At 34.3% G+C, this 57671-nt stretch carries 51 protein-coding genes and 1 CRISPR repeat array (1 of these 52 running past the window's edge); of the genes, 21 read left to right on the forward strand and 30 right to left on the reverse strand.

Annotated features, from left to right (window positions below; translation table 11 throughout):
• Window positions 1-273 precede the first annotated feature (273 nt).
• From HHX25_RS05305 to cas9, 6 genes are all read left to right on the forward strand, one after another.
• Window positions 274-1269, forward strand: coding sequence for an IS110 family RNA-guided transposase (locus tag HHX25_RS05305; protein ID WP_169670953.1), 996 nt, complete (start codon window positions 274-276; stop codon window positions 1267-1269).
• Window positions 1270-1519: 250 nt separating this feature from the next.
• Window positions 1520-1771 carry a helix-turn-helix domain-containing protein gene (locus HHX25_RS05310; RefSeq protein ID WP_169670955.1) on the forward strand — a complete coding sequence of 84 codons (252 nt, stop codon included), beginning with the start codon at window positions 1520-1522 and terminating at the stop codon, window positions 1769-1771.
• Window positions 1772-1952: 181 nt separating this feature from the next.
• Window positions 1953-2102, forward strand: a complete 150-nt coding sequence (locus tag HHX25_RS21535) for a hypothetical protein (RefSeq protein WP_394352856.1) — start codon at window positions 1953-1955, stop codon at window positions 2100-2102.
• 247 nt (window positions 2103-2349) lie between these two features.
• Window positions 2350-2922: a hypothetical protein gene (locus HHX25_RS05315; RefSeq protein WP_169670957.1), complete on the forward strand. Its 573-nt coding sequence runs from the start codon at window positions 2350-2352 to the stop codon at window positions 2920-2922.
• 93 nt (window positions 2923-3015) lie between these two features.
• Window positions 3016-3450 carry a hypothetical protein gene (locus HHX25_RS05320; RefSeq protein WP_169670959.1) on the forward strand — a complete coding sequence of 145 codons (435 nt, stop codon included), beginning with the start codon at window positions 3016-3018 and terminating at the stop codon, window positions 3448-3450.
• A 654-nt stretch (window positions 3451-4104) separates the two neighbouring features.
• A complete protein-coding gene (cas9, locus tag HHX25_RS05325) occupies window positions 4105-7491 on the forward strand; it encodes a type II CRISPR RNA-guided endonuclease Cas9 (RefSeq protein WP_169670962.1) in 3387 nt (1128 codons plus the stop codon).
• Window positions 7492-7577: 86 nt separating this feature from the next.
• A CRISPR array of direct repeats spans window positions 7578-9327; the repeat unit is 36 nt; unit sequence GTTGTAGTTTGATTAAAGATTAGGAAACACGATATT.
• Between the two features lie 106 nt (window positions 9328-9433).
• On the opposite strand, the gene cas2 is transcribed toward cas9, so the two are convergent.
• The 3 genes from cas2 to HHX25_RS05340 all read right to left on the reverse strand — a co-directional run bounded on the left by cas2 (window position 9434) and on the right by HHX25_RS05340 (window position 11662).
• Window positions 9434-9763, reverse strand: a complete 330-nt coding sequence (gene cas2 / locus HHX25_RS05330; RefSeq protein WP_169670964.1) for a CRISPR-associated endonuclease Cas2 — start codon at window positions 9761-9763, stop codon at window positions 9434-9436.
• Entirely contained in the window at window positions 9754-10638 is an 885-nt protein-coding gene (gene cas1, locus HHX25_RS05335; protein WP_169670967.1) for a type II CRISPR-associated endonuclease Cas1, read from the reverse strand. Before cas1 ends, cas2 begins: the two co-directional genes overlap by 10 nt.
• Window positions 10639-10750: 112 nt before the next feature.
• Entirely contained in the window at window positions 10751-11662 is a 912-nt protein-coding gene (locus HHX25_RS05340) for a tetratricopeptide repeat protein (RefSeq protein WP_169670969.1), read from the reverse strand.
• Between the two features lie 257 nt (window positions 11663-11919).
• Between HHX25_RS05340 and HHX25_RS05345 the strand changes: the two genes are divergently transcribed.
• On the forward strand, window positions 11920-12297 hold the full coding sequence (locus tag HHX25_RS05345) for a hypothetical protein (protein ID WP_169670971.1): 378 nt from the start codon (window positions 11920-11922) through the stop codon (window positions 12295-12297).
• Between the two features lie 248 nt (window positions 12298-12545).
• Here HHX25_RS05345 and HHX25_RS05350 read toward each other — a convergent pair whose 3' ends face one another.
• Window positions 12546-13514 (reverse strand): endonuclease/exonuclease/phosphatase family protein, encoded by a 969-nt coding sequence (locus HHX25_RS05350; protein WP_169670973.1) that lies wholly within the window; start codon window positions 13512-13514, stop codon window positions 12546-12548.
• Between the two features lie 62 nt (window positions 13515-13576).
• On the opposite strand from HHX25_RS05350, the gene hflX reads away from it, so the two are divergent.
• Window positions 13577-14797, forward strand: a complete 1221-nt coding sequence (hflX, locus tag HHX25_RS05355) for a GTPase HflX (protein ID WP_169670975.1) — start codon at window positions 13577-13579, stop codon at window positions 14795-14797.
• On the opposite strand, the gene HHX25_RS05360 is transcribed toward hflX, so the two are convergent.
• The 18 genes from HHX25_RS05360 to HHX25_RS05445 all read right to left on the reverse strand — a co-directional run bounded on the left by HHX25_RS05360 (window position 14776) and on the right by HHX25_RS05445 (window position 30067).
• Complete coding sequence (locus HHX25_RS05360) at window positions 14776-15177, reverse strand: Hpt domain-containing protein (RefSeq protein ID WP_169670977.1); 402 nt, start codon at window positions 15175-15177, stop codon at window positions 14776-14778. The genes hflX and HHX25_RS05360 overlap by 22 nt on opposite strands.
• A gap of 424 nt (window positions 15178-15601) precedes the next feature.
• Window positions 15602-16531, reverse strand: coding sequence for a DUF3078 domain-containing protein (locus HHX25_RS05365; protein WP_169670979.1), 930 nt, complete (start codon window positions 16529-16531; stop codon window positions 15602-15604).
• Window positions 16532-16670: 139 nt separating this feature from the next.
• Complete coding sequence (locus HHX25_RS05370; protein WP_169670981.1) at window positions 16671-17177, reverse strand: DUF2480 family protein; 507 nt, start codon at window positions 17175-17177, stop codon at window positions 16671-16673.
• A 72-nt stretch (window positions 17178-17249) separates the two neighbouring features.
• The gene (locus HHX25_RS05375; RefSeq protein WP_169670983.1) at window positions 17250-17582 is read right to left on the reverse strand and encodes a cupin domain-containing protein; all 333 of its coding nucleotides are present in this window, start codon (window positions 17580-17582) and stop codon (window positions 17250-17252) included.
• Window positions 17583-17609: 27 nt separating this feature from the next.
• Entirely contained in the window at window positions 17610-17936 is a 327-nt protein-coding gene (locus tag HHX25_RS05380; RefSeq protein ID WP_102756453.1) for an SUF system Fe-S cluster assembly protein, read from the reverse strand.
• A 72-nt stretch (window positions 17937-18008) separates the two neighbouring features.
• A complete protein-coding gene (locus HHX25_RS05385) occupies window positions 18009-18431 on the reverse strand; it encodes a SufE family protein (RefSeq protein ID WP_169670985.1) in 423 nt (140 codons plus the stop codon).
• A gap of 38 nt (window positions 18432-18469) precedes the next feature.
• Window positions 18470-18898, reverse strand: coding sequence for a hypothetical protein (locus HHX25_RS05390; RefSeq protein WP_169670987.1), 429 nt, complete (start codon window positions 18896-18898; stop codon window positions 18470-18472).
• A gap of 44 nt (window positions 18899-18942) precedes the next feature.
• Window positions 18943-20157: an aminotransferase class V-fold PLP-dependent enzyme gene (locus HHX25_RS05395; protein WP_169670989.1), complete on the reverse strand. Its 1215-nt coding sequence runs from the start codon at window positions 20155-20157 to the stop codon at window positions 18943-18945.
• A 60-nt stretch (window positions 20158-20217) separates the two neighbouring features.
• Window positions 20218-21531 carry a Fe-S cluster assembly protein SufD gene (gene sufD / locus HHX25_RS05400; RefSeq protein ID WP_169670991.1) on the reverse strand — a complete coding sequence of 438 codons (1314 nt, stop codon included), beginning with the start codon at window positions 21529-21531 and terminating at the stop codon, window positions 20218-20220.
• Window positions 21532-21616: 85 nt separating this feature from the next.
• Window positions 21617-22369 (reverse strand): Fe-S cluster assembly ATPase SufC, encoded by a 753-nt coding sequence (sufC, locus tag HHX25_RS05405; RefSeq protein ID WP_169670993.1) that lies wholly within the window; start codon window positions 22367-22369, stop codon window positions 21617-21619.
• 9 nt (window positions 22370-22378) lie between these two features.
• Window positions 22379-22795, reverse strand: coding sequence for a hypothetical protein (locus HHX25_RS05410; protein WP_169670995.1), 417 nt, complete (start codon window positions 22793-22795; stop codon window positions 22379-22381).
• A 50-nt stretch (window positions 22796-22845) separates the two neighbouring features.
• A complete protein-coding gene (gene sufB / locus HHX25_RS05415) occupies window positions 22846-24294 on the reverse strand; it encodes a Fe-S cluster assembly protein SufB (protein WP_169670997.1) in 1449 nt (482 codons plus the stop codon).
• 34 nt (window positions 24295-24328) lie between these two features.
• The gene (locus HHX25_RS05420; protein ID WP_169670999.1) at window positions 24329-24724 is read right to left on the reverse strand and encodes a four helix bundle protein; all 396 of its coding nucleotides are present in this window, start codon (window positions 24722-24724) and stop codon (window positions 24329-24331) included.
• A gap of 32 nt (window positions 24725-24756) precedes the next feature.
• Complete coding sequence (locus tag HHX25_RS05425; RefSeq protein WP_169671001.1) at window positions 24757-25086, reverse strand: HesB/IscA family protein; 330 nt, start codon at window positions 25084-25086, stop codon at window positions 24757-24759.
• A gap of 535 nt (window positions 25087-25621) precedes the next feature.
• The gene (locus tag HHX25_RS05430; protein WP_169671003.1) at window positions 25622-26647 is read right to left on the reverse strand and encodes a cytochrome-c peroxidase; all 1026 of its coding nucleotides are present in this window, start codon (window positions 26645-26647) and stop codon (window positions 25622-25624) included.
• Window positions 26648-26672: 25 nt separating this feature from the next.
• The gene (locus HHX25_RS05435) at window positions 26673-27443 is read right to left on the reverse strand and encodes an MbnP family protein (RefSeq protein WP_169671005.1); all 771 of its coding nucleotides are present in this window, start codon (window positions 27441-27443) and stop codon (window positions 26673-26675) included.
• A gap of 4 nt (window positions 27444-27447) precedes the next feature.
• Window positions 27448-28845: a hypothetical protein gene (locus tag HHX25_RS05440; RefSeq protein ID WP_240964270.1), complete on the reverse strand. Its 1398-nt coding sequence runs from the start codon at window positions 28843-28845 to the stop codon at window positions 27448-27450.
• The gene (locus HHX25_RS05445) at window positions 28802-30067 is read right to left on the reverse strand and encodes a choice-of-anchor B family protein (RefSeq protein ID WP_169671007.1); all 1266 of its coding nucleotides are present in this window, start codon (window positions 30065-30067) and stop codon (window positions 28802-28804) included. The genes HHX25_RS05440 and HHX25_RS05445 overlap by 44 nt, the downstream gene beginning before the upstream one ends.
• A gap of 285 nt (window positions 30068-30352) precedes the next feature.
• Here HHX25_RS05445 and thiL point away from each other — a divergent pair, with 285 nt between their 5' ends.
• Window positions 30353-31399, forward strand: coding sequence for a thiamine-phosphate kinase (thiL, locus tag HHX25_RS05450; RefSeq protein WP_169671009.1), 1047 nt, complete (start codon window positions 30353-30355; stop codon window positions 31397-31399).
• Here the strand turns inward: thiL and HHX25_RS21400 are convergent.
• The 4 genes from HHX25_RS21400 to HHX25_RS05470 form a co-directional block, all read right to left on the reverse strand.
• Complete coding sequence (locus HHX25_RS21400; RefSeq protein WP_317169067.1) at window positions 31389-31724, reverse strand: hypothetical protein; 336 nt, start codon at window positions 31722-31724, stop codon at window positions 31389-31391. The genes thiL and HHX25_RS21400 overlap by 11 nt on opposite strands.
• A 71-nt stretch (window positions 31725-31795) precedes the next feature.
• Window positions 31796-32062, reverse strand: a complete 267-nt coding sequence (locus tag HHX25_RS05460; RefSeq protein ID WP_169671011.1) for a hypothetical protein — start codon at window positions 32060-32062, stop codon at window positions 31796-31798.
• Between the two features lie 58 nt (window positions 32063-32120).
• Window positions 32121-32900, reverse strand: a complete 780-nt coding sequence (locus HHX25_RS05465) for an alpha/beta fold hydrolase (RefSeq protein WP_169671013.1) — start codon at window positions 32898-32900, stop codon at window positions 32121-32123.
• Between the two features lie 42 nt (window positions 32901-32942).
• Window positions 32943-33599, reverse strand: a complete 657-nt coding sequence (locus HHX25_RS05470) for a hypothetical protein (protein ID WP_169671015.1) — start codon at window positions 33597-33599, stop codon at window positions 32943-32945.
• A 99-nt stretch (window positions 33600-33698) separates the two neighbouring features.
• Between HHX25_RS05470 and HHX25_RS05475 the strand changes: the two genes are divergently transcribed.
• Entirely contained in the window at window positions 33699-35021 is a 1323-nt protein-coding gene (locus HHX25_RS05475) for an aspartate kinase (protein WP_169671017.1), read from the forward strand.
• A 63-nt stretch (window positions 35022-35084) separates the two neighbouring features.
• On the opposite strand, the gene HHX25_RS05480 is transcribed toward HHX25_RS05475, so the two are convergent.
• Complete coding sequence (locus tag HHX25_RS05480) at window positions 35085-36377, reverse strand: aminopeptidase P family protein (RefSeq protein WP_169671019.1); 1293 nt, start codon at window positions 36375-36377, stop codon at window positions 35085-35087.
• 163 nt (window positions 36378-36540) lie between these two features.
• Between HHX25_RS05480 and HHX25_RS05485 the strand changes: the two genes are divergently transcribed.
• The 6 genes from HHX25_RS05485 (at window position 36541) to HHX25_RS05510 (ending at window position 45927) form a co-directional block, all read left to right on the forward strand.
• Window positions 36541-38358: a T9SS type A sorting domain-containing protein gene (locus tag HHX25_RS05485; protein WP_169671020.1), complete on the forward strand. Its 1818-nt coding sequence runs from the start codon at window positions 36541-36543 to the stop codon at window positions 38356-38358.
• A gap of 78 nt (window positions 38359-38436) precedes the next feature.
• Window positions 38437-41277, forward strand: a complete 2841-nt coding sequence (locus HHX25_RS05490; protein ID WP_169671022.1) for a beta propeller repeat protein — start codon at window positions 38437-38439, stop codon at window positions 41275-41277.
• 194 nt (window positions 41278-41471) lie between these two features.
• Window positions 41472-42143 carry a succinate dehydrogenase cytochrome b subunit gene (locus HHX25_RS05495; RefSeq protein ID WP_169671024.1) on the forward strand — a complete coding sequence of 224 codons (672 nt, stop codon included), beginning with the start codon at window positions 41472-41474 and terminating at the stop codon, window positions 42141-42143.
• 16 nt (window positions 42144-42159) lie between these two features.
• Entirely contained in the window at window positions 42160-44172 is a 2013-nt protein-coding gene (locus tag HHX25_RS05500) for a fumarate reductase/succinate dehydrogenase flavoprotein subunit (protein ID WP_169671026.1), read from the forward strand.
• Between the two features lie 8 nt (window positions 44173-44180).
• Window positions 44181-44924: a succinate dehydrogenase/fumarate reductase iron-sulfur subunit gene (locus HHX25_RS05505; protein ID WP_169671028.1), complete on the forward strand. Its 744-nt coding sequence runs from the start codon at window positions 44181-44183 to the stop codon at window positions 44922-44924.
• An 85-nt stretch (window positions 44925-45009) separates the two neighbouring features.
• A complete protein-coding gene (locus HHX25_RS05510; RefSeq protein ID WP_169671030.1) occupies window positions 45010-45927 on the forward strand; it encodes a M28 family peptidase in 918 nt (305 codons plus the stop codon).
• Here HHX25_RS05510 and HHX25_RS05515 read toward each other — a convergent pair.
• Window positions 45924-49346, reverse strand: coding sequence for a hypothetical protein (locus HHX25_RS05515; protein WP_169671032.1), 3423 nt, complete (start codon window positions 49344-49346; stop codon window positions 45924-45926). The two genes, HHX25_RS05510 and HHX25_RS05515, sit on opposite strands and share 4 nt — an antisense overlap.
• Window positions 49347-49540: 194 nt before the next feature.
• On the opposite strand from HHX25_RS05515, the gene HHX25_RS05520 reads away from it, so the two are divergent.
• The 4 genes from HHX25_RS05520 (at window position 49541) to HHX25_RS05535 (ending at window position 54238) form a co-directional block, all read left to right on the forward strand.
• Window positions 49541-50302, forward strand: a complete 762-nt coding sequence (locus HHX25_RS05520) for an exodeoxyribonuclease III (RefSeq protein ID WP_169671034.1) — start codon at window positions 49541-49543, stop codon at window positions 50300-50302.
• Window positions 50303-50346: 44 nt separating this feature from the next.
• Entirely contained in the window at window positions 50347-51306 is a 960-nt protein-coding gene (locus tag HHX25_RS05525; RefSeq protein ID WP_169671037.1) for an OmpA/MotB family protein, read from the forward strand.
• A 328-nt stretch (window positions 51307-51634) separates the two neighbouring features.
• A complete protein-coding gene (locus tag HHX25_RS05530) occupies window positions 51635-52672 on the forward strand; it encodes an aldo/keto reductase (RefSeq protein ID WP_169671039.1) in 1038 nt (345 codons plus the stop codon).
• 225 nt (window positions 52673-52897) lie between these two features.
• Window positions 52898-54238: a matrixin family metalloprotease gene (locus tag HHX25_RS05535; protein WP_169671041.1), complete on the forward strand. Its 1341-nt coding sequence runs from the start codon at window positions 52898-52900 to the stop codon at window positions 54236-54238.
• Window positions 54239-54315: 77 nt separating this feature from the next.
• Here HHX25_RS05535 and HHX25_RS05540 read toward each other — a convergent pair whose 3' ends face one another.
• Window positions 54316-55860 (reverse strand): Rne/Rng family ribonuclease, encoded by a 1545-nt coding sequence (locus HHX25_RS05540; protein ID WP_169671043.1) that lies wholly within the window; start codon window positions 55858-55860, stop codon window positions 54316-54318.
• A 468-nt stretch (window positions 55861-56328) separates the two neighbouring features.
• Window positions 56329-56619, reverse strand: a complete 291-nt coding sequence (locus HHX25_RS05545) for an HU family DNA-binding protein (RefSeq protein WP_019386001.1) — start codon at window positions 56617-56619, stop codon at window positions 56329-56331.
• Between the two features lie 139 nt (window positions 56620-56758).
• Between HHX25_RS05545 and mutY the strand changes: the two genes are divergently transcribed.
• On the forward strand, window positions 56759-57671 hold the 5' portion of the coding sequence (gene mutY, locus HHX25_RS05550) for an A/G-specific adenine glycosylase (RefSeq protein WP_169671045.1). It continues 128 nt past the right edge of the window; the window shows 913 of its 1041 coding nt (coding positions 1-913); its start codon is at window positions 56759-56761; the stop codon falls past the right edge of the window.

A 57671-nucleotide genomic window follows, 5' to 3' on the forward strand; every position in this document is an offset into this window, starting at 1 on the left:
CCTTTAGATTTGTTTTTATTAAAGATTAAAAAAGGGATTTATAATTATGTTAAAAAGATGGGGTCTGGGGAAGACTCTTACCCTTTAAAATTGTTATTAATTTTAAGGGTAGTAAAAAGAACGGAGTGAACTTGCACGCCCGTTAGTAAACAAGAACTATCTCACGTATTAGTCTCCGTTCTTTAAAACTGGTTACAAAGGACCAAATAGAATCATAGCGTTTACCTATTAAAGGTTTTAGTCAATGTAACCATTAACTTAAAACATAAAATTATGAAAATTAAAGAAACGGTAGGGATCGACATTAGTAAATTGACTTTGGATGTAAGGATTCATAGTAGTCAGGCGTTCAACGTTTTTGAAAACACATTGAAAGGATATGGAAAAATGCTGAAATGGGTGAGAAAGAACACACGTTATTTAAACACGGAAACGATATTTGTTTTTGAACATACAGGACTGTATTCACATGGGTTGTCCGTGTTTTTGTCCGAAGACAATATTTCCTTTGCAGTGATCTCTGGACTGGAAATAAAAAAGTCTTTGGGAATAGTCCGAGGTAAGAACGATAAAATAGATGCCACTAAAATAGCCTTATATGCATATAGGCTCAGGGATGAAATTACTCTGTTTCAAATGCCTACTAATGCAATTAATAAATTAAAACGGCTACTATCACTTCGTGACCGAATGGTAAAGCACAGAGCAGGCTATAAAAATTCATTGGGAGAATACCAGAGGCTGTTTTGTAGAGTTGAAAACAGGATTTTCTTTCAATCCCATAAGAAATTGATCCGATATTTGTCAATTGAGATTAAAGCTATAGAAGGTCAAATGAAGAATATCATTGATAGTAGCTCTAAACTAAAAGAGCATTACAGACTGATAACCAGCATTAAAGGTATAGGTGCTCAAACTGCTTTGTTTTTAATCGTTCATACCAACGGTTTTACGAAGTTTAAGAATGCTCGGAAATTTGCTTCATATTGCGGAATAGCCCCATTTCCATATTCTTCAGGAAGTAGTATTCGAAAGAGGACAAGGATAAGCCACTATGCCAATAAAAAGATAAAGAGTTTGCTGGATATGTGTGCTAAAACAGCCATCCAACATAATATTGAAATGAAATTATATTATGAGCAGAAAGTCGAAGAAGGTAAAAATAGAAGGAGCACAATAAATGTGATAAGAAATAAATTATTGGCCAGAGTTTTTGCAGTAGTACAAAGAGGAACCCCTTATGTAGATATTAAAAAATATGCTGCTTGAAATAAACTAATAAATTTATCGGTAAAAATTTGTTTTAATCATAGAATACGTGAGCTAATTTACTTATCATCTCGCTGCAAAAAATTACCAGTTTTCTTTTCGAGATTCAAAGCAATTGCCTCAATATTTTCTATTTGAAGAATTGCAAATTTAATATTTCTAAATCAAATGTAGTAAAAATATTATTAGTGGGAAAATATACCCACATATATTTATTAAAAACTTATGAAATTGCTGTAAAATCACTAAGATGAGTAACGGAACTGATAAGAACAGTTTTAAAATATTATTTGGAAAAAACTTAAAAAGAATAAGGGAATCTAAAAATTTAAGTTTTAGACAACTAGCTACACGTTGCAATATCGATTATAGTGATATTAGTAAAATTGAAAAAGGTAAAAGGAATATTCAATTATCTTCTTTGCTGGAATTATCCAAAGGTTTGGGTATCCATCCCAAAGAATTGTTGGATTTTGATTTTGAACTGGATGAAAAAGGGTGAAGTTTTTTATAGAAAAGGCAAAAAAGGTTTGGTAAAGTACTTAACAGAAAGGCCTATGCTTTTAGTTTCTTAATCTATTATTTTGTTATTGATGAAATACAATGAGTACATATATGGCTATATAAAACATTTATGAGAAGAATCCCGTCTTTCAAAAAGAAAATTTGCAATTAACCACTATATGGAAGAAAAGTCTCTCAGGGATATAATTAAAGGTAAAAACTATCAAATTTCATTATCTACAATTTATAAAATTTGTGAATCCAGAGAGATAAAACTATCAGACTTTTTTATAGCCGTTGAGAAATGGGGCAAATCTACCAAGAGCTAAAGGATAGCTTTAAAAATACTCCTTTGTAACAAGCACGATACTTTTTTAACAACTACCAAACTGTTTTAAGAGCTACTCTTTAGGCCATTTTTTTGTGGTTTTTGGCCAAACAACTTAATTGTTTAAGCGAAAGCTTTAAAAGTAGGTGAGTTCTCTTTTTTTAGGCCTAAACTTATTATATTGCAAGTATTATGGAGATATGTATACTTGGTATACGCATTCTTTTGTTAATAGATTAACCCCAATAATGAACGAGATTAAAGATGTAAAAGAGTTTTTTGAAGATTTTGCCAAAACAGAAGCAGAAACAGAAATTCTTAAATGGAAACTGGAACTTAAAGATTATAACGCCAACATAGATAAGGCTAATTCGTTTTATCTTGCGCCACACATAAGTTTTATGCCTCGCGAGGAAAAAAGGAAGGTATGGGAAATAAAAAGGAAAGGCCTAGATTTTTTTAACACACCTAAAATTAGGCCCCCAAGAAAGCTTTTCAAAATAAGTGAACATGTCCATAAAGAGTTTGGTAGGTTTTGGGTTTGTTATGCAAGCTCGGCTAATAATTCGAACAGGGCCAGTAATTTTTTGTCTCAAATGCTTTTTGTAATTGAAAAGGATAACGAATTAAAAATTGCTTCAGAATCGCTTTGGTCTAATTATGAGAAAGATGGTTGGGGAGATGAAGCATATAAATGGCACCAAGTGTTTGGAAAAAAGCATTTGCATTACGATTTCCTGAATGAACCCATAAAGGTTATAAGATACGAAGAACCTGAAGATTATAAAATTGGGCTTCAGGTTTATCATGCCAATATTTAAGAAAATGAGCAGATAATTATTTTCTCAACAAAAACAGGAAACGGTTTAGCTATAAACACCTCAATTTATTTAATGAGTAATATAATTTGAATAATGAAAAAACCAGAACAAAAGCATAATTTGTACATATTGGTATGTATGATGTGCCTTTTTGTAGCATCTTGCTCAAGCCAAAAAACAGCAAGCACAGCAAAAAGTATCACAGAAGATATAGCAACAGGAAACGGAAAATATATTATTTCTGCCCTGGTAGTTTTTAAAGATTTTGTTTTAAAAAACGGCGAGACTACCAAACATAAAGACGCTTACCTGAGGCGTTCTAACCAGGATTATTATATAAAGTTTTGCAAGAGTAAAATTAGCCGCAAAGATTTAGAAAAACACCTCTCCAAAATAAATAAAGCCGTCAAGGTTGCCACGCTCGAGGTCGAGTTTCGCAATGGCCTTTGGGATGTTTGCGATGGTAATTTTGAGCAGCAAAGCCGAAAAGGAGCCTATGTTATTGTTCATAGAATTGTTGAGAAGTAATAAAGGTCTTTACCCAATCTAATATTAATAACAAATAAAAAGTCCCACCGAAGCAGGACTAAAGACTTTTCGTCTACGGCATATAGCCTTATTGTAATAAGATTAAAGATTAGGATGTTTAATCTGATGCAAATATAAGAAATGTATTATATTTGTTAAAAATCTTTAAGTAATTTAGAGAGTGTTTAGATAGTCACAAATGAAATGACTACTAATTTCTTTTCAACTGGGATATATTTTCCAGTCCTTTTAATCAAATTACCTCGTTTAAAATTAAACACCTTTAGACTCCTAAGGTGTTTTTTTTATCAAATTACAACTACTCAGCGCAGTATATTGTATAACATGCCACTTTGAGTTGTTACAAATATATAAAAAATACTCTACTCAGCGCATTATTTATTATATTTGTTGAAATAATAAAAATTTTAGGATTAAATTTTATTAAAACTGTGAAATAAAAAAGTCCCACCGAGGCAGGACTAAAGATTTTCATCTACGGCATATAAGCCTTTTTGTAATAAGATTAAAGATTAGAATAAAATTTTTACAAATGCAAATCTACTAAAGCAATTTTCATACAACGTACGGTTTTCCGTAAGAAAAATATTTATTGTTTTTTGTACTTTTAAAATTTAAAAAATACGTGGAATTATGGCAAAAGTTTTAGGACTGGATTTAGGAACTAATAGTATTGGTTGGGCGATAATTGACGACAGTCAAAATAAAATACTTGGTATTGGTAGTAGAATTTTTCCAATGGGTGTTGATAATTTAGGAGATGGCGACAATGAAATGTCCAAAAATGCAAGTAGAACAGGTGCCAGAGGCGTAAGAAGACAGTTTTTTAGAAGACGTTTAAGAAAGAAAAAATTGTTAAAGGCACTTTCTAACTATAATATGTGCCCGTTGCATGATCAAGATTTTGAGACATGGAAAAAAACCAAACAGTTTCCTTCTAAAAAGCTGGCACCATGGTTTGCTTTAAATCCGTATGATTTAAGACAAAAGGCATTGCATGAAAAATTGTCTTTAGAAGAAATAGGAAGAATCTTTTATCATTTAATCCAGCGCCGGGGGTTTTTAAGCAACAGCAGAAAAGGCGGTGCAGACGATGGCGCTATTTTTAAAGGTAATGCCAAGGAGGGAAAAACAGGGATTACAGAAACGGCAGCACGTATTAAAGAAAAAACACTGGGTTCGTACTTTTTTGAAATTTATCCAAAGGAGAACCAACCTTTTCAAAGTGGTTTAGAGCGTATAAGAAATAGGTATACGACGCGAAAAATGTACGTGGACGAATTCGAATTAATTTGGGCACGACAAGCGCCACATCATGATATTTTAAATGATGAACTGAAAACACTTTTTGGGGGCAGAAAATTAGATGGTTACAAAGAGGATGGTATTTTATTTCACCAACGCCCCCTACGTTCCCAAAAACATCTGGTAGGTTATTGCCCTTTCGAGCCGACAAAAACCAAATGCCCACTAAGTGCTATTGTTTTTGAGCAATTTAGAGTTTGGCAATGGGTAAATACAGTAGAGTGTAATGGTACTAAAATAAACCAGGAGGAAAAGCAGAAAATTGCACACTTCCTGTTTTCTATAGAGAAGCCTACCTTTAAAAGAATACGAAAAGTAATTGGCAAAGAAAATGCTGCATATAAGTTTAATTATAAAGACGACGATAAAATAGTTGGTACCCATACCATTTCCAATTTATCTCATAAAAAATACTTTGGTAAAAAATGGTTCGATCTCACGCAAAAAGAACAGGACGATATTTGGCATGTACTGTACTTTTTTGATAGTAAATCCAACCTAAAGGCCTATGCCATTAAAAATTGGGATTTTAACGAGGTACAGGCCGAAGCCATTTCTAAATTTAATGTAAAAGACGGTTATGCAAGTTTAAGCAGAAAAGCCATTTCTAATATTTTACCGTTTTTACAACAGGGTTATGCCTATGATGTGGCCGTTGCCATGGGAGGTATAAAAAATACTTTTGGCAGCAAATGGCAGAATGATTCTTTAGAAAACAATAAAAAACAGTTAGAATTAATTGATAATGTAGAGGACATTGTACATTCTAAAATAGAAGGTGGCTATATTGATGTTATAAAAAAACAACTAAAAAAAGACTTTGGTTTTAGCGATAAACAATTAAAGAAACTTTATCACCATTCGGCTACTATAAGTAAACAACAGCTGTTAAAAAAATTACCCTTGGGCAAAGAGGCCGATAAAGAGATTCAATCCATTAAAAACCCAATTGTAATAACGGCCCTGTTTGAGTTGAGAAAGCTGGTTAATGAGTTGATTGGTGATTATGGAGCGATTGACGAAATAAAAGTAGAGATGGCTCGCGATTTAAAATCGTCCAAGTCTAAACGCAACCAGATTAGAAGAAATCAAAAACGGCTAGAGCGCGAAAATGATAGAATTAAAAGCGAAGTAGAAAAGTATGCCCGTATAACACATGAAAATCTTTTAAAATTTAAACTCTGGGAAGAATGTAAAAAAACCTGCCCTTATACAGGAAAGGCCATATCTGTAATAGATTTGTTTTCTGGAGAAGTGCAAATAGAACATATTCACCCCTGGAGTAGGTCGTTAAACGACAGTTTTATAAATAAAACCCTGTGTTGGGCAGATGAAAATAGAAGAAAAGGAGATAAGACCCCGTTTGAGTTTTATGGCGGGGACGAGAGTAATTGGGCGGCCATTAAAGAACGTGCTTTAAAATTATTTTCAGACACGAAGGAATATCCAAATGCCTATCAAAAATTCAAAAGGTTTGTTCAACGAAATTTTGATGATGATTTTACCTCACGACAGCTAAACGACACCAGATATATTAGTAAAGAAGCCAAAAACTATCTTTCTAAAATATGCAACAAGGTTACAGTGTCGCCTGGGCAGCTAACGGCCAAACTACGCCAAAAGTGGGGCTTAAACCATGTTTTAAATACCGAAAATTCTAAATCTCGGGAAGACCATCGCCACCATGCCATTGATGCGTTAGTAATGGCTTGTACGAAAGCTTCTTATGTACAAGAGTTGTCTAAATGGAACAGGTACAACCGAAAACCCGAATTAAAAGATTTTCCAATGCCTTGGGGAACTTTTAGGTACGATGCTGAAAAAGTAGTTGATAATATTTTGGTGTCCCACAAATGTGTAAAAAATGATATTACTGTTAGAACACATATAACAGAAAAGAACGGAAAGAGATATAAAAATAAAGGTGTTGCCGCCAGAGGACAATTGCACAAGGAAACTGTTTTTGGAAAGCGTAATGCACCATTTAGCGATGAAGCCTTTCATGTGCGTAAACCAATCGACAGTTTAACCTCTGCCAAACATATAGATAAAGTTGTAGACAAAACGATTAGGTTACTAATATTAAAGCGCATCCAACAGCTAGGAGGTTTTGAAAAAGGAAAAATTCCGGTAAGTACCTTTTTTATTGTTGATAAGCATGGTGTGAAGCAGCCACAAATATTTTTACCAAATAGAAACGGCGATCCAGTACCTGTTTTAAAAATAAGAATGAAGGAAAACTTTAGCGGGGCAGAACAACTAAAAAACCATGTAAACAAATGGGTAAACCCCAGAAATAACCACCATGTCTTAATTTATAAAGACGAAGATGGCAACCTTAAAGAAGATGTGGTTACTTTTTGGACAGTTGTTGAAAGAAAAAAACAAGGGGCTTCAATTTATCAATTGCCCTTTGGAGGTAAAGAGATAGTAACTACTTTACATATCAATGATATGTTTTTATTGGGGCTGGACGAAGATGAAATTGATTGGGATAATCCAAACCATAAGGTTTTAAGAGAGCATTTGTACAGGGTACAGAAACTATCGTCAAAATTTTATGAATTCAGATTAAATAGCGAAGCGACAATACAAGAAAATTACTCTCCGTATTACATTAGAATACAAAGCCATGGAGAAGGGAAAACGGGTTGGTTGACGTTTAACCCTATAAAAGTTAAAGTTTTAGTTTCTGGAAAAATAAGGAAAATTTAAATTAATATTTAGTAATATTAAGTTCTTTTGACATAAAGATTAGGAAACACGATATTTTGGGAAGTATTTATGCAGTATCCAGCCGCGTTGTAGTTTGATTAAAGATTAGGAAACACGATATTGATGTGAACAACGATCTGCAAATAGATATGGTTGTAGTTTGATTAAAGATTAGGAAACACGATATTTACAATTTAAAAGCTTGAAACTTGTCCTTGTTGTAGTTTGATTAAAGATTAGGAAACACGATATTTCTTATAAATTCATTTGATATTGTTCTACCGTTGTAGTTTGATTAAAGATTAGGAAACACGATATTGGATTTATGTTTTACAGATAACAAAGACCTGTTGTAGTTTGATTAAAGATTAGGAAACACGATATTAAAGGCAGCCTAGCGCTGCCGTCACGTCGTGTTGTAGTTTGATTAAAGATTAGGAAACACGATATTAACGCCTCAGATGGTAAATTTCCATCTTTCGTTGTAGTTTGATTAAAGATTAGGAAACACGATATTAAGCTCTTCCTTAGCGGATTGAGCCCTATAGTTGTAGTTTGATTAAAGATTAGGAAACACGATATTTAAAAGCCTGCAAGGGAGCAGTATTGGCGGGTTGTAGTTTGATTAAAGATTAGGAAACACGATATTATTTACGCCCTCTTTTCCTAAAGCTCTACCGTTGTAGTTTGATTAAAGATTAGGAAACACGATATTAATCTATATCTTTGGGTCTAGTTCCTAGCGGTTGTAGTTTGATTAAAGATTAGGAAACACGATATTATAGGATTTTTCATTTAAAAAGCTAGGGAGGTTGTAGTTTGATTAAAGATTAGGAAACACGATATTCATACACCTGTGTATAAATCATATTGCACTGTTGTAGTTTGATTAAAGATTAGGAAACACGATATTTTTTTAGCGGGATGGTCTTTTAGATCTGCTGTTGTAGTTTGATTAAAGATTAGGAAACACGATATTTTTGTTAAAGTTGCTATTAAAAAAGAACAGGTTGTAGTTTGATTAAAGATTAGGAAACACGATATTAGTAAAATCAAGAACGCTTTCATTTAGCTGGTTGTAGTTTGATTAAAGATTAGGAAACACGATATTGCGAGGAAAGAAAACCCGAAAAACCGCCTCGTTGTAGTTTGATTAAAGATTAGGAAACACGATATTAATTAATAAGCCTAAGTAAATTTAAAAGAGTTGTAGTTTGATTAAAGATTAGGAAACACGATATTGCGGTTGCTTTTGACTCTATAGTTAAGCCTGTTGTAGTTTGATTAAAGATTAGGAAACACGATATTTCTGGGTCTGAAGGGTTGTTGGTCTTATCTGTTGTAGTTTGATTAAAGATTAGGAAACACGATATTGATTCTCCTGAGCAAAAAGTAACCGTTGTTGTTGTAGTTTGATTAAAGATTAGGAAACACGATATTAGCAGCTACGCCGCATGTTGTTTTTGATGGGTTGTAGTTTGATTAAAGATTAGGAAACACGATATTGGAAGACAAACCCACCCATCACTTAAACATGTTGTAGTTTGATTAAAGATTAGGAAACACGATATTTTTATCCCAGACCCGATAAAAGAGCGAACGGTTGTAGTTTGATTAAAGATTAGGAAACACGATATTAAGAACTCCTGCAGGCAACAATCTCTCACGGTTGTAGTTTGATTAAAGATTAGGAAACACGATATTGGTCGGCTCGGCAGACGTGGCAGAAGTCTGGTTGTAGTTTGATTAAAGATTAGGAAACACGATATTCATGAGACAATACTATTTGAAACATAAAATGTTGTAGTTTGATTAAAGATTAGGAAACACGATATTAGTTGGCTTGTTGCCTTCTGGTAATCATGTTGTTAAACAAAAATATCGTTTTAAAAAATGCTTCTTTTTTGTAGTAATAAGGCAAGATTGAGGCATTTTTTTTATTTTAAAAAAGTTCCAGTTGGGTTGGTGGCGGTTCTTTGGGGACTTCTATTTTGCCCCAAAAATTCATGATATTGCCAAATTGTTTATCGGTTATTCTAAGTACACTTACTTTACCTAAGGGAGGGAGCAGCCTTTTAATGCGTTTTTCGTGTACATCGGCACTTTCGCTACTGGCACAATGCCTTATGTATACAGAGTACTGCATCATGGTAAAACCGTCTTTAAGGATGTTTTTTCTAAAACCGGCAGCATTTTTTCTGTCTTTGGCAGTTTCTGTTGGTAAATCGAAAAATACAAATAACCACATAATCCTATAGCCATTTAGTTCCATAGTTTGGGATACTTGATCTTTTTTCTTTTTCCACAATAGCATTGTTGTAACGAGCTGGCCGTTTTTTGGAGGGCTACCATTAACGGGCTTTTTTCTTCTTTAAAATAAACGGTTCTTGTTAGGGTTTCTAGCAGTATCGATTTTATTTCTGTATTTAATTCTTGCTCGTCGTAATGCTGTATTATGGTAAAAACGGCTTCGTCTATAATAGGCCTAAAGGGTTCCATAATATCGTCTGCCAATGCAAATGCATTGTACTTGCTTTTGTGGTGAATACCCAAAGTGTTTAACAGGCCACTGCCCGATAAAGCCCTGGCCGTGGCAGCCCTTAAAATGGCATACCCATAGTTTAAGAAGTTGTTGGGGTAGTTGCCAAAACGTTCCCTTTTAAAATCTATTTCAAAAAAAGATTTCCAGTAAAAATTAGCTGCTACGGCTTCCATATTGGTAGTGTCGCCACTTAATACCTTGCTGGCCAAAAAATCGAATGTATTGCTTTTTTTGGTCACTCTTTTTAATAAGATGCCTTGGTTTTTAATCTTTTCAACAATGGTTTGCTGCCATAGTTGCTTTTTTAACGGAAGGCTAGCTTCTACTTGTTGCTTAAATATCTCCTGTTGGATATGATGGCTGTTTAAATTTAAAAACATGCCATTGGGCAAGTGTGTTTTATTACAGATAATTACCGATGCATTATTTGCAATAAGTAGGTTTAAAGTGGTGATGCTTATGTATATTTCTGGGTTATCGATTACTACAAACCCAATATCTTCTATAGGTATGGTCGTGTTTCTTGTTTCAGATTTAACAACCAATTGCGCATGTTTCGTTGTGATAGCACATTTATTGGCAAATAGTAAAGTCTTTTTTATCATTGTTAATTGGAATTATTAATCACACACAAATTAACTTGATTAAAAGGCGGTTAATGGTTTTAAACTAAAACGACATTTAATGTTTAGACTCATTGGGCTGGTGGCTTTTTAACTATTGCCACCCAATAATTTTTTTAATTTCTTGGGCGCCTTTTAATTCTGGATTGACTTTTAAGGCATTGTCAATATCTTTTACGACTTCTTTAAATATATAATCTGGGTTTGGTTGCTTTTTAATTAAGCTAATCGCATTTATATACGTTTCTGTAGCCATATCTTCCTGCCCAATAATAAGCTGGGCAAGCCCCTTGTTCGCGTTTACCCAGCCCAATTTATATGCTGCATTTGCTTTGTCGCAATATGCAATGCATTTTAGGTAATTGCCATTTTCAAATTGAGCCCACCCAAGATTGCCGTATAGTTCTGCTTTTTCCTGTTCTTGAGATTTTGTTTCTATTATGACTTTTTCGGTTATGGCTACGACTTCAATAGATATATTAATACCATCTAACGAGCTGGGGTTCTTTAGTCCCAGATACCAGGTATTGGTTTTAACATCGTTAATTTGAACGACTGCTTGCTTGGTGTTTTCTACAGTGCCTTCCATTATATGATAAAAAGTACTTCCTTTTCGGTCTGCTTTATCATAAAAAAGATCAATATTTTCACGATCACATAAGTACACGTCTATAGAGCCTGAACCTGAAGGTACTTTAATTGAAGACAAGGCAGTTGATGTTATTGCGCCCGAACCCGAAAATAAACTAGAAACCTGTAATGCTAAGTTGAGGTTTTTAACGCCGCTTTTTCCTTTTGATGTAGAAAAACTATAATACCACTGTACCGTATTTGGTGGCAGATCAATTTTTAAATAAGTTCTGGATTTGCCTCCAAAATTAGAGCGCATACCACCATTTAAATAAATACTTCTTGGTTCTATTATTTGATGGGATTCTCTTTTTACTTCTTGAGTAAACCCAGAATAAACCAGTAAAAATAGCATTAGGGTTGAAAATTTTTTCATCTGGAATAGTCTTGAAATTTATGATACGTTGTATAATATGATTGTAATGTAAACATATTGAATATCAATAGGGTACGGAAATCCGTAAATGCTAATAGTTAGGCAATAAACCCTTTACGTCTTATTATATGACAAAAATGTTTTGTTAAAAAGGATTGTTTTATCTATTATAAAGAAGAACGCTGCCATTAGAAATACGATAAATCTATTCGTATTAATTTTTACCGTAGTTTTGAATTTCATATAGAACACCAACAATGAATCTATTCGATATTTTATTCTATAATATATTCTCACGTTACAAACCCAAGTACAAACAAAGGGCCAATAGCATTGCCATTGTTTATGTAACGTTTTTACAAGTTGCCCTGCTATTGCTTTTGGGTGTTTTCTTTGCTGGGTTTTTTAAACAGATGCATATGGTTACCATGTCGTCTGCCAAAGCATGGACCTTATTTGTTTTGGTCTCGGTATTTTTATATTTTAAAAATTGGATGCAATACACGGGTAAAAAACGGATGACGATTCATGCAAAAATGAATAAAAAGAAAGTAGAGCATTATAACATTTGGTTACTCTGGTTTTTGCCTGTTGCTGTTTTAGGATTGGCCTATGTTTTGTATCAGGCGGTTTAGTTATTACGCACTAACCCTCCTAATTTCGATGGTATCGAAATTGCCCTCCCTTTGTTTAAAGGAGGAACCCGTTTCAATTATATTTTAGTAAAAATGGGATTTTTAATGCTTTTTTATTCATGTTTGGTTTTTTAAACACGCAGGTATTTAATATGAGTTAGAATGTTTCAGATTTAACTACAAATCAGTCTTTTTTCTTTGTTCTGGCAGCAAAGCGATCCAGGTTCTTTTAAAAAATAAGATGAAAATCATTTCTTAAAAATAGCATACACTGGAAAATGGTCGCTATAGCCTCCTTTGTATTTCTTGCCTACATAGGTTCTAAATGGCGAGCCTTTATACCGCCCTTTATAGAGTTTTAAAAAATCTTCGTCGAATATATTGGCGGTGCTAAACTCAAATTGATCGCTTGTACTTTTAAAAAAGTTTGTTGAAAACAGAATTTGATCGAATAAGTTCCATTGTCTGTTGTGCTTGGTTGTGCCCCGGTTATAAGATCGCAAAGTTTCCATGGGGTTGTACAAATTGAAATCTTCTACCAGTCGTTTAATACTATGGCTGGAAGGATCGTCGTTAAAATCGCCAATAACAATAATTTTTGCTTCGGGGTCTTCGTCTCGTAACATGGTGGTAATCTCTCCAACTTTATCAGACGAGGCAATGCGTTTGTGTTCGCTTTCTTTTTCGCCTTCACGTCTGGACGACCAGTGGTTTACTATCACATGAACCTCTTCGCCATCAAGCAAACCGGAAACCAATAAGATGTCTCGCGTATAATCTGGAGATCCGTCTTCATCGAACAGTTGGATGGTAAAGGTCTCAGAAGTGCTCACTTTAAAGGCAGTCGTGTCGTATAACAAGGCCACATCGATGCCGCGTTCGTCCAAAGAGTCGTAGTGCACATAGTCGTAATGACAATCTTTTAAATGTTCTGTTGTAATTAGGTCTTCAATAACAGAAGCATTTTCAACCTCTGCCAATCCAACAATAGCAGCATGTTTACCTGTTTCGTGACGCCCTATGTGCGAAATGGCAAAACCTAACTTTTTAAGTTTGTTCTCATAACGTTTGGGGGTCCAATTTTTAACCGAATTAGGGAGAAAGTCATTGTCGTTAGTATGCTTGTCGTCTGTAATATCGAATAGGTTTTCGAGATTATAAAATGCTACGGTTTGCAAATCGTGGCGCACGGGGATATCATCGTAAAGGTCTGTCATAAATCAAAAATAGGCTTAAAAATATAAAAATAATAATACCTGTAAATGTTTAACTTTGCAACATGATAGAAAAGAAAGAAATCGCTTTAGAAAAAGCTGTTTTAATAGGTATTGTTACTAAAGATCAGGATGAGGTAAAATCTAAAGAATATCTAGATGAGCTGGAGTTCTTAACTTTTACTGCCGGAGGGTATGCTGTAAAGCGCTTTACCCAAAAAATGGAGATGCCAAACCCTAAAACATTTATTGGGAGTGGCAAGATGGAAGATGTGCGCCAATTTATAGAGGAAAACGATGTTGGCACGGCTATTTTTGATGATGAGCTGTCTGCTGCTCAGGAGCGTAATATTAGTAAAATACTTAATGTTAAGGTGTTGGATAGAACCAATTTAATCCTCGATATTTTTGCGCAACGTGCGCAAACCAGTTACGCCCGAACCCAAGTGGAGTTGGCGCAGTGCGAATATTTGCTGCCACGATTAAGGGGTATGTGGACACACCTTGAGCGCCAAAAAGGGGGGATAGGCATGCGTGGTCCCGGGGAAACCGAAATAGAAACAGATAGGCGTATTGTGCGCGATAAAATTGCTTTGCTAAAGGCTCGTATAAAAACCATTGACAAGCAAATGGCGGTACAACGCGGTAATCGTGGTAAAATGGTACGTGTGGCATTGGTTGGCTATACCAATGTAGGTAAATCGACCTTAATGAATGTGGTTAGTAAAAGTGCTGTTTTTGCCGAAAACAAACTGTTTGCTACATTAGACACGACGGTTAGAAAAGTTGTGATTCAAAACCTGCCATTTTTATTAAGTGATACGGTAGGGTTTATAAGAAAGTTGCCTACTCAATTGGTAGACAGTTTTAAAAGTACTTTAGATGAGGTAAGAGAAGCCGATTTGTTATTGCATGTAGTTGATATCTCGCATCCTAATTTTGAAGAACATATTGAATCTGTTAATAAAATTTTAGGCGAAATAAAAAGTAGCGATAAGCCTACCATTATGGTATTTAATAAAATAGATGCCTACGAAGCAGAGCCTATAGAGGAAGACGACCTGGAAACCGAACGCACAAAAAAACACTATTCTCTAGAAGAATGGAAAAGTACCTGGATGAGCAAAGTAGGTAATAATGCCTTGTTTATTTCTGCAATTAATAAAAGTAATTTAGAGGACTTTAAAAAACGGGTTTACGATGAAGTACGAGACATTCATATAACACGTTTCCCCTACAATCATTTTTTGTATCCAGATTACAATTACGAGGATATGGATACTTGATTTGTGTTTGAAATATTATTATCTATCGCTCTAAGTTCGGTTTGGATTTCTCTTTTTACTTCTTTAAGAATTGTTAAACAGTCACTAACGAGTAGCACAGTAGTTTCTAAATTTTGTTCGTTTTTAAAGTTAGATTCCAATTGAAGTATGTTCGATTTTAATTTTGAAACCCCAAACATGTTTATGTTCGGCTTTATTTTATGCGTGGCTTGAAACAGGGACTCCCATTTTTTGGCAGGTACTTGAGATGTTAGTGCCTCTGCATATTCATCTATAATTTCAAGAAATAGCTCCATTATTTCCATCATAATGGAAGCATCATCAAAAGTATTTTCTCTTAATAGCTCCAAATTTATATATCGATAATTAGATTCAATCATGATTTTTCAGACTTTATTATTTCGATTTTTCTTTCGCTTTGATCAGAAACGTACGAATTTTTAATAAATGAAACAAGAAAAGTAGGATAAAACACTGTTTGTCTATCGAATATGTAGGAAAATAATTAAAGAAGCTTTGGGGTTTCTCTTTTTAGTTAGTTTTTGTAAGTAAGATTTTATTGTATTTTTTAATAAAAGAAGTACCGTTTTTAAAATGTCTAAGACAAAAAAATGAGGGTGTCTAAAAAGTCTTTGTAATTTGATTTGTCAGGTTGAGCACTTCGACTACGCTCAGCATTCAACCTGTCGAAACCAACATTGAGTATCAGTATTTTAAAAATATTTCGACAAGCTCAATATGACATTGAACATACTTTTTAGACACCCTTATCTTTTTCTATATGTTTTATTTTATCGATTCTTTTTAAAACTTGTAGTTTAGTCCAAACATCCAATAGCTTTGCAGGTCGTTGTCAACATCTTCAAAAGAAGTGGCTGTAGGAGGCGTTTGGGCCAAGGCATAATTAAGTGCTTCTTGCTTGTTGCTTCGTAGGCCAAAATCGAAACCTACCCCGATCATTTTCCATAAAGTATATCCGAAAGAATTGGTCCAGGTCCAGTTTGATAAATTCGAGCTTTCGTAACTTTGAAACATAGAAAGATTAGTTTTAAAACTAACAGCTTTAATTTGTCTGGTATAGTCAACCAGTATTTTTGCTCCCAACGACGATTCAAAAACGGTGTCTTCTTTACTAAAAACAAAGTTGTAGTTTCCAGGATGTATAACTACTACAAGGTCTTTTATTGGCGTCCAGGTAACACCAACACCTAAATCTAAGTAGCCAGGATTGTTAAAGTTGCTTAAAATAGTAGTTCTGTATTCGCCTAATCCAGAAAGGGCAAATTTATCGCTTAGTTTATGTCCGTATAAAGAAGTGATATTAAAAACATCTGTAGCTTCTTGAAAAGCATCGCTATCTGTCGGGTCGTCTTTATCATCCAGTTTTACCCAGGAGAGGTTTATATTGGCACTATTTCTCCAAAAGAATTTTTCTTTGGTTAAATTAGCAAAGGCATTTACGGTAAAACCAATGTTTCCCGAATTATTATTAGGGGTTCCTTGAGCATACCAGTTTTTAAAGCTGGAAATACTACCTCCAATAGTACCAAAGGCACCTTTTTTCCAACCTGGTAAGGCATCAATTTTTGCCTGAATAGCATCAACACGCCCTTGAATGGCTGCTATAGAATCTTTTTTAGGACCTTGAGCTGCTTTTAATTCTTCCAAAGTTTCTTGTGCGTACATGGAAGTGATTCCAACAAAAAAGGTAAGTAGTAATGATAGTTTTTTCATATGTTTATTGGTTTTTTAATTGTGACATGCAACCTTCAATGATTATTTTAAATCATACCAGTTTCATTTTTAAGTATGTTAAAATTTGAATTAATAGTTAATTAGACACTACATATACGATGTGGGTCACAAGATAAGATTATTTGTTTTTGTATAGTGGCACAGAAGAACACGCTTCGCCATACATAATAGACTTTGCAAAAGACTTTAGTTTATTGGTAAGCATGATATAAGCATTTTGTGGAACGGGCTTTTTAGAGCAGCCTTTTATAATAATGGGCTTGTTTTTAAATTGGGTAATATCTAACTGATTTATAATGTCTTGATATATGGAAGTTTCCAGCGTTTCTAAATCGCCAATAACAATCGTTTTCGCATAGGGCTCTAAATGTATACTAAGTAGCATATATGCCCACCCAGGAATAATAGCATCGCTACTACAGGTTAAGGCAACATAGCTGTCTTGATATTGTGCCCAATTAAATTCTGAAACTTGCTGCCTAAAATCTTTTTCACGCAGTACAAAACCTTCAAACAACCATTCTTTAATATCTAATACAACACGCTTGCCTTCAGGGTAAAAGTCCTCAAGATCTATAGTCATTAAATTACTGTTTGCTACGCGATTTATAATTTCGTCTGGCATTATTATTTAGGCTTATATAAATTAAAGGTTTTTGTAATTTTCTTTTTGTGCTAAGCTTGCTATAAAAATAATTTATAGAAAGTCTTCTCTTATGGGAGCAAAACTATCAATTAATGTAACATTTTCGGTAAGGGTTTGCACACAATGATTGAGGTTAGAAGCCACTTTAAAAGTATCGCCTTCATTTAAGAGATATTCTCGATCTTCAATAAATAATTTTAAACTTCCAGATGCTACATAAGATATCTGCTCATGTGGATGTTTATGTGGCGGATCTGGTTGTTTCATCGGTCCATTGGAAAACTTAATAACCGTAACCATTAAACCATTTAAATGTACCACCTTTCTTTTTAAAGTCGGGGTTAGTGTTTCAAAGGCTTCATTATGTTTTGTGATCTCGCTCAAAATGATATTATAAAATTCACAAAAGTATTATAGCATTCCCAATTCCAATTTGGCTTCTTCACTCATAAGTTCTTGTGTCCAGGGAGGGTCGAAGGTTATTTCAACTTCTGCGCTTTTCACATCGTTTAAAGATTTTACCTTTTCTTCAACTTCTAAAGGTAAGGTTTCTGCTACTGGACAATTGGGAGTTGTTAGGGTCATTAAGATTTTTACATCGTAATCTTCATTAACAAATACGTCATAAATTAACCCCAATTCGTAAATATCAACGGGAATCTCTGGGTCGTAAATAGTTTTTAAAACGTTTACTATTTTTTCGCCTAATGCATTTGTATCTATTGTTGTTTCACTCATATTTTTAATGTTTAATCGTTTACCTGTTTAATTGTTTAATCGATTTTACGATTATACGATTCAACAAATCAACTAATTTAGCTGTGTTTGATATGCTATGGCGTACATTTTTAACTGCTTTACCATGCTTACTAAACCATTGGCCCTTGTGGGGGACAAATGTTCTTTTAAACCAATTTTATCTATAAAACTAGTGTCTGCATCAATAATATCTTTTGGGTGTTGATTTGAAAAAGCCCGTATTAAAATAGCAATAATACCCTTAGTGATAATGGCATCGCTATCTGCAGTAAAAGCTATTTTATCGTCCGTCATTTCTGCATGTACCCAAACTTTACTTTGACAACCTTTTATAATGTTGTTTTCCGTTTTATATTGCTCGTCGATTAAAGGCAGCTCTTTACCTAAATCGATCATATATTGGTAACGTTCTTCCCAATCGTCAAACATTGAGAACTCGTCTATAATTTCGTTTTGTATGTCTTCAATAGTCACAGTAACAATTTTATACAAAAATACAACAAGAAAACTTCCTATTCAATGTTTTCTGAAATAGATAAGATTTCTTTAACAAGTGCGGCTATTTCTTCTGGTGGATTTCCATGATCGAAAGCTTGCGTTTCGTAAGTGTTGCCATTATAAACAATTTTTAATCTTGCTATGGCAGCCCCATCAAAAAACCGATTTTGGGAAGGGGCTTTTAGATGCGATATATTTTTAACATCTATGGGCTTAAGAACTTTTAGGAGGCTGTCCCAATGTGCTTTGCTGCATGGTTTAGTAAATACAGCAGCTTCTCTTTTGTTTATAATGGAAATGGTTTTTTTATTGATTTTAATATTCTTATAGATGCCTCTTGATCGAGCCGAATATTCAATTAACAGGGTATTTTGATTTATGTTGGATTCCGAGCAGCTATTATCAGCCAATACAAAGGATAATAATATAAAAAGGAATTTCATAAAGCTTAATTTTTATAAAAATGTTACAAAAACGAAGCCTTATTTTAAGAAAGCATCATTTTCGCTTTTTTAACCCCTTCAACTAAGGTGTCAATCTCTTCTTTGGTGTTATAAAATGCCAATGAGGCACGAATGGTTCCTGGGATGCCATAATAATCCATGATAGGCTGTGCACAATGGTGTCCAGTACGAACAGCAATTCCTAGCTTATCTAAAATAGTGCCGACATCGTAAGGGTGAATGTTTTCTAAGTTAAAAGAGATTACCGATGTTTTGTTTTTTGAGGTTCCGTATATTTTTAAACCATCAATGGCTAGTAACTTTTGTGTGGCATAATCTAGCAACTCCTTCTCATAAGCTGCTATGGCATCAAACCCTATATTGTTCATGTAATCGATAGCTGCTCCAAAAACAATGCCTCCTGCAATGTTGGGTGTGCCAGCTTCAAATTTGTGTGGCAAATCGGCATAGGTGGTTTTTTCAAATGTTACTTCGGCAATCATTTCGCCGCCACCTTGATATGGAGGCAATTTATTAAGCCATGCTTCTTTTCCGTAAAGCATGCCTACACCTGTTGGCCCGCACATTTTATGGGCAGAAGCTACATAAAAATCGACGTCTAAAGCTTGAACATCTGGTTTTATATGTGGACAGGCTTGTGCACCATCAACTAAAACGGCTGAGCCAACCTGATGCGCTTTTTCTATAACATATTCAATAGGGTTTATGGTTCCTAAGGCATTCGATATGTGGTTTAGAAAAACAAGTTTCGTATTTTTAGATAGTAAGTTATCAAAGACACTCATTACCAATTCTCCGTCTTCATTCATTGGAATGACTTTAAGATTGGCTCCGGTACGCTCGCAAAGCATTTGCCATGGCACAATATTACTGTGGTGTTCTAATGCCGAAACGATAATGTCATCGCCTTTTTTTAATAGTGAGGAAAAGCCATTTGCTACGAGGTTAATACTATGTGTCGCTCCCGATGTTAATATAATTTCATGTGAAAACTTAGCATTAAAATGTGCTTGTATTTTTTGACGTGCTTGCTCGTACAAATCTGTTGCTTCTTGACTTAACGTATGCACACCACGGTGGATATTAGCATTGTAGTTAGCGTAATAATCTACAATGGCATCAATAACTTGTTGGGGTGTTTGTGATGTAGCTGCATTGTCAAAATACGCCAAGGGCTTACCATTAACTTTACGCGAAAGAATGGGGAAATCTTTTCTTATATCTTGTACGTTGAACATGGTTTCAAATAATTAATATTTTTAGTCCTCAATTAATGAGATTCCTGTCTTCGCAGGAAACTATAGGTCGAATCCAATATCAACACCTAATTTATTTGCAATAATCTTGGTAATGCGTTGTTTCATTTCGGGAATTTTAACCGAACTTAATACATTATTACTAAAGGCATACATTAAAAGTGCTTTGGCTTCCTTTTCTGGGATACCACGCGAACGCATATAAAACATAGCACTTTCATCCAATTGCCCGATGGTACATCCATGTGAACATTTTACATCGTCTGCAAAAATTTCGAGCTGCGGTTTTGTGTTTATAGTTGCTTTATCGCTTACTAAAATATTATTGTTGGCCTGAAATGCATTGGTTTTTTGGGCTTCTTTTTCCACAATAACCTTTCCATTAAAAACACCTGTCGAACTGTCTGCAAAAATACCCTTGTAGTCTTGGTGGCTTTCACAGTTAGGTTCTATATGGTGTACTAAGGTGTTGTGATCTACATGTTGTTTTTCACCAATAATTGTAACCCCTTTTAAGATGGAGTCAATGCGTTCTCCTTCTTGAAAGAAATTAAGATTGTTACGTGTTAATTTGCCGCCAAAAGCAAAAGTATGTACAGAAGCAACACTTTCTTTTCTTTGTTTTATGAAGGTATTATCTATTAACGAAGCGTTTGAACTGTCGTTCTGAATTTTATAATAATCTACGATGGCACGTTTGTTTGTAAAAACTTCTGTAACGCTATTTGTAAGTACGGGGTTATTGTTTAAACTTTGGTGTCGTTCTATAATTTGAACATGTGAGTTTTCATCTACTACAATTAAATTTCGCGGTTGTAGCATAGTTGCAGACTCATTCCCTGTTGAAAAATGTACGATCTGAATTGGTTTTTCAACCATTTTATTTTTAGGAATATGAATATAGGCACCTTCACTCGAAAACGCTGTGTTTAGCGATGACAGGCTATCCTTAGTTGCTGCTTTATTGAAATAATTTTCAATTAAAATGCGGTATTTGGGTTTAGAAAGAGCTGCAGACATTAAGCAAACATCCATGCCGTCATGAGTGGTTTGCGATAAATGGGATGAATATTTACCATCGATAAATACAATCTTGTAAGTATCTATATCGTGAATAAAATATTTTTTAATGTCTTTATATTCAATAGCATTTTCCTGTTGAGGGAATACGCTATAATCTTCTTTTAGTATTTTGTTTAAAGAGGTATATTTCCAGGCCTCTTCTTTTTTTGTTGGAAAGCCTTTTTCTTCAAATATTTTAATAGCATCATTTCTTACATCGTGTACATAGGTGTCTATGTCCACTTGATTTTCAAATACTAAAAAGGATGATAATAATTTTTCTTTTAAATCCATTGTCTCGGTGTTCAGTTCTTAGTGTTCAGTGAGCAGTATGTAGTGTCCATTTTTTGTTGCTAACTACTCACAGAATACTGTACTACTAGGCGTTCACTTCTTCTTTAATCCAATCGTAACCTTTTTCCTCTAGCTCATGAGCCAGTTCTTTTGTTCCAGATTTTACAATCTTTCCATTGTATAATACGTGTACAAAATCGGGAACGATATAGTCTAATAAACGTTGATAATGTGTAATAACAACAACGGCGTTGTCTTTGCTTTTAAGTTTGTTCACACCATTGGCAACAATACGCAGGGCATCTATATCAAGACCAGAATCGGTTTCGTCTAAGATTGCCAGTTTAGGCTCTAACATAGCCATTTGAAAAATCTCATTACGTTTTTTTTCTCCTCCAGAAAACCCTTCATTTAATGACCGCGATAAAAATTTTCTATCGATTTCCAAAAGCTCGGACTTTTCACGAATTAGCTTAAGCATGTCTTTTGCAGGCATATCTTCTAACCCTTGTGCTTTTCTGGTTTCGTTAATAGCTGTTTTCATGAAGTTAGTAACAGAAACGCCAGGAATTTCTACTGGATATTGAAATGATAAGAAGACACCTTTGTGCGCACGCTCTTCGGCTGCTAATTCATCAATATCTTCACCGTTGAATTCGATATTGCCCTTGGTGACTTCATATTCTTCTTTTCCTGCAATAACTGAAGCTAATGTACTTTTTCCAGAACCATTTGGTCCCATAATAGCATGTACTTCACCCGCTTTTACTTCAAGGTTTATACCTTGTAAAATGCTTTTATCTTCAACACTTGCGTGTAAATTATCAATTTTTAGCATACGTTTTATTTAGTTTCCTAGTTTTACAATATTATTAGTTTCTTCCTTTGGTGCCTTTACTTCTATAATCTCAACGATTTCAACCTTATTTTCCCAAAGTATTTTTTCATCTTTTTGATTTGTGATTCGCCCTCTAATTTCTACAGAAACCATATCTGTAGGTTCGGTTTTAAAAGCTTTGGCTTTTTTGTTTAGCTCATGCATCTTATCGGTAATTAAAACACCATAAATGTTTTCATGTGTTTGTAATACCGCTGCGCCATCATAATAAACAAAATCCCCTTTTAAAACTGTTAAACTGTCATTTTGTTTGGCGGTTCTTTCGGGGGTGTCTACTTTAACATCCTTTGCGGGTTCAGATTTTGTTTCTTTTTTACAGCTTAAAAAAACTGTTAGAATTATTGCAATAAAAAATGTTTTTTTCATTTTAAATTTTAGTTTTGGTGATGAGATTCCTGCCTTTGCAGGAATGACAATTATCCAACACTTCCTTCTAAACTTATTTCTAATAACTTTTGAGCTTCTACAGCAAACTCCATAGGGAGTTTGTTTAAGACTTCTTTGCTAAACCCATTTACAATTAATGCAATGGCTTTTTCTGTATCTATACCACGTTGGTTGCAATAGAAAATTTGATCTTCACCAATTTTACTGGTGGTTGCTTCATGTTCTATTTTAGCTGATTTATTTTTTGCTTCTATGTAGGGAAAGGTGTGGGCGCCACATTCATTTCCCATCAATAAACTATCACATTGTGAAAAGTTACGGGCGTTTTCGGCTCTTGAGTTTATTTGAACTAAACCGCGATAACTGTTTTGAGATTTACCTGCTGAAATTCCCTTTGAAATGATAGTCGATTTGGTATTTTTTCCCAAATGAATCATTTTGGTTCCTGTATCTGCTTGCTGGTAATTATTTGTTACTGCTATGGAGTAAAACTCTCCAACAGAATTGTCGCCTTTTAATACGCATGATGGATATTTCCAGGTAACGGCAGAACCTGTTTCAACCTGTGTCCAGGAGATTTTTGCATTTTTTTCGCATAAACCACGCTTGGTTACAAAGTTGTAAACACCTCCCTTGCCTTCTGCATTTCCAGGATACCAGTTTTGTACGGTTGAATATTTAATCTCGGCATCATCTAAAGCAATAAGTTCTACCACGGCCGCGTGCAACTGATTTTCGTCTCTACTTGGCGCTGTACAGCCTTCTAGGTAACTAACGTAGCTGCCTTCGTCTGCAATAACCAATGTTCTTTCAAATTGGCCTGTCCCAGCTTGGTTGATTCTAAAATAAGTCGATAATTCCATAGGGCATTTGACTCCTTTTGGAATGTAACAGAAAGAGCCATCGCTAAACACGGCACTGTTTAGGGCAGCGTAAAAATTGTCTTTTTGAGGAACCACGGTTCCAATATATTTTTTGACTAATTCTGGATGCTCTTTTATGGCTTCAGAAATACTCATAAATATGATGCCTTTTTCGGCTAAGGTTTCTTTGAAAGTAGTGGCTACCGAAACAGAATCCACAACAACATCCATGGCGACACCTGCAAGTTTTTTTTGCTCATCTAAAGAGATACCTAGTTTTTCGAAAGTTGCCAGTAATTCAGGGTCTACTTCGTCTAAACTATCATATTTAGGCTTGCTATTTGGTGCAGAATAATATGAAATACCTTGAAAATCTGGCTTTTCATAATGGACGTTTGCCCATTCTGGCTCAGTCATTTCTTTCCAAACACGAAATGCTTCCAATCTCCAATCGGTCATCCATTGCGGCTCTTCTTTCTTTTGGGAAATCGCACGCACTATATCTTCATTTAAGCCATTAGGAAAGGTATCTGATTCTATGTCAGTATAAAAACCATATTCGTATTCTTTGGTTTTTAGCTCTTCCCTTAAATCGTCTTCTGTATACTTACTCATATTTCGAGTTTAATGTTAAAGATTCAAAGTTAGGCTAACCCAGATGGTATTTGCTTCCCTTTAAATCGCTTTTCTTTAAGTAGTTTATAAATCCGCCGATCATTTTTCCTAATGTAATGGTTTGATCGTATAGTTTATTAAAAACTTCTTTGCTAATATAATTTCTATCTAATACTCTATACAATTGCGATCTTGTTTCTCCACATGAGGCTTTAGAGATTGATAGAAATTGAATAAATTCTTTATTGCCATTTCTTTCAAATCCTTCAGCAATATTATCCATGACCGAACCAGAAGATCCATCTATTTGATTATAAAGCTTGTAATCCTTCCTTAATTGGGTGTTATTTGCAATTTTGTTGATGTCATCACAAAGAGTTCGAGATAATTTCCAAATTTCTAAATCTTCAAACTGTTTTACCGTTGCCATAACTTTGAATTAAAAATCTTAAACTTTGAGCTTTAAAGTGAAAATGATTCGCCGCAGCCGCAAGTACGGTTAGCATTGGGATTGTTAAATATGAAACCAGTTCCGTTTAATCCTCCAGAATATTCAAGTGTTGTACCAATAAGGTATAAAAAGCTTTTTTTGTCAACAATGATTTTTACATCGTTATCTTCAAATACTTTATCATCTTCTTGATTTTCTTTGTCAAACTTTAAATCGTAAGATAGACCAGAACAACCTCCACTTTTAACGCCTACTCGGATGTAATCTGTTGAAGGGTCAAAGCCGTCGTCGGTCATGAGTTCAATGACTTTCTTTTTAGCTGTATCAGAAACTTTTATCATAGTATCTTTTAATTAAATCTAGAAATGAATTAACAGTTATTTTATTAAGACAGTTTCTAAATAGGGTACAAATATACAATATAAGTCATGGATTACCATATAACCTAACATTATATTAGCATATGGGTTTATAGGTTTTTTTTATGCAAAAATAAAGAGCCTATAATTAAGCTCTTTATTTTGTTTCAGGTTTTAAAAAAGTTAATAATTAGGTTAAACTATTTTTTTCGTTTTTGTAATAGAGAAAATGTTTTTTTTCAGGCGTTGTTTTACCTTTACAATATTTCCTTCCATATCAAATCTGAAATAGTTTTTACAGCACTTACAAATTAATTCTGGAGTATTTAAATTTGATTCATTAAGACGAAAATAATTATGTCCGAAAGTAGTGCAGAAAAGAGTAGAAGTTACATTAGTTTTCATAGTCCTAGTAATTTTCAGAACATTAATTTAAGTAAAATCATACAAAAATGAAAGAAAAATTCTATTTTTTTGACGAAAAACATTGAATTTTATAGTGTTTTTTGTCTTAAAATCAGTTTTTATCGATAAAATGGTAGTCCGAAAGGGCAAGTAAGAAAGCTTTTAAGTCTGCTTTGTCTTGAGAAGAAAGCTGTACACCACCTTGTGCCACTTTTTTCATTAAAGGATCGATGGTTAGCGAGTTCTGTAAACCTTCACTGTAATGATTAATAACTTCATCAAGTGTTGTAAACCTGCCATCATGCATATAAGGTGCCGTGAATGCCAGGTTTCTTAATGAAGGGGTTTTGAATTTTCCATTGTCAGCAGGATCACCAGTTACTTCTCCTAATCCCAAATCAGTAATCGTAGCATCTAGTCCGTTGTTGTGAAAAATATTATCTGTCCACAAAGGGTTTTTATCACTGCCATGACAATGAAAACAATCCCCCTTGGTTTCATCCATAAAAATATTAAAACCATTAAGTTCTTCGGGCGTCAAGGTCGCTTCTCCCAAAAGATGCTTATCGAATTTTGAATTAGAAGAAATTAGCGTGCGTTCAAATTGGGCAATTGCTTTAGTGACTAAAACGGAATCTATGGTTGAAGTTCCAAATGCCTGTTCGAATAAATTAGGGTATTCAGAATGCTGCTGTAATTTTTGCTCTACTTGCGTCCAAGTATTGTGCATTTCTAAGGGATCTGTTACTGGTTGGAATGCTTGGTGTTCTAAACTAAATACCCGGCCGTCCCAAAAGAATTTTTCATCGTAATTCCACGCTAAATTAAATAAAGGCATGGCGTTACGGCTACCAAAAAAACCATCAACACCATCACTAAACTGATTGGTATCTGTAAATGCATTTCCTGGAGCATGGCAGTCTACGCATGCCTGGGTGTTGTTTACCGATAATATAGGGTCGAAGAATAATTTTTCACCTAAAGCTATGCCTTCTACAGTTTGTGGGTTGTCTGTAGGAATAACAGGTGCTAGTAGGTTGTTTTGAAAAAGCTGCGGAATTTGTAATGGACTTGGCGTAGGAACATATTTATCTACACTTTCATCGGAGCATGATGCGCAAATGAAAAAGAGTAACATATAATATGAAATCCATTTTAGCATTTTATTGATTGATTGCGTTTAAACTAAATACATCTTGTCCATTTTGAAACATCATTAGCTGGGCACTAAAATTGGGCATGAGCATATTGTTTAAAACATTTAAATCCCAAGTATTTGGGTTTTTAAACCATTCGGCAATGTTCATGTTGATTTCAAAAGAAGCATTATTTGTTATAGTAACTTCACCTAAATCAACTTCAAAAAAAGTATCTCCAAATACAGGTGTTGCCCCCGAATTATCTACAGCTCTTATGGCATGAAACACATAGCCTGTTTGGGTTGTTATATTATTAATAAACCTTCCTTCTAATTGCATATAATGGTATCCGCCTCCTAACATGGCTGGTACACTCCAAGAAGCAGCATTTAAGTCGGGGTAATTGTTATTGTAATTGTCATCATTGTTAAAACCAAAGGTAAAAGATACGTTGCTATAAGTTCCCTTTGGAATGGTTGTGGTTGGCGAAAAAGAAAGGTTGGTGTTGTTGGTAACATCAACTAGGTTATAACCGTCAAGGACAAATGTTTCTCCATCCGATTTTTGAAATGTAATGTTCGAAATAAGGTATCTTAGTTTTGTAATACTTAATTCCTCACCATTTGCATTGGTATACTGAATGGTATTAAAATTGGAGTTTGTAACTGCTGTTGCGTCCCAACTATGGCTGAAGTTAAATGTTACTATGGCTTCAGAAATTTCATCATCGTTATCTGTAGCACAGGAGATTAAGATGATTGAACTGAAAAAGAGTATGGGGAATATTTTTTGCATGGTCTTATTTTATTTTAAAAATTAATAAATCTGTAAATCCTTTATTGCCTGGGATATCAATATTGTCACTATTAGATTCTCCAACAATAATAACGCTTTTGTCATTAAGCTCAACGGCATCATAAGCAAAATCGATATCGGAGCCTCCAACTGTTTTTTGCCATTTTAAGTTTGCGTTAGCATCAATTTTTAGAACCCAGGCATCATTTTGACCGTTGTTATTTGAAAGATCTCCGTTGGAGCTTCTTGAACTGCCAGAAATAATAAATCCATTATCTTGAGTTTTAGAAATAGAGCGACCTGCATCAAAACTACTACCTCCAAACGTTTTCTCCCAGATTAAGTTTCCTGTCGGAGATATTTTAATAATCCATAAATCTGCCGCACCATTGTTATTAGAAACGTCTAAATCATTACTTCTGGTATCTCCAATAATAATATAGTTACCATCGGTTGATTTTGTAATGGCTCTGGCTTCATCGGTTTCTGAGCCTCCAAAAGATTTCTCCCAAATTAAATTGCCAGTTTCTGAGATTTTAACAACCCAAAAATCATATGATCCTTTGTTTCCTGTTATGTCAACATCGTTACTATCTGAAGATCCAACGATAATATAACCGCTATCTTCAGTTTGGATAACATCGTAGGGTGTGTCTGTAAAAGTACCTCCAAAAAATTTGCTCCATTGTTTTTCTCCGGAAGCATTTAGTTTGACAGCCCAATAATCGCCACCAGCATGTTTTTTTGATGGCAATAATTTGCTGTTACCTTGTCCATTGGAAGCTGTAACATCTAATACACCAGTTAATAGGTAACCATCATCATTGGTTTGAATGATAGAAATACCATTGTCTGCTCCAGAAAATCCAAAAGACTTTTCCCATAAGATCGCTCCGGAAGTATCTAATTTTGAAATCCAAAAATCATTAAATCCATTGTTTTGTGTCACATCACCATCATTACTTTTACTGTAACCCAAAATGGCAAATCCATTATCTGATGTTTGAATAATGTCTTGACCACGATCATCATCACTGCCCCCATAGCTTTTTTGCCATTGCAATGTGTTGTTTTGACCGTATTTTAGTATCCAATAATCAAAAGATTCATTAAGTTTGTTTGTCACATCGCCGTCTGCACTCTGTACATATCCTAGGATGGCGTAGCCGCCATCTGAAGTTTTAATAATAGATTGGGCACTTTCATTTTTTGCCCCGCCAATCGTTTTTACAAAATCTATTTCTTTTTTTTCGCCCTCAGGTATTTCATTAGAAGCATCATCATTTTTAGAGCAGCTGCAAAATAAAGCAATGCCTACTGCTAAAATAATTTTTGAATTTGGGATTTGCATAGCGACTTTATTGGGAGCTACTTTTTTTAATAATAAATAAACCTCTTTCAATATCGCTTATAATGATATTGCCGCTTGGCAGGTATGGATATACATTCCATGCGCCATTAAAACCTGTGTTATTGTTTTCTGGGTGGGTGTCAAAAAAGCCTATTTCTGTCATGGTTGTATTTACAATTTGAGAAATATCTATCATACGAACCCCAGCTCTATAGCTAGCCTGAAAAAATGTATTTCCTTTAACATAGCCGTTATGGTCAATAGCAGTGAAGGCTCCCAGATAATCCATATGAAAACTCGGGGCATCTAAATCGGAGAAATCAAAAACGATGGTGCGTGTGTTGACACCTATATCTCTTTCGTCAGTTTCATCACCTAAGATAAAGTAATTTAGATCTTCGGTAAACCAGCCTTGATGTGTGTATCCAACATTGCTATAGCTAATATCTGAAATTTTTACAGGGTTGGATTTATCGGTCACATCTGCAATAACTACTTCATTTTCATTACTTCCAATTAGTATTTCGCGATCTGTATAATCTGTATCAGGGCCGTTATAGGTTATCACCTGCGCGTCATGAGAATAGCCACCTTCTCCAAAACCACCTTCGTCCACAGGGGTTAAAGGGTTTTGAATGTTTATAAACAAGGGGCCTCCTGCAAATGTACCAGCTCTGTTTGTGCCAACAATATAGGCATATCCGCTAGTTTCATTTATTACAACATTATGGGCGCTTCCAAACCCAGTAAAATGTGCATCTGGAGTGAATGTTTCGGGTGGATTAGTGACGTTTCTCAAGCGTGTTAGGTCAAATACCTGCATTCCATGATTACCTGCATTATCTGCTACAATAAAGGCATGGTCCTTATAAACCTTTACATCGCGCCATGGACTGCTCACTGTTGCCGTTGGAACATTTCCTAAGTATATTGGGTTGCTTGTGTCTGTTATGTCGACAAAGGAGACGTTGGTGTCTGTAGCCATTAATGCATATTCCTTATCGGTAGTGGGATCTACCCAGCCCCAGGAATCATTTCCTTCGGTGGCTCCAAAAGTATTTATAGGTATATGTGCCATTAGATCATAACCATCGCAAGGATAATCTCCTGCAAAACCATTCTCACAAGGAGCTAATATATCTGTTGAGGGTGTGTCTGTATTATCCCCAAGAATAGGTATATTGTTATCTCTTTCGCAAGATTGAGATAAAAATAATAGACCGCTCAAAACAAATAATTTGATAAAACGAATACGGTTTTTAAAGTAATTCATGTTTGCAATTTTTTATTAATCTTTTTCAAAGTGTAGAATTTGTCCGAACCTCTTAGCCTTTAATTAAAACGAATTCTATAATAAACATATTGTTTGCTGTGTTTGCATGCGAAACAATAAGTTATTGTGTAAAGTAATGAAATTACTTTATATATACATCAAAAATTGTTCCGCCTTCTGGATTTGTATGGAAAACTGAACATAAGCTATTCCATTTGAGACTGGTTTTAACTATAATATTAAAAGTTTATTCGTTTATCTATTTAAGCTTCTTATTTTTGCACTATGATAGAAGATAAGAATCCACAGAGGACTGAATTAAGTGATTTAGGTGAGTTTGGGCTCATAGATCACTTAACTAAGAATTTTAAGATTAATCACAAGTCTACAGTTAAAGCTATTGGAGATGATGCAGCTGTTTTAGATTTTAAGACTAAAAAAATAGTCGTTACAACCGATTTGCTTGTTGAGGGCGTACATTTCGATTTAAGTTATATGCCGTTAAAACATTTGGGTTATAAGGCGGTTATCGTTAATTTATCTGATGTGTATGCTATGAATGCCAAGGCGACACAGGTTACGGTTTCTATAGCGGTGTCCAATAGATTTCCGTTAGAGGCTCTTGAAGATTTATATGCGGGTATTGAAACTGCTGCTAAAATTTATAATATTGATGTTGTAGGTGGTGATACAACATCTTCTACAACGGGACTATTAATTTCTGTGACAGCTATTGGAGAAGTTGAAAGTAATGACGAGGTGTATAGAAATGGTGCTAAACCTAGCGATTTGTTAGTTGTTACCGGAGATTTGGGGGCTGCTTATATGGGGTTGCAGGTCTTGGAACGCGAAAAAGAAGTATACAAAGTAAACCCTAATAGCCAACCAGATCTAGAAGGTTATTCTTATATTATAGAGCGTCAATTAAAACCAGAAGCTCGAAAGGATATCATTAAATTGTTGAAAGATTTAAAGGTAAGACCATCTTCAATGATTGATATAAGTGACGGTTTGTCATCTGAGATTATACATTTGTGCAAACAAAGTAAAGTGGGTTGCGATTTGTATGAAGAAAAGATTCCTTTAGATCCTCAACTAATTTCTACCTGTGAAGAGTTTAATATTGATAGTACGACAGTTGCTTTGAATGGAGGGGAGGATTACGAATTATTATTTACAATTTCTCAAGACGACTACTCTAAAATAAAGGCGAATCCAAACTTAACTGTTATTGGTTATATGAAAGAAGAGCAAGCGGGGGTGCATTTAGTAACTCGAGCAGATACTAAAATACCTATAAAAGCTCAGGGGTGGAAAAATTTTAATGCTTAAATACTAGTAGGTTATCTGTATTTATAGTAGCATGTATTTTGTCACTTGATTTTACTTTATGCTCTATATTGATATATTCCAGTTCTTCTTCGTTACTTGCATCAACGCGTGGTTTTACGCTAGATCTCATATGGCGTTTCGCATGTATACGTTCTAATAAATCGTTAATTTCTTTGAATTTAGGCGTAAGCTCGGTTAGGTAGCCATTTCCGTTGGTAGTGAGTTCTTTTTTGCAGTTTTTGCAAGTATACTCTTTTACATGGTATGTGACGTTTCGAGACACTCGATAATCGTGCCCAAATACCTTGCAATGAATGTTTTTCATTTACAATATTAGATTAATTAGTTAGAGTCTATTAAAGTATTAAAAAACAATTGAATATTTTTAACTCCTAGTTAGTAAATCGACGAAGCGATCGTTTTCTTCTTCGAACGTTCCATTCTCGAAGCATGAATACGTTCTAAGATGGCATTTATTTCTTTAAACTTGGGTGTGAGTTCAATTAAATTGCCATTACTATTGGTTGTTAATTGTTTTTTACAATGAGAGCATGTGTATTCCTTAACATGGTAAGTTACATTTTTAGTTACCTGATAATCATGACCAAAAAAATTGCAATATAGTTTAGGAATAAACGTAGGTTTGTTAGTAGGTTTTGTCATGGTGTAGAATTTAAGAGCAATAAATCTAAAATAAAAATTCCAATAAAACGATAAAATGCTATATATTTTCGACGAAATGCACAATTGCATCTAAAAACGCACGCTCATTTTCAATATAACTCATATGTCCGTCAGGAAATTCTACCACTTCGACGCTTGTATTTTTTGTCTGGGAAATTAATGTATTATAGTCCAGTGCAGGGTCTTTTCTCCCAATAACCATCATTTTTTTAAAGGGAGTAAAATGCAGAAGTGCTTCCCTGTCCTTTCTAATTTTCATGCCTTCAAGTGCCGCTACAATACCTTGTAAAGGTGTTTTTAGGGCTTCTTTCTTTAATTCTTTAATCTTTTTTGAAAAAATGGTCCTGTTTTTTGGCCTGAATAAATTAGAGATCGCCATTCTAATAAACATTTTATGATTTTGCTTTACAGCCATTATAGCCCGATCTCTATTTTTCTTTTTTTCAATAGTATCTGCACTTGCAGTAGAGTTCATAAGACACAGTCCTTTTAATGCATCAGGGTTTTTTTCTGCGAAAGCAAGTGCTACATAGCCGCCCATGGAGTGTCCTATAAAGGTGGAACGACGAATTTTTAAATGTTTTAGAACAACTTGAACCGTTTCGGCCATAAGTTCCATAGTGTGTATATAGCCTAGGCATTCGGTTTTTCCATGACCCAATAAATCGATACAAATAACCCGGTTTTTTTTTGATAGTATTGGAATAAAAGGATCCCACATGGAGATATTCTCTAAAAATCCGTGAAGCAAAACGATGGCACTACCTTTTCCGCTATCGGTATAAAAAACAGTAATACCTTTATATTGTAAATTCATTTTAAATCATTCTCATGTAAGGTAAAATCATTTAAATAAGCGCTAAGATTTTACTCTTTTAATGGCAGTAAAAGCTTTGTCAACAAATTCATCCTCTACTAAAATCGTAAACTCGTTCGTTGTCGAAATTACCTCGTAAAGTACAATGCCTTCCCAAGCTAAACGTTTAAAGAAATGATAATACAGGCCAGCAATTTTAGAATTGTTTTGTGGAAGGTTTACGCTAATTGCAGATAAGCCTTCTTGTATCGCTAAAAATTTTTCGTTTTTTAATTGATCTTTGATAAAGTCATTTAAACTACTGGAAATTATAATATTACTTTCATGAATGCCTCTTGTAAATGTGTAAAACAATTTTGATTCTTGATTTATCCTGTCTAGAATTTTTGAATGATTATCAATTATGGTTTCAGAATTTTTTACAGTAAAATCTGTTAGGTTTGAGCGTACGGTGATATCACCTAAATTCTGAATAACCCGTTTCATTTTTACCGAATTGGTTAGTGCGGTAGGTGGATTGTATCGCCTTAAAGCCATCATAATGGCACCAGGCTTAACCTCCTTTTTTAGCATTTTGCTTATGGGTTCTGTTAACTCAATAGCCAAGGCGCTAAAGTTTATAATATTTCTAGATAGGGCTTCTTCTAAATAAGGCTGAGTTATTAATATGTCTTCAACACAATTAGATACGGTTTTCATGTGTTAATTATTTAACAATATGTGCAAAAATAATCTTTTTTTTAAATAAATATCGGTATTGGGCTAAGGAGTTTTAGTTTTACACTCAAATCTATGTAAATGAAAGTATTAAAGTTTGGCGGTACATCTGTAGGTTCTATAGAGAATATGTGTAACGTTAAAAATATTATTAACGATGGAGACAAGAAGATTGTTGTGCTTTCTGCTATGTCTGGTACTACCAATAAATTGGTAGCCATCTCAAGTGATGTTGCAAACAAAGCACATAATGAAGCTATTGATAAAATTAATAAGCTACATGAAACATATACGATCACCATAGATAAGCTTCTTAATAATAAGGTTTTAAATAAAGAAGTTAAAGAATATGTTTCCAATGTTTTTGATTTTTTGGTTGCATGTACTCACAAGACATATTCTAAAAGTTTAGAAAATAATATCCTTGCTCAAGGTGAGTTGCTTTCTACCTATATGTTTAATTGTTATTTACAGCAAGAAGGCATAAGTTCTGCGTTATTACCAGCTTTAAGTTTTATGCGTATCGATGAAGACAAGGAGCCAGACATATCTTATATAAAGCAAAACTTTGAGGTTGCTATAAATGCAGCAAAAGACTCAGAAATATATATTACCCAAGGGTTTATTTGTTTAGATGCCCATGATGAAGTTTCAAATTTACAACGTGGTGGAAGCGATTATACCGCAACTATAATTGGTGCAGCCATTAAAGCAGAGGAAGTACAAATTTGGACAGATATAGATGGGATGCATAATAACGACCCAAGATATGTTGAAAATACCAAACCAATTTCCAATCTATCATTTGATGAGGCTGCAGAATTGGCTTATTTTGGTGCTAAGATATTGCATCCGCAAACAGTTACCCCTGTAAGAGCAGATAACATTCCTGTACGCTTAAAAAATACAATGAATTCTCATGCTCATGGAACATTAATTTCCAATATTACTTCAGAAAATGGGATTAAAGCCATAGCTGCTAAGGATAATATTACAGCAATAAAGATTAAATCTGCAAGAATGCTGCAGGCCCATGGTTTCTTAAAAAAGGTATTTGAAATTTTTGAAACTTATAAGACATCTATTGATATGATTACCACCTCTGAGGTTGCTGTTTCGTTAACAATAGACGATGATAGAAACTTAGATGAAATTCTTGAAGAATTAGAGAAAATAGCAACCATAGAAGTTGATAAAAACCAAAGTATTATTTGTTTGGTTGGACATTCGGTTGTGAACCATCAAGAAACTCATAAGTTATTTCAAATATTACAGGATGTAAAAATTAGAATGATTTCTTATGGAGGAAGTAAAAATAATATTTCTCTGCTGGTAGATACAAAGGACAAAATTAATTCGCTGCAAAAACTAAACGATTATTTATTTGAATTAGTCACTCTTTAAATTACAAAATTTAGTATTGTTAGCAAAAGGGTCGTTTATAGAAACGACCCTTTCTTTTTTGCTTTATGAGTTCATAATAGCTTCTATGTCGTCAGCTTCAATAGGAATATTTCTCATTAAATTAAATGGTTCTCCATTTTCTTGAATAACCACATTATCTTCTAATCGGATACCAAAACCTTCATCTGGAATATAAATCCCAGGTTCTACGGTAAAGACCATATTGGCCTGCATAGGTTTGGTTAAAATACCGTAATCGTGTGTGTCCAGTCCCATGTGATGGCTGGTGCCGTGCATGAAATATTTTTTATAAGCAGGCCATTCAGGATTTTCATTTTGCACATCACTTTTATCCAAAAGACCTAAGCCTAGTAATTCACTGGTCATTATTTTACCAACTTCTATGTGATAATCTGCCCAAATAGTTCCAGGAGTTAACATTTTTGTAGCCTCGTTCTTTACTCTGTTTACGGCATTGTAAACGTCTTTTTGCCTTGGAGAAAACTTTCCGGAAACAGGTACGCTGCGTGTCATATCACTAGAATAATTAGCATATTCTGCTCCAATATCCATTAGTATTAAATCACCTGCTTTGCATTGTTGATTGTTTTCTATATAATGCAATACATTAGCATTGTTCCCAGAAGCAACAATTGGTGTATAAGCAAATTTTTTAGAACGATTTCGTAAAAATTCATGTATAAACTCTGCCTCGATTTCATATTCCCAAACACCGGGCTTTACAAAATTTAAAATACGTCGAAATCCTTTTTCGGTAATATCGCAAGCCTGTTGAATTAAATCTATTTCAATAGGGTCTTTTACAGAGCGAAGCTGTTGTAAAATAGGGTTGCTTTTGGCTACGGCATGCGCAGGATATTTCTCTTTTAGCCATTTTGTAAAACGGTCTTCTCTGGTTTCGGTTTCTACATTGGCTCTATAGTGTTCATTAGTATTAATGTAAACTGTGTCGCATTGTGTCATAATCTCAAACATGACTCGCTCCATATCTTGTAACCAATACACTGTTTTAATACCGCTGGTTTCATAAGCTTTCGCTTTGGTTAGTTTTTCGCCTTCCCAAATAGCAATATGTTCATTGGTTTCTTTTAAGAACAATATCTCACGATGTTTCTCTTTTGGACAGTCAGGAAATAATACGAGAATACTTTCCTCTTGGTCTACACCGCTTAAATAAAAAATATCTCGGTGCTGTTCAAAAGGCATGGTGCTATCTGCACTTATTGGATAGATGTCGTTTGAGTTAAAAACAGCCAAACTTGAGGGCTTCATTTTAGAAGTAAAGTTTTTACGATTTTTTATAAAGAGCTCATTGTTAATAGGATGATATTTCATGTTGATTATGTATTAAGTTTGCTTAACATAGCAAAGCTAAATAAATCATTTTGATTATAATTTAGTATATTTATATTCTCTCTAATATTTTTAGGACATCTTGAATAGTGGTTTTATACGTATATTAATCAATTGTCTCTCAAAATATTAAAAAAACCCTCACATGAAAACACAAGTACGATCAACACTAATAATTACATTATTGTTTTATTTGGCAGCACTGATGCCATTAAACGCGCAATTGCTTCTAAAAAAAACCTCGTTGGAAAAACAGATTGCAAATTCGAGTTTGGTGGTTGAAGGTCGAGTGATTTCGAAGGAATCGTTTTGGGATGAAGGCCATAATAATATTTTTACAGTAAACACTATTGAGGTATTTAAAGTATTTAAAGGAATACCAATTGCCACTATTGAAGTAGTTACGGCTGGTGGCATGGTTGGATTAGAAGCAGAAATAGTTACACCGAGTTTGAAGTTAAGAAATGATTATGTTGGTGTATTCATGTTACATGATAATTATGTAGAGCTGGATACCAAAGCTAAACTTTCAAAAAAACAGTTTAAAGTTTATGGGTCTTTGCAAGGGTTTTATAAATATATCTTGCACAGTAATGTAGCCATAAATCCGTTTAACAAAAAGGAAGGAATTACAACCTCATTTTATAACGAGATTATGAGTCATACAAAATCAGGTTATGTAGAAATGACAAAAACAGACTTGGTAAAACAAAAAATAAATACATCCCAGCAAAAATCTTCTTTACCTCCAAGTTCTATTACGTTTACTCCAACTACGATAACAGGTGGTACGAAAACAGTTCTAACTATTAACGGCTCTGGATTTGGCGGGACGCAAGGTAAAGTTGGTTTTAGTAATGCAGATACTGGTGGTTTTGATGGAGGGGTGCCAGATTATATTGAAGCATTAGATACCCAAGTTGTATCATGGAGTGATACTCAAATCAGGGTAGAAGTGCCTTCAGAAGCTGGTACGGGTAAGATACAAGTCACCGATAGTGGCAATGCGTCTGCTGAGTCTAATTTGGATTTAACAGTTTCTTATTCTGAAACAAATTTAATTAGTGATAATGTTAATTCTGGCGTAAACGTTGCCTATAATACACAACATGCAAACGATAATTCTTCAGGAGGGTATACTTGGAGAATGTTTACGGATTTTGATGCGAATGCTGATGCAAAAACCTCTTTTTTAAGAGCCTTAGAAACATGGCGTTGTGAAACTGGAGTAAATTGGGTTGTTGGTACCACAACAACTGTAGATGTTGTTGCAGGGGATGGTATTAATGTTGTTAGGTTTGATAATGGAAATGAATTGGGAGTAGATGTATTAGGACGTTGTACGTCTCGCTATAGCGGTTGTTTTGCTGCAGGAAACACAACACTTAATTGGTATGTTTCAGAGTTGGACATTGTGTTTGATGATGACACTAATTGGAATTTTAACACGAGTTTACCAGGAATTACCCAATACGATTTTGAGAGTGTCGCACTGCATGAGTTAGGACATGGACATCAGTTGGCACACGTGATCGATACAAACAATGATGTGATGCATTATGCCATATCTAATGGTGAAGATCAAAGAGTATTGAGTGCTAATAATATAACATCGGCCACTAATGTACATAATAGGAGTACGGGATCTGCAGTTTGCAGTGCTAGTGTTATGACAGATTATTCAGGTTCTTGCAGTTTAAGCATTGATGAAGAGGAGTTGGGCAAATCTATCAACCTATACCCTAATCCAGCCAAGAGTATATTCTATATCAATAATAAGTCTGCAATTAGTCTAGAAAAAGCAGTCATTTACGATGTAAGCGGAAGACTTATTAATGAATACAATATTTCTAACGGTTCTAGAACAAATTCCATTAATGTAACGGGTGTTTCCAAAGGGATTTATTTTGTAAATATTCATTCTGATAGGGCTATGATTACAAGAAAGATGATTCTGGATTAATTTAACAAAATTATAGCATATTAAAATAGTATTGATTAGGTTCGTTTTGATTATTTTCAAAAATTAAAACGAACCTATATGAAATTTAAAGTTCTTCACTTACTTTTTGCTATTTCTTTTTTTAAAATATCGGCACAACAACCAGCAACATCCTCAAAGATTGTAGAAGCAGCTCTTATTGAAAAGGCGCAGCTTTCTCAAACATCATTAGTGAAAAATGTAGCTTTTAAGAATATAGGGCCAACAGTTATGAGTGGTCGTGTTACCGATTTAGCTGTAAACCCAAACGATCCAACCGAATTCTATGTAGGATATGCATCGGGAGGTGTATGGTATACTAAAAACAATGGAACAACTTTCACGCCTATATTGGATACCTCAAATACTCAAAATGTAGGAGATATTGCTGTAGACTGGAAAAACAAAACCATATGGGTAGGTACTGGAGAAAATAATGCATCTCGATCCAGTTATGCAGGAATCGGAATTTTAAAATCTACCGATAATGGAGAAACCTGGCAAAATATGGGGCTCAAGGATTCGCATCATATAGGCCGAATTATAATCAACCCTAATAATCCAGATGAAGTTGTTGTTGGAGTCACAGGTCATTTGTATTCCCCAAATGAAGAACGTGGCATCTATAAAACCACGGATGGCGGAAAAACGTGGACGCAAAAATTATTTGTAGATAATGTAAGTGGTATTATTGATGTGCAATGCAGTCCGAATAACTTCAGTTTGATGTTTGCAACCTCTTGGACGAAAGACCGTAAAGCTTGGAACTTTGATGGTAGTGGGCATAATTCTGCAATTTACAAAAGTGTAGACGCAGGTAATACATGGGTTAAAGTCTCTACTCAAGAAAGTGGATTTCCAACAGGTCAAGGTGTTGGTAGAATAGGTTTGGCTGTTTTTAATGATATGGTTGTTTATGCGTTGCTTGATAGTCAATTTCGAAGAGTTCCAGAAACAGAAAAAGAAGAAAAGCATGGTTTGACCAAAGCAGATTTTAAATCCATGACGGATAAAACCTTTTTAAAGCTAGATAACAAAAAGCTTAATGAATTTTTAAAAATGAATGGGTTTCAGGAAAAATACAGAGCAGAAAATGTAAAGCAAATGGTAAGAAGTGGTCATATAAAGCCCATGGATCTTGCAAAATATCTTGAAAATGCCAATTCAATGTTGTTCGACACGCCCGTTATAGGGGCAGAAGTTTACAAAAGTGAAGATGGTGGTAAAAGTTGGAAGAAAACACACAGCGATTATATCGATGGTTTATATTATAGCTATGGCTATTATTTTGGTGAAATAAGAGTCGATCCACAAGATGAAACAGGAATCTATATTTTAGGAGTTCCTATTTTAAAATCTAAGAATGGAGGACAAACCTTTACTTCTATTAGTAGGGAAAATGTTCATTCCGATCATCAGGCATTATGGGTTAATTCTAAAAAACAGGGACATTTAATAAATGGTAATGATGGCGGATTAAATATGAGCTATGACGATGGAGAAACATGGGAAAAACTCAATGTGAACTCTGTTGGCCAGTTCTATTCCATAAATATAGACCATGCTCAACCATATAATATTTATGGAGGCTTGCAAGACAATGGTGTTTGGGTTGGAGCAAGTAATGCCAGTGAGGATAAAAGTTGGCACCAAAACGGGCAATATCCCTGGAAAAGAATTATGGGTGGTGATGGTATGCAAATGCAAATTGATAATAGAGATAACAATATGGTGTATACGGGGTATCAATTTGGAAATTACTATAGACTCAATTTAGAAACTAAAGAACGAACTTATATACAACCAAAGCATAAGTTAGGAGAGAAACCTTATCGCTTTAATTGGCAAACACCTATTTTATTATCACCACATAATCAGGATATTTTATATTTAGGGGGTAATAAGTTGATGCGTTCCATGAATCAGGGAACCGATTGGATGGCTATTAGCGATGATCTTACCCATGGAGGAAAAAAGGGAAATGTAGCCTATGGCACATTAACATCTATTAGTGAGTCGCCATTTCAATTCGGGCTTATTTATACTGGTAGTGACGATGGTTTAATACAGATTACTAAAAATGCTGGAGGCAGCTGGGAGGCTATTTCAAACACATTGCCAAAAGACCTTTGGGTAAGTCGGGTTGTAGCCTCTCAACATAAAAAAGAACGTGTTTATGTAGCCTTAAACGGTTATCGTTGGGACAATTTTTCGGTATATGCCTATGTGAGTAATGATTATGGTAGAACTTGGAAACATATTGGCTCAAATATTCCAACATCACCTGTGAATGTCATTAAAGAAGATCCTGTGAACGAAAACATAATCTACTTGGGAACCGATAACGGTGCTTATATTTCGTTTAACCAAGGTCAAAGCTGGGAAATATTTAGTAAAGGACTTCCTAATGTAGCTATTCATGATATAGTGATTCAACCCGATTCTAAACATCTATTACTTGGAACACATGGTAGAAGTGTTTACAGAGCTGAAATCGAACCGCTTCAACAGATGAGTGACCATATACAATCAAAAGCAGTAACGCTTTTTAAAATTAAGGATGCAAAATATTCTTCCCGTTGGGGGAATGCATCGAATACATGGGCAGAAGCTATTGACCCCAAAGTTGATGTGGCATTTTATTCAAATACTTCTGGGGGGAAAAATATTAAAGTGTTTTCTGAAAAAGGGGCATTGCTTAATCAAATGACAGTTGTTGCAGACCAAGGGTATAATTATATAAACTATGACCTGACCTTAACCGAAAAAGGCAAAAAAGCTCTTCTTAAGGAGAACACTGATATAGATATAAAGAAGGCTAAGAATAATAAATACTATTTGCCAAAAGGATTGTACTATATAGAAATGGATTTAGAAAAAATAGCATTCAAGATTAAATAAATATTTTTTTAGAAAGCTAATTTCAAAGACCATAATTAATACTTTCTCAAAAAAGGAGCAGAAAAAGGTTCTTTAGTGAAAAACTAAGTATTTTTACTTATAATCATTATAAATTGTAAAAACATGACATTTGTTATTTGTCTATAACTTTATCCTAGCTTACCTTTGTAAAAACATAAAATAACTTCAAAATAATGGGTGGATTTTTTAAATCTTCGATTGGAAGAAAGATTGCTATGGCGCTTTCTGCTTTCTTCCTCATGTTTTTCTTAATAATACATTTAGCGGTAAATATTACATCTTTGTTTAGTGAAGATGTTTTTAATGAACTGTCCCATTTTATGGGAACAAACCCCTTAGTTCAATTTGCACTACAACCCGTTTTAATATTCGGTGTTGTATTTCATTTTGTAATGGGTTTTGTATTAGAACTGAAAAACAAAAAAGCAAATGGAGTTGCATATGCTAAAAATAATGGAGCTGCTAACTCTACTTGGATGAGTAGAAATATGATTTACAGCGGACTTGTTATATTAGCTTTTATTGTTCTCCATTTTATAGATTTCTGGTTTCCAGAAATTAATACTAAGTATATTCAAGGTGATATGTCTGGCATGCACGATGGGAATTTTAGATATTTCCATGAATTGCAGCACAAATTTTTAAACCCAGCCAGAGTAGCTGCTTATGTTGTAGCATTTATACTTTTAGCGCTGCATTTACTACATGGGTTTACATCAGCATTCCAATCGGTGGGAGCGACCGCTGGACGTAAAAAAACATTACAAACATTTGGAAAAGTATATTCAATTGTTATTCCGCTAGGGTTTATAATTATTGCTCTTTATCATCACCTTAACCATTAATCTTAAATAGTTTAGTATGGCTTTAGATTCAAAAGTACCAAAAGGTCCAATTAAAGATAAATGGACAGATTATAAAAATCATATCGATTTAGTAAACCCAGCCAATAAACGTCATATAGACGTTATCGTGGTAGGAACTGGTTTAGCAGGTGGGTCGGCTGCGGCGACTTTAGCTGAGTTAGGATACAACGTAAAAGCATTTGCGTATCAAGACTCTCCAAGACGAGCACATTCTATTGCTGCGCAAGGAGGTATTAATGCAGCAAAAAACTATCAAGGAGATGGTGACTCTACATATAGATTATTCTATGATACTGTAAAAGGAGGGGATTATCGTTCGCGAGAAGCAAACGTTTACCGTTTGGCCGAAGTATCTGCTAATATTATTGACCAATGTGTTGCTCAAGGAGTGCCTTTTGCACGAGACTATGGGGGCTTATTAGACAACCGCTCGTTTGGAGGTGTTTTAGTTTCTAGAACATTTTATGCTAAAGGACAAACAGGTCAGCAGTTATTACTGGGGGCTTACTCTGCAATGAATAGACAAATTGCCCGTGGTAAAATAGAAATGTTTAATCGTCATGAAATGCTTGATGTTGTAAAAGTTGACGGAAAAGCAAGAGGGATCATTACCCGTAATTTAATTACAGGCGAAATAGAAAGACATTCTGCACATGCAGTGGTTATAGCATCTGGTGGATATGGAAATGTATATTTCTTATCAACAAACGCTATGGGCAGTAATGCTACTGCTGCTTGGAAAATTCATAAAAAAGGCGCATATTTTGCTAACCCTTGTTACACGCAAATTCATCCAACATGTATCCCGCGTTCTGGAGATTATCAGTCTAAACTAACATTGATGTCTGAATCTTTGCGTAACGATGGACGCATTTGGGTACCTAAAAATATGGATGATGTAAAAGCCATTCGAGAAGGTCGTAAGAAACCAACTGACTTGTCCGAAGAAGAAAGAGATTACTACTTAGAACGTCGTTATCCAGCTTTTGGAAATTTAGTACCTCGTGATGTAGCATCTCGTGCTGCCAAAGAACGTTGCGATGCTGGTTATGGTGTTAATGCTACTGGAGAAGCAGTATATTTAGATTTTGCTTCAGCTATTGAGCGTTATGGAAAAGAGCAAGCTAAGATTCAAAATATAGAAAATGCCTCTGAAGCAAAAATATACGAATTAGGACAGGCAATCGTTGAGGCCAAATATGGAAACTTATTTCAGATGTATGAGAAAATTGTTGATGAGAATCCATACAAAACGCCTATGATGATTTACCCAGCAACACATTACACTATGGGAGGTGTTTGGGTTGATTATAACTTAATGACAACGGTTGATGGATTGTATTGTATAGGCGAAGCAAACTTCTCAGACCATGGCGCAAATAGGCTCGGAGCTTCAGCTTTAATGCAAGGTTTGGCAGATGGTTATTTTGTGTTGCCTTATACCATAGGGGATTATTTATCTCAAGATATTAGAACAGGAAAAATACCAACAGATACCAAAGAGTTTGACGAAGCTGAAAAGGAAGTAAAAGACCGTATCGATTTCTTTATCAATAATAAAGGAACAAAATCTGTAGACCACTTCCATAAACGCCTTGGAAAAGTTATGTGGGACAAGGTAGGTATGGCACGTAATGAAAAAGGTTTAAAGGAAGCAATGGCCGAAATTAAAGCGATTCGAGAAGAATTCTGGAAAGAAGTAAAGGTGCCGGGTAATGCAGATGAAATGAATCCAGAATTAGAAAAAGCAGGACGTGTAGCCGACTTTTTAGAACTTGGGGAATTATTTGCAAAAGATGCTTTAGTACGAGAAGAATCATGTGGCGGGCATTTTAGAGAGGAATCTGTTGAATTGGATGGGCCTCAAAAAGGAGAAGCTAAGCGTAATGATAAAGATTTTGCGTTTGTTTCTGCCTGGGAATATAAAGGAGAGCCTGCTGATGCAGTGTTACATAAAGAAGAATTGGAGTTTAATGATATTGAATTGAAACAACGTTCATATAAATAAGAAAGAAAATGAATTTAACACTTAAAATTTGGAGACAAAAAGACTCGGATACAAAGGGTCAAATGGTCGATTATAAAGTTACTGATATTTCAGAGCATATGTCTTTCTTAGAAATGATGGATGTTCTCAACGAACAATTGGTTAATGCAGGAGAAGAGCCTGTGGCGTTCGACCATGATTGTCGTGAAGGTATTTGTGGAATGTGTTCTATGTATATTAATGGAGAAGCTCACGGTCCAGATAGAGGTATAACAACGTGTCAACTACACATGCGAATGTTTAAAGATGGTGATACCATTACAATTGAGCCGTTTAGAGCAGCAGCATTTCCTGTAATAAAAGATTTAGTGGTAGACAGAACAGCTTTTGAACGTATTCAACAAGCTGGAGGTTATATTTCTGTAAATACGTCTGGTAACACTCAGGATGCAAATGCCATTCCTATTTCAAAGCATGCTGCCGATGAAGCTATGGATGCTGCAACTTGTATAGGCTGTGGTGCTTGTGTGGCTACTTGTAAAAATTCATCTGCCATGTTGTTTGTAGGTGCTAAGGTGTCGCAATATGCATTATTACCTCAAGGACAGGTAGAGGCAGCAGACCGTGTTAAAAATATGGTTGCTCAAATGGATTTGGAAGGTTTTGGTAACTGTACTAATACAGGTGCTTGTGAAGTGGAATGCCCTAAAGGTATTTCTTTAGATAACATTGCGAGAATGAATCGTGAGTTAATGAAAGCCAATATATCTTAATATTTTTATAAATACATCATAAAATTTAAAAGCCCAAGCATTAGCTTGGGTTTTTTTGTTTAGATTTAATAAATAAATCTAGCAGATGAAAATAAAATACGTATTCCTACTCATCCTATTTCACCTTTTATATATAGATATTAATTCGCAAACGTGTAAAAAAGAAGTTAGTTTATTTTGCGGAGAAACTCTTTTAAGACATTTAAGATGTTTGTCCTCTGATGCCTTTGAAGGTAGAAAAACAGGGACTAAAGGTGCGTTAAAAACCAAGAAATATATAATAAACCAATTCTATTCATTAAATGTTAAGCCATTAAAAAGAAGTTATGAACAGCGTTTTTTATTTATAAAAAAACGTAGAGAATATAAAGCAACAAATGTTTTAGGGTTAATAAAAGGAACTAAGAATCCGCATAAATATATAGTTATTAGTGCTCATTATGATCATGAGGGCATTAAGGGAGGAGAGATATACAATGGCGCGGATGATAACGCCTCTGGAGTAAGCGCATTGTTTAGTATTGGGGAGTATTTAAGAAAAAATCCACCAAAGCACTCGGTTATTTTGGCAGCATTTGACGGAGAGGAACTAGGACTACAAGGATCTAAATATTTTGTGGAAAATTCAATGGTTTCATTGAAAAATATAAAAATGAATATCAATTTGGATATGATTAGTAGAAGTGAAGAAAACGAGTTATATGCAGTTGGGGTAGAGCATAATAAACAATTGAAGTATATAGTTAACCATTGTAAACACTCTAAAAAAATTAAACTTATTGCAGGACATGATGGGTACGATGACTTAGAGAATTGGACCTATTCATCAGATCATGCAAATTTTCATAAAAGGGGAATTCCTTTTTTATATTTTGGAGTAGAAGAGCATGAAGACTATCATGAACCCACAGATGATTATGAAAATATTCATCCAGATTTTTATATAGAAGCAGTAAAGGTTATTATTTCTGTACTTGAAAGAATAGATAATTTACGACTCTAAAAATAAGCCTTTAATTGAATAGAGCCCGTATGGATGGTTTTGCTTGTTTCTGTTTTTCTTCCAAAATAGCTCAGATTGAGATCAAGAAAAGTCGTTAATTTTTTTTGAGCCAATAAGGTCCAAGTAAAGTTTTTTCCAGGCTGTAATCCTTCTAGCATTTGATAGGCAACAGGTGTGTTGGGGTTTCCGTTAAAAGTATTTGAGAAATAATTAAACTCTCCATTTATAGCACTTTTTTGATTACTAGCTAAAGTAAAAGAAGCACCATATTTTTGTTGTTTCAACGATTCTAAACTACCTATGGTATTGTCTTTGCCTGCATATTGGTAAAACACATCAAAACTAGAATTGTCATTAAACAAATAAGATAGTTTTGGGTTAAAACGCTTCTCATCAAAATTATAATTTTTACTTGCAAAGTTTTGGCTAATACTTTCATTGTTATTAAAAGATGAAAAAAAGTTTATTAACCAACTCTCAGCAATTTTATGATTAAAATTAAACTGATGACTTTTCAGTCCGTTTTCAATAAATCCAATAGATAAAGTACTTTTGGTTGTGTTTTCTAGAAAGGTATAAGAGGTCGTATAACGTTGTTTACCTCTATTAAAGAATAAGACATTTCTAAAATTTAATTGTAGCCCTAACTGATCGGTCTCATTACTTTCAAAAGGATTAAGGTTAAAACTATTACCGTCTCGTTTTATTTTTTTATCGATTAAATAACTGGTCTGGTTATAAAAATGCGACCAGAACTTTTTCGATTTGCGATCGCTAACAGCCCATTGAGATGGATTAATTGTGAGTGTTTGGCTTAACCTATTTTGATGTGTTTTTATAAAAACCCGATTGGGTAACAGAACTCTTATATATTTTCCTTGATCTTGAAATTGGGCAATTTCAAATTCTTCGAGCTCTTGTATCCCATTTTCATTGTAATCGATCCAGGTGTAAGTGCCTTGTCCTGCTTCAACCTCAACATAAGTGAAGTCTTGTTGGGGTAATGTCCCCGAATTGGTTTCAAAAATAGTGTTCCACTGTACTACTTGCTTAAAAAGCTTTTGGTTAAACTGTAGTCTGGAATTTATAGAACGCTCATCTTCAACGTTACTATCTTCGCTTTTTAAAGTTCTATAATTAGCGTATAATGACAGATTGGTATTTTTATTTCGAATCAATCGCGAATCTAAGTAAAAGGTGTTAGAGGTGTTTACTTTTTGTAATTCATTATTTCTAATACTATCATTCACGCGGTTTTTATAACCTATTTCTGCAAAAACCTTTGTGCTATCACCAACACCAACAAATAGTTCATAAGATTTAAATTTTTGACTCAAAGGGGTTAATGTTCCAGATGAAATATCTCTTTGTTCGTTATCCTCGATAGCTAATTTGGTTCCTAGCCAACTTTTTTTCATGCCATAAGTAATACGATTATAAGATCTTAAAAAAGTTGATGTATTTATATTGGATTTGGCATTCAAGAAACTGGAAGAAGAAAGAATACTTAACCTGTTTAAAAGAAGATTAGCATTGGCTATATGACGGTTACCATTAAATCCGTCAGAAAAACTTAAATGTTCAAATTGATAATTGAATGTACCCTTTTTAGGGTGGAAAATACCAACGCCAGAGTTAAGCAAGACTTGGTTTCCCAAGCTACTTACAACTTCATTTCCTTTGGGTTGTTCCAAATTCCAATCTCTATTGAATTCTGGGTTGTATAACCCCTCAATGTTCCTATAATCCCTACTAATATAATCGCCATCAACAAACATATTAATGCTCCAAAGGCTATCTCTTTTAATAAGGTTCTGTGTAATATTTAATTTTCCTGCAAAACCGTCATTATCATCGTCATTTAAATTCGAAAATAAGTTTAAATCATTTTTGCTTCCCGAAGCTTCAAAAGCGACACTCGTTTTTTCTGATGGCTTATAACTTCCGTTAAGAACTGCAATTTGAAGTTTTGTTGGAGCCACAAGTTGAACAATAGGGGCGTAATTACCTTGGGAAACACCTGCAAACTCATAAATATTATTAATGGCGTTAATATTACTTAAATTATAATCCCCTTGATTTATGCCAACCTGTGTAAAAGTAACACGATATAATTCATCTTCAGGATTATTGGAAAAAACAAAGGCCTCAACACCACCAATCAATTCTTTTTTATATAAAATTCTATTTTCGTTTAAAGTTTCTTGAATTTCAGAAGGAGCAACCATTAAAGCTTTATCATCTCCTGCGCCAGATAGTATTTCAATTTGTTCTTCAGATAAGTTTTGTTGAAGTGGTTGGTTTTTTGCGTCATTTTCAGAATATACAGAAATGCCAATTTTTAGTTTGTTACTTTCAAATTGCCCGCCCCCGTAAGCTACAAAGCGGGAGTAGTTACGCTCGCTAAATTGATAATCGACTGTAATCCGCATTTCAGAAGTTATAGGATATGTGGCGTTAAATATAATTTCGCCCGCATTATAATCTATAATATAATCTTGATCCTCGCCACGCTTCAAGGCAACACCATTCACGTAAACCGTTTCGCTCCCAGACACAATAAGCACAAATAATTCGCCATTGGGGCCCTGTAATTTATAGGGACCTTGATTCCCTTCTTGAGCTGTAAATTGACTGGTGGTAAATTGCCCGCGAACAATAGCTCCAGAGGCAAATAGGTTAGTTCGAGCTGTTTCGTTTCCTAATTTGGCATTAACGGAGAGGCCTTGAACGCGTTTGGAAAAACTTGCGAAATAAGAATTGGTATTCTGCAAATCTATATCTCCTGCACGAATATTCCACCGATCACTGAATAATTCAATAAAAATCTGATCAAATTCATCCAAACGTTGCGAATAACCACTTTCTTGTAATGGAATATTAGCGTCCTGTATAGATGCTCTAAGAGAAACGTTGTCATTAAGTTTTCCGGTTATTTGAAGATCTAATTCACTGTTTAAAACAGAGTTTTGATTGTTTCCAATAGTTACACCTCTAGAGATGCTACCCGAAGTTGTTAAACCATCAAAGGGAATAAAATTTTTAGAATCGTTTGGTTTCGATAACTTATATAATTTTTCAAGATTATCATTGCTTTCTACAATAATAGCCTCGTCTAATTGTTTATAGGTTTTCGTTAAAAAATCGGGAAACCTTAAATAATTAATAATGATCGAATCAGTTTTAATAGGCTTTTTAAAAGTAAGAATGGCTTTCGCAAAATCGATCGAATAAAAGGAGGAATCAATAAGACTATGGTCTTTTTTTCTAATTGAAAACGAGCTGGAATTTATGCTTACACGATCAATACGAATAGAATCTTTTACAGCAACTTTTATCGTTTTGTAGTTTGAATCAGTATCTTGAGCAAATCCGCTAAGACTAACTAAAAGTACAATAATTGATGCAATGGACTTCATTAGATACTTAAACTATAAATAGCTTAAAATATTTTGTTAATATAATTCGTTAAACTTGCTGTAATACCGAATATGATTTCTTTATGGAAATTTAGCGGTATTTAAATTTGTCTTTTCCGAGAAATCGGTAATCTAAATAAAAAATTTATTTTCATTTGATAGTGTAAAAGTAACGTATTATTTATTTTAGCTAGATGAAAATTATATCCTATAACGTAAACGGTATTCGAGCAGCATTAAATAAGGGCTTTATAGATTGGTTAAAAAGCGCAAATCCAGATGTGATTTGTTTACAAGAGATAAAAGCATTAAAAGAACAACTGGATTTAGATATTTTTGTTGAAGCAGGGTACAAATACAACTATTGGTTTAGTGCTCAAAAAAAAGGGTATAGCGGTGTTGCTATTTTAAGTAAGATTGCCCCCAATCATATAGAATATGGTACAGGTATTGAGTCGATGGATTTTGAAGGGAGAAATATACGTGCCGATTTTGATGGTGTATCGGTAATGAGCCTGTACTTACCATCTGGAACGAACGATGCTCGTTTAAACCATAAACTGGAGTATATGGATTTGTTTCAGGAATATATAAACGGTCTTAAAAAAGAAGTTCCTAATCTTGTTATTTGTGGCGATTATAATATTTGTCATGAAGAAATTGATATTCATAATCCCAAAATGAAAGGAGTGTCGGGGTTTTTACCAGTAGAACGCGAATGGATTGGACGTTTTATTGATAGTGGATTTATCGATTCGTTTCGATATTTAAATGCGGAAACTCAGCAGTACAGTTGGTGGAGTTACCGCGCAAATGCTCGGGCAAACAACAAGGGTTGGCGATTGGATTATGCTATGGTTGCAGAACCTTTACAAGAAAAAATAAAAAGAGCCGTTATACTGTCTGAAGCGGTACATAGTGATCATTGTCCAATTTTAGTTGAAATAGACAGCTAAACATATTTGATAACATAAATAATAATAAAAAATCCCAAAATAAAATGATGAAAAAAGTCTTATTAGCAGTATTGACCTTAACATTTTTAGTGTCCTGCGTGTCACCAAAAGTTTATAAAGAATTAGAAGATAAATATGCTGATTTAAAAGAGGAAAACAGAAGACTTTCTAGTGAAAATGATGCGCTTTTAAGCGCTAAAAACGCTGCAGAAAATGAATTAAAACAAATTCAGAAAGCCTATGACGAAGCTGTACAAGAGCGTGATAAGATACAGTCTGATTATAATGCGATGAAATCTAATTACGATAATTTAAAAAATTCTTACGATGCCTTAGAGAAAAACAGTTCTAGTGCTATAGCGAGAAACTCTAAAAAGAATAGAGAATTATTGGCTCAATTAGAAGCCAAGGAGCAGGCTTTGGCTTCAGAGAATGCACGTTTGGCTAGACTTAAAAAAGAATTGGAAGACCGTTCTAATCGCGTTGCAGAATTAGAAAGTGTTATTGCAGCAAAAGATGCAGCCATGACACAATTAAAAAATGCCATTTCCAGAGCTTTAACAGATTTTGAAGGCAAAGGCTTAACAGTAGAACAACGCGATGGAAAAGTATATGTGTCTATGGAAAACAAACTATTATTTAGTTCTGGTAGTTGGGCTGTTGGCACCGAAGGTCGAAGAGCTGTTCAACAATTAGGAAGTGTGCTTGGTGACAATCCAGATATAGCCGTTTTAATTGAAGGTCATACAGATAATGTGCCCTATAAAGGGAATGGACAGTTAAGTGGTAACTGGGACTTATCGACCAAACGAGCTACGGCTATTGTAAACATTTTAAGAGAAAACGCAGCGATAAATCCAGAAAATTTAACAGCGGCTGGACGTGGTGAATTTGCGCCTATTGCATCGAACGATTCGGCAACGGGGAAAGCAAAAAACAGACGTATTGAGGTAATTTTAACGCCTAAGTTAGACGAGCTGTCTAAATTGTTAAATGAAAATTAATCGTAACTGTTCATTGTGAGTATGAGCATGACCCAACAATCTATTCAATTGAAGTTAAGATTAATTTAAGAACAAAAAAGGTTCTCACATTTTGATTGCGTCCAATGGAAACAGTCGCATTTATGACACTCCTTAGAATAACGTTTCAAAAGAAACCTTAATATACTTTAAACCTTTCAAGTTTCTTATAACCTGGAAGGTTTTTTATCTTTGTGCTTCGCCTAAAAATTAATAAACAAGTCACTCCTGTAAAGGAAGGAATCTACTAGAGAATAAGGAGCTTTAATTATAGAACTCCTTACTTTACATGAGTAACAAAACATAATTTATGAAATATACAACGCTACCAAATACAAATATAAAAGTTAGTAAAATATGCTTGGGTTCCATGACTTGGGGAAATCAAAACACAGAGACCGAAGGACATGCACAGCTAGATTATGCTTTAGATCATGGTGTTAACTTTATAGATACTGCCGAATTATATCCAGTACCAGCCACAGCAGAAACCAGTGGGCGAACTAGTGAAATTATAGGTTCGTGGTTAAAGAAAACAGGTAAGAGAGATCAGGTCGTTATCGCTTCAAAAATAGCGGGACCAGGAGATTATACCGCTCATATTCGCACAACAGGTTTTAGTCCGAAATCAATTAAAGAAGCTATAGATTTAGAATTAAAACGTTTAGAAACAGATTATATAGACTTGTACCAATTGCACTGGCCAGAGCGCGATACAAATAAGTTTGGGATGCGTAATTTTCCATACAATTCGCCGCAACAATGGGAAGAGAATTTTAAAGAAGTCTTAGAAACTTTAAATAATGCTGTGAAATCAGGAAAGATAAGAGAAATTGGTGTTTCTAACGAGAATTCCTGGGGAACCATGCGTTATTTACAAGAAGCTAGAAATCATAATTTGCAGGGACCTATAACCATTCAAAATGCGTATTCTCTTTTAAATCGTTTGTTCGAATATGAATTGGTTGAAGTATCGTTAAGAGAAAATATAGGTTTACTTGCATATTCACCTATGGCATTTGGAGTGCTGTCTGGAAAGTATATTAAAGGAACGGCAGACAAAAATTCAAGGTTGGGCAAACATCCTCGTTTTGCACGTTATAGCAGTGATCAATCTACCGAAGCTACAAAACAGTATTTGGAAGTTGCCGAAAATAATGGTCTAACTTTAGCTCAAATGTCTTTAGCTTTTATAAATCAACAACGTTTTGTTACAAGTACCATTATAGGTGCTACAAATTTAAATCAACTTAAAGAAAATATAGATAGTATTTATGTTGATTTAAGTGATGCGGTTTTAGAAGAGATTAACAGAATACATCATACTATTCCCAATCCAGCACCTTAATATTTCCATATTCTAAATAAAGAAAAGAATCTTAATTGCTTGAATGTCAAACTTTAATGTTTTACGGTTTTCCCGTAGCAATATGTTTTGTTTTTTTGTAAAATGAATAATTTTTAACAATTGCTAAACGATAAATTAAAACATAAAAAACGAAATTTATTTATGTAAAAAACTTTCTCTCATTTTTTATAATAGAATTTTATCTAACCTTTAAATTATAAAAAAATGAAAAACAAATCGATTATTATTAAAGTGTTTGTGGTATTGATGATGCCGCTTTTTTTATTTCAGAATTGCTCAGAAGATTCCCCTGAAAATATTCCAGAGGAAAAAGCGATTCAAAATAAGCTGCTTGAAAATTTGAAACAACTAGGCTTTGAAGAAAGTGATATTGAAGATACGGGGCGTTATTATGTGATTCAAGGCGATATGACTTTTGATAAGAACGAGGAGTACTGGTCTCCTGGTAATATAAATATTCCCAAAGAAACGAAATCTAAAGTTTCGACTTCAAAACAAAGAGAAACCCCTTTTCCTGTGACAATTACTAATGTTAATGTTTTTTTGAATCCAAATATGAATGTCAATTGGACAAATGCTTCCAGAGATGCTATTGATCGTTGGAATGCTGTAAATTCTGGTTTAAATTTGATTGAAGTATTTTCAGCAGCAACTGCCCATATTCAAATAATGTATGATACGCATGACCCAGGGACAGTTCTCCCTAATACTACTTTTGGGCGTGGGCTGTTCCCAACTGTAGATGGATTACCAGGAACCAGAACATGGATAAACCCCGATTTTAATTTTCCTAATCTATGTGGTAGTACTATAACCCAAAATGCTAGAATTGCAAATGTTCAACATGAGCTAGGGCATAATTTAGGACTTGCACATACAAACGACCCTAGTTTTACTTTAATTCCTGGTACATCAATTACAGATCCTGGGTCTGTAATGAATGGTGGTGCAGTATGTACAATATCAGATTTCAGTAACAATGATGAGATAGCAATTGAAATTTTATTTCCACTTCCAACAATTTCAGGTCCTTCTATAGTATGTGGGACATCAACAAAAACATTTACTTTAAGTGGAGGAACGGCTACTTCATGGCAGGTATCATCTAATCTACAAATTGTTTCTCAGGCAGGGACTAGCGCGAATATTAAATCAACAAGTAGTTCTACAAGTGCATCTGGTTTTGTTGAAGCGGTTACTTCCTCAGGAACCATACGAAACGATATCTGGATAGGAGGCCCAAGAATTAAGCTCACTAGTGTACAGCCAAGTTTATACTGGGGAGGCAGCTATTACGTAGGGCAACAGGTATGGTTTAATTTTGCAGATCAAGCTCAACAAGTTTTTCCTCTTAACAACTCCAATTTTCAGTGGCGTAAAAAAACATCTAGTAATTATGACTATAGCTTGGTTACCAAATCGGGCCCTACTGTGGTTATAAAAATAAACAGCTCTGGTTTTATTGCTATAGACTTTGAAGTTAGAATTAAAAACGAATGTGGTTGGGGGCCCTGGAAAACTTATGAGTATCAATTACAGGTTTAATACGATTAAATTTCGAGATATAAATTAAATTCTAAAAAACAAAAAGCCCCTTACTTTTAATGTAAGGGGCTTTTAAATTATTTAATTTGATTACCATCTTTATCAAAAAAATGATATTCTAAATATGTGTAAGCATCTCTTGGTAAAACTTTGACCCATTTTTTGTGTTCAAAAAACCATTTTGAACGTATAGATGGAAAACCTTTTGTTAAAAAGGCTGCTATAAAAGGATGTGTGTTTAAAGTCAACTTCTTATAGTCTTTTTTTAATAGTCGTTCAAGATCATGTGTAATAGTTTGTATTAAACCTATTGGAGCTTCAACCTCAGAACCATTTAAACCGTTAGGGTTTTCCTCTCTGGTTTTAATATTCATTTCTGGGCGAACGCGCTGTCTTGTTATTTGTATCAATCCAAATTTACTAGGAGGCAATATTTTGTGTTTAGCTCTATCATCCTTCATTTCATCACGAAGGTGATTAAATAATTTTTGCCTGTTTTCAGCATTTGTCATATCAATAAAATCGACTACAATAATGCCTCCCATATCACGTAAACGTAATTGGCGAGCCATTTCGGTAGCTGCTATTAAATTAACTTCTAATGCTGTATCCTCTTGGTTGTTGGCTTTATTAGATCTGTTACCGCTGTTTACGTCTATTACATGTAGTGCTTCGGTATGTTCGATAACCAGATATGCACCTTTAGCCATAGAAACGGTTTTGCCAAAGGAGGTTTTTATTTGTCTTTCAATTCCGAATTTTTCGAAAATTGGAACTTTAGTTTGATACAGTTTAACTATTGATTCTTTTTTTGGTGCAATTTCTTGCACATAGTCTTTAATTTGAATGTAAAGCTCTTCATCATCTACATAAATACTTGTAAAGGTGTCGTTAAATATGTCTCGCAAAATAGACGAGGCCTTATTCATTTCTCCCAATACTTTGCTGGGATGATGTGCTTTGTGTAGCTTTTTGCACATTGCCGTCCAACGACTAAGCAAATTTTGCAAATCTTTATCTAGTTCAGCTACTTTTCTGCCTTGTGCTACGGTGCGTACAATAATACCAAAACCTGGTGGAGTTATACTCTTTACCAATCTTTTTAGCCGGTCTTTCTCTTCTCTATCTTCTATCTTTTGTGAAATAGAAATACGACTAGAAAAAGGCACTAAAACAATATATCTGCCAGCAATAGAAAGCTCAGAGCTTATTCTAGGGCCTTTTGTAGATATAGGTTCTTTAACTATTTGTACCAATAGCGACTGATTCGATTTTAAGACGTCGGCAATTTTGCCGTCTTTCTCAATATCTTTTTCAAATGGGAAGTTTTTTAAAGAAAAATCTTTTAATTTACCTGTGCTTACACGTTTGGTGAATTTTAAAAGGGAAGGTAATTTTGGTCCTAAATCGTGATAATGCAAAAATGCATCTTTCTCGTAACCCACATTAACAAATGCAGCATTTAAGCCAGGAACAGCTTTTCTTATTTTGGCTATAAACACATCACCAACAGAAAAGTCATTACTATCTTCATCCTTTTGTAATTCAATAAGTTTTCCATCTTTTAATAAGGCAAAATCAACATTGTCGGAACTAGATCGAATAATCAATTCTTTATCCATTTAGTTAATTTTTATCCATACTTTCTAGTCTCTCAATGAGTGGTAGTTATTTACAGTATTTAAAGACTGATAACTAAAAACCAACAACAATCAACCGAATTGTACAGATGGATTATACATTATTTTTTATCTAATAATAGAGATGTGATTTCTCTATTATTAAACGCAACACCTTAATTATGTTCATGATACAAAATCAAACTTCTAATTGAGGTATTTCACAGGATTTTTAAACCCGTGGAGCTCATAAAAACCAAAACATTTTAATGAACTCATTTCAAAGAACGTGTTACTTTCTAAACCAAAAGAAGTAGTTTTCTAACTACTTCTTCGGTTTATTTTTTCTTTTTATGACGGTTAGCGCGTCTACGTTTTTTACGCTTATGCGTTGCAACCTTATGTCTTTTACGTTTTTTACCACTTGGCATAAATAGTGTCTTTTAATTAATAATTTACTTTTTAATACTTTTATTTAACGTCTACATTTGTTTTAACGCCTTCAACAAAAACTTTTGCTGGCTTAAATGCAGGAATATTGTGAGCTGGTATTTTTATAGTTGTATTTTTAGAAATATTTCTACCAGTTTTTTCGGCTCTTGTTTTTATAATGAAGCTTCCAAAACCTCTTAAGTAAACATTATCACCACTTTCTAAAGAAGTTTTTACTTCTTCCATAAATGTTTCAACAGTTGCTTGAACATCACCTTTTTCAATTCCTAATTTTTCAGAAATTTTTGCTACTAAATCAGCCTTCGTCATTTTTAATATTTTATTTTTTTAGGTTATATAAATTTAGAGGGATGCAAATATAGGAATTTAATATTCAATATTTCAAACCTAATTCATTAAAATTTAAGATTATAAACGTTTATTTTTGTGCGCAGTATATATTCAATAAATGACATTTTCAGAAATTTTAATTCATTGGTATTCAAATAATAAAAGAGAACTTCCCTGGAGGAAAACAAAAGCTCCGTACTATATATGGCTGTCAGAAATTATTTTACAACAAACGCAAGTTAATCAAGGACTTCCATATTATATGTCGTTTATTGAAACATTTCCTTCGGTTTTCGATCTTGCCACTGCAGACGAAAGTGAGGTGCTTAAATTATGGCAAGGGTTAGGGTATTACTCCCGTGCCAGAAACTTACATGCTACAGCAAGGTATGTTGCTGAAGAATTAAATGGAACATTTCCCAACAATTATAAAGACTTGTTAAAACTAAAAGGTGTAGGCGATTATACAGCAAGTGCGATAGCGTCTATTTGTTTTAACGAGGCGACCGCTGTTGTTGATGGAAATGTCTATAGGGCTTTATCGAGATATTTTGGAATAAGTACTCCTATAAACTCTTCAAAGGGTACTAAAGAGTTTAAAGCATTGGCTCAAGAATTAATTGATAAAAAGAATCCCGCAGAATTTAATCAAGCAATTATGGAATTTGGGGCGACACAGTGCAAGCCTCAGAATCCTGATTGCCATATATGCCCTTTTAATAAAGGATGTATTGCTTTTAATAAAGGCATGATAGGTGAATTGCCAGTTAAAATTAAATCCGCGAAAGCAAAAAAAAAGTATTTCAATTTTTTGGTTTTTATTTCAGAAGACGGAAAGACAGTATTAGAGAAACGAGAAGGCAAAGGTATTTGGCAAAATCTATATCAGTTTCCTTTAATTGAAACGAATGCAAACGTAAATGCAGATACTTTAGAAACTTTGATAAAAGAGCATCATCTAATAAAAGGGGCTCCATTTGAATTATCGTTATATAATAAAGATGTTGTGGTACATAAACTATCCCATCAGC

The organism is Flavivirga algicola (assembly GCF_012910715.1).
In the GTDB taxonomy this organism is placed as follows: Bacteria; Bacteroidota; Bacteroidia; order Flavobacteriales; family Flavobacteriaceae; genus Flavivirga; species Flavivirga algicola.

Bases quoted from the DNA above. Each gene is read 5' to 3' on its own strand.
- HHX25_RS05525 (WP_169671037.1), top strand. From the start codon at position 50,347: ATGATGAAAAAAGTCTTATTAGCAGTATTGACCTTAACATTTTTAGTG.
- sufC (WP_169670993.1), bottom strand. From the start codon at position 22,369: ATGCTAAAAATTGATAATTTACACGCAAGTGTTGAAGATAAAAGCATT.
- HHX25_RS05340 (WP_169670969.1), bottom strand. From the start codon at position 11,662: ATGAAAAAATTTTCAACCCTAATGCTATTTTTACTGGTTTATTCTGGG.
- HHX25_RS05425 (WP_169671001.1), bottom strand. From the start codon at position 25,086: ATGATAAAAGTTTCTGATACAGCTAAAAAGAAAGTCATTGAACTCATG.
- HHX25_RS05530 (WP_169671039.1), top strand. From the start codon at position 51,635: ATGAAATATACAACGCTACCAAATACAAATATAAAAGTTAGTAAAATA.
- HHX25_RS05360 (WP_169670977.1), bottom strand. From the start codon at position 15,177: ATGATTGAATCTAATTATCGATATATAAATTTGGAGCTATTAAGAGAA.
- HHX25_RS05395 (WP_169670989.1), bottom strand. From the start codon at position 20,157: ATGTTCAACGTACAAGATATAAGAAAAGATTTCCCCATTCTTTCGCGT.
- thiL (WP_169671009.1), top strand. From the start codon at position 30,353: ATGATAGAAGATAAGAATCCACAGAGGACTGAATTAAGTGATTTAGGT.
- cas1 (WP_169670967.1), bottom strand. From the start codon at position 10,638: ATGATAAAAAAGACTTTACTATTTGCCAATAAATGTGCTATCACAACG.
- HHX25_RS05500 (WP_169671026.1), top strand. From the start codon at position 42,160: ATGGCTTTAGATTCAAAAGTACCAAAAGGTCCAATTAAAGATAAATGG.
- HHX25_RS05435 (WP_169671005.1), bottom strand. From the start codon at position 27,443: ATGCAAAAAATATTCCCCATACTCTTTTTCAGTTCAATCATCTTAATC.
- HHX25_RS05465 (WP_169671013.1), bottom strand. From the start codon at position 32,900: ATGAATTTACAATATAAAGGTATTACTGTTTTTTATACCGATAGCGGA.
- hflX (WP_169670975.1), top strand. From the start codon at position 13,577: ATGATAGAAAAGAAAGAAATCGCTTTAGAAAAAGCTGTTTTAATAGGT.
- HHX25_RS05475 (WP_169671017.1), top strand. From the start codon at position 33,699: ATGAAAGTATTAAAGTTTGGCGGTACATCTGTAGGTTCTATAGAGAAT.
- HHX25_RS21400 (WP_317169067.1), bottom strand. From the start codon at position 31,724: ATGAAAAACATTCATTGCAAGGTATTTGGGCACGATTATCGAGTGTCT.
- HHX25_RS05350 (WP_169670973.1), bottom strand. From the start codon at position 13,514: ATGACAGACCTTTACGATGATATCCCCGTGCGCCACGATTTGCAAACC.
- HHX25_RS05510 (WP_169671030.1), top strand. From the start codon at position 45,010: ATGAAAATAAAATACGTATTCCTACTCATCCTATTTCACCTTTTATAT.
- HHX25_RS05545 (WP_019386001.1), bottom strand. From the start codon at position 56,619: ATGACGAAGGCTGATTTAGTAGCAAAAATTTCTGAAAAATTAGGAATT.
- HHX25_RS05380 (WP_102756453.1), bottom strand. From the start codon at position 17,936: ATGAGTGAAACAACAATAGATACAAATGCATTAGGCGAAAAAATAGTA.
- HHX25_RS05445 (WP_169671007.1), bottom strand. From the start codon at position 30,067: ATGAATTACTTTAAAAACCGTATTCGTTTTATCAAATTATTTGTTTTG.
- HHX25_RS05505 (WP_169671028.1), top strand. From the start codon at position 44,181: ATGAATTTAACACTTAAAATTTGGAGACAAAAAGACTCGGATACAAAG.
- HHX25_RS05430 (WP_169671003.1), bottom strand. From the start codon at position 26,647: ATGTTACTCTTTTTCATTTGCGCATCATGCTCCGATGAAAGTGTAGAT.
- HHX25_RS05490 (WP_169671022.1), top strand. From the start codon at position 38,437: ATGAAATTTAAAGTTCTTCACTTACTTTTTGCTATTTCTTTTTTTAAA.
- cas9 (WP_169670962.1), top strand. From the start codon at position 4,105: ATGGCAAAAGTTTTAGGACTGGATTTAGGAACTAATAGTATTGGTTGG.
- HHX25_RS05470 (WP_169671015.1), bottom strand. From the start codon at position 33,599: ATGAAAACCGTATCTAATTGTGTTGAAGACATATTAATAACTCAGCCT.
- HHX25_RS05535 (WP_169671041.1), top strand. From the start codon at position 52,898: ATGAAAAACAAATCGATTATTATTAAAGTGTTTGTGGTATTGATGATG.
- HHX25_RS05390 (WP_169670987.1), bottom strand. From the start codon at position 18,898: ATGAAATTCCTTTTTATATTATTATCCTTTGTATTGGCTGATAATAGC.
- HHX25_RS05305 (WP_169670953.1), top strand. From the start codon at position 274: ATGAAAATTAAAGAAACGGTAGGGATCGACATTAGTAAATTGACTTTG.
- HHX25_RS05345 (WP_169670971.1), top strand. From the start codon at position 11,920: ATGAATCTATTCGATATTTTATTCTATAATATATTCTCACGTTACAAA.
- HHX25_RS05410 (WP_169670995.1), bottom strand. From the start codon at position 22,795: ATGAAAAAAACATTTTTTATTGCAATAATTCTAACAGTTTTTTTAAGC.
- HHX25_RS05460 (WP_169671011.1), bottom strand. From the start codon at position 32,062: ATGACAAAACCTACTAACAAACCTACGTTTATTCCTAAACTATATTGC.
- HHX25_RS05420 (WP_169670999.1), bottom strand. From the start codon at position 24,724: ATGGCAACGGTAAAACAGTTTGAAGATTTAGAAATTTGGAAATTATCT.
- HHX25_RS05320 (WP_169670959.1), top strand. From the start codon at position 3,016: ATGAAAAAACCAGAACAAAAGCATAATTTGTACATATTGGTATGTATG.
- HHX25_RS05310 (WP_169670955.1), top strand. From the start codon at position 1,520: ATGAGTAACGGAACTGATAAGAACAGTTTTAAAATATTATTTGGAAAA.
- sufD (WP_169670991.1), bottom strand. From the start codon at position 21,531: ATGGATTTAAAAGAAAAATTATTATCATCCTTTTTAGTATTTGAAAAT.
- HHX25_RS05370 (WP_169670981.1), bottom strand. From the start codon at position 17,177: ATGCCAGACGAAATTATAAATCGCGTAGCAAACAGTAATTTAATGACT.
- HHX25_RS05515 (WP_169671032.1), bottom strand. From the start codon at position 49,346: ATGAAGTCCATTGCATCAATTATTGTACTTTTAGTTAGTCTTAGCGGA.
- HHX25_RS05315 (WP_169670957.1), top strand. From the start codon at position 2,350: ATGAACGAGATTAAAGATGTAAAAGAGTTTTTTGAAGATTTTGCCAAA.
- HHX25_RS05520 (WP_169671034.1), top strand. From the start codon at position 49,541: ATGAAAATTATATCCTATAACGTAAACGGTATTCGAGCAGCATTAAAT.
- HHX25_RS05365 (WP_169670979.1), bottom strand. From the start codon at position 16,531: ATGAAAAAACTATCATTACTACTTACCTTTTTTGTTGGAATCACTTCC.
- cas2 (WP_169670964.1), bottom strand. From the start codon at position 9,763: ATGGAACTAAATGGCTATAGGATTATGTGGTTATTTGTATTTTTCGAT.
- HHX25_RS05480 (WP_169671019.1), bottom strand. From the start codon at position 36,377: ATGAAATATCATCCTATTAACAATGAGCTCTTTATAAAAAATCGTAAA.
- sufB (WP_169670997.1), bottom strand. From the start codon at position 24,294: ATGAGTAAGTATACAGAAGACGATTTAAGGGAAGAGCTAAAAACCAAA.
- HHX25_RS05495 (WP_169671024.1), top strand. From the start codon at position 41,472: ATGGGTGGATTTTTTAAATCTTCGATTGGAAGAAAGATTGCTATGGCG.
- HHX25_RS05540 (WP_169671043.1), bottom strand. From the start codon at position 55,860: ATGGATAAAGAATTGATTATTCGATCTAGTTCCGACAATGTTGATTTT.
- HHX25_RS05485 (WP_169671020.1), top strand. From the start codon at position 36,541: ATGAAAACACAAGTACGATCAACACTAATAATTACATTATTGTTTTAT.
- HHX25_RS21535 (WP_394352856.1), top strand. From the start codon at position 1,953: ATGGAAGAAAAGTCTCTCAGGGATATAATTAAAGGTAAAAACTATCAA.